The sequence below is a fragment of the Streptomyces catenulae genome, from assembly GCF_000718015.1.
Lineage (GTDB): Bacteria > Actinomycetota > Actinomycetes > Streptomycetales > Streptomycetaceae > Streptomyces > Streptomyces catenulae.
Map to the genome: position 1 here is coordinate 114,871 of NZ_JODY01000015.1, position 57,671 is coordinate 172,541.

Consider the following 57,671-nt stretch of genomic DNA (forward strand, 5'->3'; position numbering starts at 1 on the left):
GGTGGAGCGGCTGGGCATCACGGTGATCCGCTGCACCCCGGACGGGCTGCGCCGGGCCCCCGCCGAGCAGGCGGTGGTGGTGCGGACGGCCCTGATGGCGGCGGCGGACCGGGAACCGGCGGCGGTGGTGATCGCGCCGCGGTAGCGCACCGGCGGGGGCGGGCCGCCCGGACGGGCCCGGGGTGCCGCCGGTACCGGCCCGGGGTGCCGCGGCGCTCAGGCGCGGATCCGGTAGCAGACCACCGCACGCCGCGGGCCCTCCGGGGCGGTGGGGTCCTCGTGGTCGTCGGCCGGGTCGTGGACCATGCCGAGGCGTTCCATGACGGCGCGGGAGCGGGTGTTGGTCGCGGTGGTCAGCGCCAGGATCTCGGACAGGCCGAGCGTGGTGAAGCCGAAGTCGAGGCAGGCGCGGCCGGCCTCGGTGGCATAGCCGTGGCCCCAGGCGTGGCGGGCCAGCCGCCAGCCGACCTCCACGCCGTGGCACGGCAGGCTCCCCTCCTCGACGCGGTCGAACCCGGCGAATCCCAGGAACGCGCCGCTCGCCCGCTCCGCCACCGCCCACCAGCCGTAGCCGCGCTCGGCGAACTCGGCGCGGAAGCGGGCGACGGAAGCGTCGCTCTGTGCGCGGGTGAGCGGGGCGCCGAGGTGGCGGCGGACCTCCGGGTCGGCGTTCATCGCGGCCCAGGGCGCGAGATCGCTCTCCTGCCACTCGCGCAGCAGCAGACGGGCGGTGTGCAGACGGGGGACGGACCGGGTGGCAGCCATCCGGTCAGCCAACGGCGGCGCGGGCCGGGTGTCCAGCGAATTTCGGTGCCGGGCGCGCCCGGCGCCGCCGGTCAGCGCCGTCGTAGCACCAGCTCCAGGTTCCGGTCGGTGGCCTCGCCCGCCAGGTCCTTACGGGCCTTGGGGGCGTTGGCGGCCAGTTCCCGGTAGAGGGCGGCGAGGCCGGGTGCCGAGAGGTCGGCGGGGTCGGCGCGGTGCGGGGCCGCGGATTCGACGAGGGTGGTGAAGAGCGACAGCGTGCCGTCGTGGTTGTCGGTCAGCTCGACGACCCGGGCGAGCTGCGGGAAGTCGATGTGGGAGGCGGTGGAGACCTCCCAGAAGCCCGGGTGCGCGGTGACCTCGTTGCGGTGGCTGTGCCCGTTGATCCAGGCGACGACGGACGGATGGGCGGAGAACAGCGCGGCCAGCTCGGCGCCGGTGTGCCGCTTCTCGTGCGGGCGGGCCGGGTCGGGGCGGGTGTTGTCCATCGTCGCGGAGGTGTGGTGGCTGAAGACCAGCACATGGCGGGCGCCGTCGCGTTCGTTCGCCGCCAGTGTCCGGCGCAGCCAGGCGAACTGCTCCGCGCCGACCGAGCCGGTGTAGTGACCGGCCGGGTCGGTGGTGTCGAGGCTGATGCCGAGGACGTCGTCGGCGACGTCGAAGGTGTAGTGGAGGCGGCCGTCGGCGAGGTGGTCGGCGGTGTAGCCGTGGCCGTGCGGACCCGGGCCGGTGTGGGCCGGGTCGAGGTGGGCGCGGAGGTACTCGGTTCGGGTGAACGGCGCCCGCCGCGGGTCCGGGGTGACGTGCCGGGCCTTCTTCGCCTGTGCCCGCAGCAGCTCCTTGAAGTCCTCGCCGCGCGGGTCGAGGCCCTTGCGGACGGCCTTCCAGACCTGGGCGGCGCGGTCGGCGGGGAGCGTCTCCAGCTTGCGGTCGCCGGTGGCGACGGCGGTGAGGAACGGGTCGCCGGGCGCGTAGCAGCCGCCGGGCAGCGAGTCGTGGTTGCCGACGGTGGAGTACCACGGCATCCGCAGGCCGGGGCTGGTCAGGGGGCGGATCGCGGCGTCGAGGAAGCCGTCGATGCGGGGGAAGCCGAGGCGTTTGTCGGCGTCGCGCAGGGCGCTGCCGGGCTGCCAGTAGAGGGCGAGACCGCTGTCCTGGACGCCTTCGTAGCGGCGCGGGTCGCCGGAGTTCGGGGTGATCCGGCCGCCGCTCATGGAGGTGAGGAACCAGTCCAGCTCCAGGCGCGAGTTGTTGTCGGTGTTGTCGCCGGTGGTCATCACGAAGGCGAGCGGGGCGCCGGTCGCCGGTCCGCCGGGCAGCGCGTTGACCCGTTCGATCAGCGAGACGACCCCGGCGACGGAGAGCGCCTCCTGCGGCCGCCAGGCGCTGGCCGTCTCGGCGCGCAGGTACTCGTACCGCAGCGGGCTCTGCACATCGACCAGGTGCAGGTCGGTGAAGTGCACGAACGAGGCGAGGGCGGTGCGGCGCGCGGCGCGCCCGGGGTGGGCGGCGGCCAGCTCGGTGCGGACCAGCCGCCGCCAGCCGGGTCCGTCGCCGAGCCGCCGGTAGCCGCCGGTGCCGTGCGGGGTGGCGACGGAGGTGAGGGTGGTGCCGCGGGTGTACGGGACGCCGGGGACGGCCGGGGCGTCGACGGGCACGGGGGCCACCGGGGCGGGGCCATCCGGGGGTGTGGCGGCCGCGGCGGGCCGGTCGCCGCCGCCGAAGGCGAGGCCGAGACCGGCGGCGGCGCCGACCGCGCCGGTGGCGGCGAGGAAGGCGCGGCGGTCGAGGGCGGAGGCGGCGGGCCGTGTGCGGGACATGCGCGGACTCCCCGGTTGCGTGGGCGCGGGCGGCCGGGCAGCTCAACTGCCCGCTCACCGGGGATGCTTGGCAGCGGGGGTGTCGGCGGCGTGAACGCCACCGCAACAGCCGTGGCCCATCACCGCACAGGGATCACCGCCCCGCACGGCCCCCTCCGGCGCCGTCCCCGCCACCCGGTGACGCGTGCCACGTATCGGAACGGATTGGACAAGGCGACGGGGTTCACACACATGATGGGGACACTTCTGAGCAGGTGTTCCCCAGAGAAGCACCGATGTCAGGTCAGGAAAGAGGGAGTTCCATGAGGATCGGAATCGTCGGAGCCACCGGCCAGGTCGGCGGCGTGATGCGGGGCATTCTCGCCGAGCGGAAGTTCCCGGTCGAGCAGCTGCGCCTGTTCGCTTCGGCGCGGTCCGCCGGACGCACCCTGCCCTGGCAGGACACCGAGATCACCATCGAGGACGCCGCCACCGCCGACTTCTCCGGCCTGGACATCGTGCTGTTCTCGGCGGGCGGGGCGACCTCCAAGGCGCTGGCGCCGAAGGTCGCGAACGCCGGTCCGGTCGTGATCGACAACTCCTCCGCCTGGCGCCGTGACCCCGAGGTCCCGCTGGTGGTCTCCGAGGTCAACCCGTCGGCGGTCACCGAGCGCCCCAAGGGCATCATCGCCAACCCGAACTGCACCACCATGGCCGCCATGCCGGTGCTGCGCCCGCTGCACGACGAGGCCGGGCTGGTCTCGCTGGTGGCCTCGACCTACCAGGCGGTCTCCGGCAGTGGCCTCGCCGGTGTCGAGGAGCTGAACGGGCAGGTCCGCAAGGCCGTCGAGCAGGACGCCACCCGGCTGACGCACGACGGCGCGGCCGTGGACTTCCCCGAGCCGACGAAGTACGTCGCCCCGATCGCGTTCAACGTGCTGCCGATGGCCGGTGCGATCGTCGACGACGGGCTGCACGAGACCGACGAGGAGCAGAAGCTCCGCCACGAGAGCCGCAAGATCCTCGGCATCCCGGAGCTGAAGGTCTCCGGCACCTGTGTGCGGGTCCCGGTCTTCACCGGCCACTCCCTCCAGCTCAACGCCCGCTTCGCCCGTCCGCTGAGCGTGGCCCGCGCCCAGGAGCTGCTGGCCGCCGCCCCCGGCGTCACCCTCTCCGACGTGCCGACCCCGCTCCAGGCGGCCGGTCAGGACGTCTCCTTCGTGGGCCGTATCCGTGCGGACGAGACCGCGGAGAACGGCCTGTCGCTGTTCGTCTCCGGCGACAACCTCCGCAAGGGCGCCGCCCTCAACGCCGTCCAGATCGCCGAACTGGTCGCGGCGGAGCTGCGCGGCTGAGCCCGCCCCCGATTTCCGCGAGGCGCCCGCCGGTCCCCGGCGGGCGCCTCGCTCACTCAGCGGTCCGCGCGGCCGTCTCCCCCGGGAACCCGCTGGTGTCGACGGAGAACTTCCGGCCGTCGGACAGCTCCATCTCGACCACGTCTCCGTACCGGTACGTGCTGCTCTTCTCGTACTGTGCACCGGCCGCGCCCTCGTGCAGGGTGCACACACGGGTGAACGGGTCGATGATCAGGTAGGTCTCGATGCCGAAGCGGCTGTATTTGGCCACCTTCGTCACGTAATCGTTGGTGTCTGCCGCCGTCGAGACGACTTCGATGGCCGCGACGACATCCATGTAGACGTAGCGCTTGCCGCGCGGCTGCGCGTCGAGGTCGAGGATCGCGAGGTCCGGAGCCAGGGAGGTCTCTCCCGGGAAGTCGATCCCCACGTCGAAGACGAGGGGCACCTCCTCTCCCAGCTCGCGCTCCGCCTGCCGGATCAGACTGCGGATGGTGTTCGACTGGGTCGGGCTCTGCGGCGTCATGATCACCTTTCCGTCGATGATCTCAACGACGTAACCCTCGATACGGCTCTGTGCCTCGACATCCCGCCAGAGTCGGTCGAGAACCGCCATGGCCACCACCTCCTAGTGCCGACTGCCTCTTCGATCACAGTACCCACCGACCCCGACAATGCGGGCGTGGAAGGATGGCCGCACCCCGCAGACGAGGACTCTTACGAGGAGATGACCTGGTGCCTGGCACGAACCTGACCCGCGACGAGGCACAGCAGCGGGCGCGGCTGCTGACCGTGGACGCGTACGAGATCGTTCTCGACCTCTCCGGCGCGCAGGAGGGCGGCACCTTCCGGTCCGTCACGACGGTGCGCTTCGACTGCGCCGAGGCGGGCGCCGAGAGCTTCATCGACCTGATCGCGCCGACCGTGCACGAGGTGCGCCTCAACGGCACCGCGCTGGATCCGGCCGAGGTCTTCGCCGACTCCCGGATCGCGCTGCCCGCGCTGGTGGCCGGGGGCAACGAGCTGACCGTCGTCGCCGACTGCGCCTACACCAACACCGGCGAGGGGCTGCACCGCTTCGTCGACCCGGTCGACCGGCAGGCGTACCTCTACACGCAGTTCGAGGTGCCGGACGCCCGCCGGGTGTTCGCCTCCTTCGAGCAGCCGGACCTGAAGGCGACGTTCGCGTTCACCGTCACCGCGCCCGAGGGCTGGACGGTGATCTCCAACTCGCCGACGCCGGAGCCCGAGGGCACGGTCTGGACGTTCGCGCCCACGCCGCGCATCTCGACGTACATCACCGCGCTGATCGCCGGTCCGTACCACAGCGTGCACAGCACGTGGGAGGGCTCGGACGGCCGGAGCGTGCCGCTGGGCATCTACTGCCGGCCCTCGCTCGCCGAGCACCTGGACGCCGAGGAGATCTTCGACGTCACCCGGCAGGGCTTCGACTGGTTCCAGGAGAAGTTCGACTACGCGTACCCCTTCGAGAAGTACGACCAGCTCTTCGTGCCGGAGTTCAACGCCGGGGCGATGGAGAACGCGGGCGCGGTCACCATCCGCGACCAGTACGTCTTCCGTTCGAAGGTGACGGACGCGGCGTACGAGACGCGCGCCGAGACCATCCTGCACGAGCTGGCGCACATGTGGTTCGGCGACCTCGTGACCATGGAGTGGTGGAACGACCTGTGGCTGAACGAGTCGTTCGCCACCTACACCTCGATCGCCTGCCAGGCGTACGCGCCGGGCTCGAAGTGGCCGCACTCGTGGACGACGTTCGCGAACTCCATGAAGACCTGGGCCTACCGCCAGGACCAGCTGCCCTCGACGCACCCGATCATGGCCGACATCCGTGACCTGGACGACGTCCTCGTCAACTTCGACGGCATCACCTACGCCAAGGGCGCCAGCGTCCTCAAGCAGCTCGTCGCGTACGTCGGCATGGACGCGTTCTTCCAGGGCGTGCAGGGCTACTTCAAGGAGCATGCCTTCGGCAACACCCGGCTGAGCGATCTGCTGGGCGCGCTGGAGAAGACCAGCGGCCGGGATCTGAAGACCTGGTCGAAGAAGTGGCTGGAGACCGCGGGCATCAACATCCTGCGGCCGGAGATCACCCTCGCCGCGGACGGCACCGTCGCCTCCTTCCACGTCCGGCAGGAGGCCCCCGCGCTGCCCGTCGGCGCCACCGGCGAGCCGGTGCTGCGCCCGCACCGCATCGCGATCGGCTGCTACGACCTGAAGGACGGCGCGCTGGTCCGCACCGACCGCATCGAGCTGGACGTGGACGGCGAGCTGACCGAGGTGCCGTTCCCGGCGGGCACCCGGCGGCCGGACGTCGTGCTCCTCAACGACGACGACCTGTCGTACGCCAAGGTCCGGCTGGACGAGGAGTCGCTGAAGGTCGTCACCGGCCACCTCGGTGACTTCGCCGAGTCGCTGCCGCGGGCGCTGTGCTGGGCGTCGGCGTGGGACATGACCCGCGACGGCGAGCTGCCCACCCGCGACTACCTGGCGCTGGTGCTCTCCGGCATCGGCAAGGAGTCGGACATCGGCGTCGTCCAGTCGCTGCACCGCCAGGTGAAGATGGCGCTGAGCGTGTACGCGGACCCGGCGTGGCGCGAGACCGGTCTCGCGCAGTGGGCGGACGCGGCGGTGGAGCAGCTGCGGGCGGCGGCGCCGGGCAGCGACCACCAGCTGGCGTGGGCCCGCGCGTTCGCCGCGGCGGCCCGCTCGGAGGCCCACCTCGACCTCGTCCAGGCGCTGCTGGACGGCACCGAGACGGTGCGGGGGCTGGCCATCGACACCGATCTGCGCTGGACGCTGCTGGGTCGGCTGGCGGCGACCGGCCGCGCCGACGAGCAGGCCATCGCGGCGGAGCTGGAGCGCGACCGCACCTCGGCGGGTGAGCAGCACGCGGCGTCCGCGCGGGCGGCCCGGCCGACGGCGGAGGCGAAGGCCGCCGCCTGGGCCGCGGTCGTCGAGGCGGACACGCTGCCCAACGCGGTGCAGGAGGCCGTCATCGGCGGCTTCCAGCAGCACGACCAGGAGGAGTTGCTGGCGCCGTACGCCGCGAAGTACTTCGACGCGGTGAAGGACGTCTGGGACGCGCGCAGCCACGAGATGGCGTCGCAGATCGCGAACGGCCTCTTCCCGGCGCTGCAGATCTCCCCGGAGACGCTGGAGGCGACGGACGCGTGGCTGGCGTCGGCGGAGCCGAGCGCGGCGCTGCGGCGGCTGGTCGTGGAGTCCCGGGCGGGCGTCGAGCGGGCGCTGAAGGCCCGCGCGGCGGACGCGGCAGCGGGCTGACCGGCCCTTTCCGTACGGGCGGGGCGCCCGGGACCGTGTGGTCCCGGGCGCCCCGTCCGTCTGTGGGCGGTGTGCCGCGGGCGTCAGCCGCCCAGTGCCGTGAAGCGCTCGCCGAGGGCTCGGCGGCCGTCCTCCGTGAGACCGCCGTGGACGCGCATCCGGGCGAGCCCGCCGTCGGGGAAGACGTCGAGGCGGATGTGGGTGGCGGTGACCGCCCCGGGCAGGGCGAAGCGGTGCGGGGTGTCGGGCTGGAGCCTGGTCCGGGGCAGGATCTCGAACCAGGAGCCCTCGTCCTCGGGGGTGCCGTCGCAGCCGTACAGCGCGGCCCAGCCCGCGGAGTTGCCCTTGAGGTAGGCGGTGTCGATCTCGATCGCGCGGATCTCGCCCCGGGCGGCGAGGCGGAAGCGGACCCAGTCGTTCGTGCCCTTGACCCGGCGGCGGCGGTTCTCCCAGCCGTCGTCCATCTTGCGGGAGAGGTCGGGCTGGATGATCTGGGTGGGCGAGGAGTAGAAGCGGTCGGAGGCGTCCTCCACCGCGCCGCCGTGCAGCACCGACGCCAGGTCGAAGGTGCCGAGGGCGGCCAGCCACGCCGGGTCGGGCACGACCTCGCCGTGGACCCGCAGCCGGGCGATGCCGCCGTCGGGGTGCTGCTTGAGCCGCAGATGCGTGAAGCGGCGCTCGGCGGTGACCTCGAAGCCGTTGGCGGCGTGGCCGCGGACCGGTGTGCGCGGGACGATCTCCTCCCACTTCACGTCGTCGGCGAGGAGTTCCTCCGGGCCGGGGCTGCCGGGGAGGGCGGTCGCCTCGACGGTGACCTGCTGCGGGTAGTTGCCGCGGAAGTGGGCGGTGTCGACGACGATGCCGCGGATCACGCCGGGGGCGGCGAGGCGGATCAGCGCCCAGTCGTGCTCGTCGTCGGTCGGGAAGGGGTGGTCCGCGTCCGCGCCGCGGCGCCGCCGGGTCTCCCAGCCGTCCATGATCTTGCCCTTGTGGCCGAAGCGCTCGGGGTCGAAGACCGCCGGGCCGGGCTTCAGCAGGTTCTCCCGCTCGGCGAAGAACTCGTCGTTCGCGGCGATCACCCCGGCGCCGAACCGCCGGTCGGCGAGGTCGACGAGGGAGGTGAAGGCGTAGTCACCGCCACGGTAGTCGGCGAAGGGGTCGCCGCCGCCGTACGGGGAGGCGTCGTTGGCGTGCGGATCGGTGGAGTCGGCCGGGGTGGTGGTCATCGTCGCCCTTCGGTGAAGTGAGGCGCCCTTCGGTGGTGCGGCGCTGCGGACCTCTCCACCGTCGCAGCGGCCACCCGGCAGGTCCATCGACAGTTCGTGAGGTCGTTGTTCAGGCGGACTGAACGGTGGGCGGTCCGTCCGGGGGCGCGCCGCCGTCCGCGGGCACCGTCCGGGCACCGGCGCGCGCCGCGGCGACCTGCTGGAGCGCGGCCAGCACCCGGGACAGGCCCGGCGCCCCCTCGGAGCCGCGGCGGGCGGCGGCGACCACATGGCGGCGCGGCTGGTCGGCGTGGAGGACCCGCAGCACGACGCCGGGGCCGCCGCCGGTGCCGCGGGCGGGCGCGCCGACGCCGGGCCGCGCCATCCGGGGCACCAGCGCGACGCCCATGCCCGCGGCGACCATCGCCCAGATCGCGTTCCAGTCGGCGGCGGCGTGCGCCTGCTCGGGGACGAACCCGGCGTTCTCGCAGGCGGCGGTGGTGATCTGCGACCAGGGTCCGCTGGAGCCGAAGATCCACGGTTCGCCCGCGAGATCGGCCAGCCGCAGCCCCGGTTCGGCGGCGAGCGGGTGCCCGGCGGGCAGCGCCACGTCCAGCGGGTCGGCGAGCAGCGAGAGGCGGCTGAACTTGGGGTCCCGGGGCGTGGGCGCGTGCGCCGCGAGGGAGAGCGCCAGATCGACGCTGCCCTCGGCCAGCAGCTCGTACGCGGCCTCCGCCTCGGCCTCGCGGACGGCGACGGCGAGCCCGGGGTGGGTGCGGCGCAGCTCCTGGACGGCGGGGACGACGAGGGCGGGGATGGCGGTGGAGAACGCGCCGATACGGACCCGGCCCGCCTCGCCGCGGAGATAGCCGAGGAGTTCCGCGTCGGCGCGCTCCAACTGGGCGAAGACGACGTCGGCGTGGCGGAGCACCAGATGGGCGGCGTCGGTCAGCCGCACCCGGCGGCCGTGGGCCTCCAGCAGCGGGACGCCGAGCGCCTTGGCGAGCCCGGCCAGTTGCTGGGAGACGGCCGACGGCGTCAGGTGCAGCGCCTCGGCGGTCGCGGTGACCGTGCCCAGTTCGTGCAGCGTACGCAGGATCCGCAGCTTCTTGATGTCCCAGTCGGCCATGCGGGCAGCGTACGCATCCGGGGGCGCGCCCCGGCGCCCCGCGGACCGGCTCACCGTCCGCCGCCCGCCCCCAGGACGACGCCCGCGACGATCAGCGCCATGCACACCACCTGGACGGCCCCGGCGCCCTCGCCCAGGACCGCGTACGACAGCAGCGCCACACAGACCGGCTGGAGGTAGTAGACGACCCCGGCGCGGGCGGCGCCGACCAGGGCGATCGCCTTGTTCCAGGTGAAGAAGGCGACGGCGGAGGAGAGGACGCCGATGTAGAGCAGCGGTCCGGCGGTGGCGGCGGTGAGCGGGAAGCCGCCCTCGACGGCGAGGCTCACCCCGTAGGCGGGCAGCAGCATCGCGGCGCCCAGGGCGAACGTCATGAAGAGGTAGGCGCGTTGGCCGATGCCGTCGGGGCGGCGGCGCAGCAGTGCGCTGTATCCGGCGAAGGTCGCGGTCGCGGCGAGCATCCACAGGTCGCCGGGGGCGAGATCGAGCCGGGCGAGGGCGGCCGGGGAGCCGCCGCCGACGAGGACGACCACCCCGGCCAGGGCGAGCAGCATCCCGGCGAGGCGGCGGGCGCCGAGCGGGGCGCCGTCGTCGGGGGCGCCGTCCGGTGCGGGCGTGGCGCGGCGCCGTCCGAGGCGGTCGAAGGCGGCGATCAGCAGCGGCGAACCGGCCGCGATCATCGCCATGTTGGTGGCGGAGGTGGTGCGTCCGGCCTGGTAGATGAGGGTGTTGAAGAGGGTGACGCCGAGCAGCGCGGCCCCGGCGAGGTGCGGCAGATGGCGGCGGACGGCGGGCCACTGCCGACGGACCTCGGGCAGGGTGAGGGGCGCGACGGCGACGAGCGCGACGATCCAGCGCCAGAAGGCGGTCTGGACCGGCGGCACCGTGGCGTGCAGGGCGCGGGCGATGACGAAGTTGCCGGACCAGATGACGGTCGCGGTGAGCGCGAGCGTCAGTCCGACGGCGCGCGCCGTGCCCGCGCGCGGGGTGCGGGGCCGTTCCAGAACTGCCACGGTGTCCTTTCGGTCGGTGGGAGGCCCACCCACCGTGGCAGTTCCGAAAACATCAGGTCCATCGAAACTTTCGACGCACTCCGTTCAGTCGAACTGAACGGTGCGTTCTACGAGGCGGCGCGGGCCGCCCGGCGCGCCTCGATGGCGGCGCGCCGCTCGTCGAACTTACGGGCCTGGTCGTCGAGGCCGCCCATGAACATCCCCAGCTCCTCCTGGGCCGCCAGACCGACCGGCCCGAGGCCGCCGATCTCCAGCACCTTGAGGTGGCGCAGCACCGGCTGGAGCACGTCGTCGTGGTGGATGCGGAGGTTGTAGATCCCGCCGATGGCCATCCGGGCGGCGGCCCGCTCGAAGCCGGGCATGCCGTGGCCGGGCATCCGGAAGGCGGTGACGACATCGCGGACGGCGGCCATGGTCTGGTCCGGGGCCAGCTCGAAGGCGGCCCGCAGGAGGTTGCGGTAGAAGACCATGTGGAGGTTCTCGTCGGTGGCGATCCGGGCCAGCATCCGGTCGCAGACCGGGTCACCGGAGTGGTGGCCGGTGTTCCGGTGCGAGATACGGGTGGCCAGCTCCTGGAACGCGACGTAGGCGACGGAGTGCAGCATGCTGTGGCTGTTGTCGGACTCGAACCCCTCCGACATGTGGGCCATCCGGAACCGCTCCAGCTCGACGGGGTCGACCGCGCGGCTGGTGAGCAGGTAGTCCCGCATCACGATGCCGTGCCGCCCCTCCTCGGCGGTCCAGCGGTGCACCCAGGTGCCCCAGGCGCCGTCGCGACCGAAGAGGGTGGCGATCTCGTGGTGGTAGCTGGGGAGGTTGTCCTCGGTGAGGAGGTTGACCACGAGAGCGATGCGGCCGATGTCGGTCACCTTGGACTGCTCGGGCGACCATGCCTCGCCGCCCATGACGCCGTCGAAGTTCCGGCCGTCGCTCCACGGCACGTACTCGTGGGGCATCCATTCCTTGGCGACCTTGAGGTGGCGGTTCAGCTCCTTCTCTACGACCTCTTCGAGCGCGTAGAGGAGGTGGGCGTCGCTCCAGGCACTGAGGCCAGGCTCTCCGTCGTGGCGGGCGGGGGCGATGGTCACGGGGGAACTCCTGGGGGACGATGACCTACGGAACCGTAGGTTGGACCTACGGCTCCGTAGGTTACGGCATCGTAGGTGAGGCCGAGTTAAGCCCCCGACCCACCAAATCCCCTTATTTCACCCCGTTCACCTGCGGAAACGACAAAGGGCGCCCTTCGGTTCTTACGAACCGAAGGGCGCCCTCGAAGGCGTCGGTGCCCGGTGTCAGACCTTGGGCCCGGCCTGCTTGCGGGACTTGTCGCCCACCATGACCAGCCCGGCGATGACCAGGAAGAGAACGATGGGGGCAGCGACGTAGAGGCCGAGCGTGGAGAGCACGCTCAGACCCGGACCCGGGTCGTCACCGTCGTCGCGGGTGAGCGCAAACGCGGGGGACGACATCAGCAGCATCAGCGCGGTGCCGGCCGTGACGGTTCCGGCGCGCAGGGCATTCTTCTTGACCTTGTTGCTCACGGACTCAACGTATAGGACGCCCCGGCCGCCCGCGCGCCCGGGGTGGCGCAAGGCGCCGCCGCCGGGGAAAGGGGGCGGCACGGACATCGGAGCGCCCGACCGGAGACCGTCAGACCTCCATGGACTCCGTACCCAGACCGGCGGCGGTCGGCTCGCTGGTCAGCGGCAGTTCGGCGGAGATCGGGACCTCGCTGGTGAGGGGGGCGTCGGCGGCGAGCGGCGGCTCGCTGGTCAGGGGCGGCTCGACGAAGCTGGCGGAGCCGGAGCCGTCCAGGCAGTCGGGGCCGGAGAGCCCGTCGAAGAGGTCCGGTTCCATGGGCCCGTCGCCGGGTTTGGAGGACAGGGCGTCGAGGAGCAACTGAGCGGACGCGGCCACGAGGGCCTCCCGTTCATCGGCAGTGGGACAAGGGCTGGACTACCCAGCGATCCGGATCACAGACGCGACCGGCCAGCAAACGTGACCCACATCACACCGTCCGGGACGGGCGATTTCACGGTACGGCCCGGGACACGGCGCACAGATTGCGGCCGGAGCCGCCCCGCGGCGGCAAGTTCTGCGGGGCGCACGGGCCGCCGGGGGAGGGGACGGTGCTCCCGCCCGCGCGGCGGCCCGCGCACCCCGGGCCGGGCCCGGCGCACGAAGGCCCGGAGCTATGCCGTCACGGCACTGATCCGGGCCAGGGCGTCGTCGGCGCCGTACGGCTGCAAATACGGCAGCCACCGCGGATCGCGGTGGCCCGTCCCGATGATCCGCCAGGCGAGGCCGGACGGCGGGGCCGGTTGATGCCGCAGCCGCCAGCCGATCTCGGCCACATGGCGGTCGGCCTTGACGTGGTTGCAGCGGCGGCAGGCGGCGACGACGTTCTCCCAGGTGTGCTGGCCGCCGCGGCTGCGGGGGATGACGTGGTCGACGCTGGTGGCGACCGCGCCGCAGTACATGCAGCGGCCGCCGTCGCGGGCGAAGAGCGCCCGCCGGGTGAGCGGGACGGGACCGCGGAAAGGCACCCGCACGAAGCGTTTGAGACGGACCACACTCGGGGCGGGGATGACGCGGGTCGCACTGTGCATCAGGGCGCCGGACTCCTCAAGGCTGACGGCCTTCTCATTGAGGACGAGGACGAGCGCGCGGCGGAGCGGTACGACGCCGAGCGGCTCGTACGACGCGTTGAGGACCAGGACATGCGGCACGGGTGCCTCCTTGTACGCCGGCGGCGCGTGGCTCGCGCCGGGACGATCTCCCCCAGTGTCACCCGGTGTCCGGGCGCGGCGCCACCATGACCGGGTAACGGGCCGGAGGTGTTTTCCGGCACGCCCCCTCAGTTCGCGCGGCACGGTGTTACTTCGCCCTCATTCGGGCGTACTCGTGGCGTTGCGGGAACGTCCGGGAAACCGCTGGCGTTCGAACAAGGGCGCGGTTCGGTTCCGTTGCCCCGTTAGTGTGGTGGCCGCCCGAGCCGCGGTGCCACCTCGGTCCCGGGCGTCCCGCCCCACACGGAAGGTTCTGCTGTGCACTGGTCAGCCATGGCGGTCTCCGCCGCGCCCTACAGCGCCGCCCCGGCGCCGGACGCCACCGGCCCGACCTCCTTCGAGGACGCGACGGAGAAGGCCACCAACGCGGCCGGATGGGTGCAGGAGAACTGGGGCAACTGGCTGGAGTCCGGCCTCCAGATCGTGCTCATCATCGTGATCGCGGTGGTGCTGCGGCATGTGGTGCGCCGCACCCTCACCCGGCTCATCGACCGGATGAACCGCACCGCGAACGCCGCCCAGGGCACCGCGCTCGGCGGGCTGCTGATCAACGCCGAGCGGCGGCGGCAGCGCTCCGAGGCGATCGGTTCGGTGCTGCGCTCCGTCGCCTCCTTCGTGATCATGGGCACCGCGGCGCTCACCGTGCTGTCGGTGCTCAAGATCAACCTGGCGCCGCTGCTGGCGAGCGCCGGTGTGGCCGGTGTCGCGATCGGTTTCGGCGCCCGCAACCTCGTCACCGACTTCCTCTCCGGCGTCTTCATGATCCTGGAGGACCAGTACGGCGTCGGCGACGAGATCGACGCCGGGGTGGCCACCGGCACCGTCATCGAGGTCGGTCTGCGGGTGACGAAGCTGCGCGGGCCGAACGGCGCGATCTGGTACATACGCAACGGCGAGGTCAAGCGGATCGGCAACCTCAGCCAGGGCTGGGCGACCGCCCATGTCGACGTACAGCTCGCCGCCGACCAGGACCTGCGGCTGGCCCACGAGGTCATCACCGCCGTCGGCGAGGAGATGTCCGCGGCCGAGCCGTGGAACGAGCAGCTGTGGGAGCCGGTGGAGGTGCTGGGCCTGAGCGAGGTCTCCCTGGACACGGTCACGCTGGGCGTTTCGGCCAAGACCATGCCGGGGAAGGCCGGGGGCGTCGAGCGGGAGCTGCGCTGGCGGATCAAGCAGGCGCTGGACCGCGCCGCGATCCGCCTCGCCCCACGCCCGGAGCCCGAGGAGGAGGACGAGGCGACGGACCCGTCCGCCGCGGTGGCCGCGCCGTCCGCGCTCAACAACCCGGACTCGCCGCAGTCCCTCGCCGCGGCGCCGATCGCCCGGCCGAAGCTGGGCAAGTAACGGCCCGCACCCCAGCCGCCCCACGGCCCCCGTACCGCACCGCGCGGTACGGGGGCCGTGTCGTGCGACGGGTCCCGCGGCGCGGTCAACGGCCGGGTGGTGGGCGGCAGATGACGGTCCGGCCACCTTCCGGAAAAGTCTTCGCGCGTAAACCATTGACGGCCCCTCGGGCCGCGCCCTACCGTCCTTGCACCGATTGGAAAGTTTCCTAACAGATGGTGGCGGGGCCACCGGGAACGGGGTGGGGGCGCACATGGCGGCAGCGGAAGCGGGGATGCCCGGAACGCCTCGGGTACTGCGGGCGATGAACGACCGGGCCGCACTCGACCTGCTCGTGTCCCAGGGGCCGTTGACCCGTACCCAGATCGGCGAGCTGACCGGTCTGTCGAAACCGACCGCCTCCCAGCTGCTGGCGCGGCTGGAGGCCGTCGGGCTGGTGCGGACCACCGGCAACGTCACCGGGCGGCCGGGGCCCAACGCCCAGCTCTACGAGGTCAACCCGTTCGTGGCGCAGGTCGCCGCGCTCGCCGTGGATCAGGAGGGGATCACGGCGGCCGTGGCCGACATCGCCGGGCAGGTGCGCGGCGAGGCGCGGGTGGGCACCGACGCGGTGGCCGAGGACGTCCCGCACCGCACCGCGCAGCTGGTCGCGGCGGCCGTCGACGGGGCGCTCGCCAAGGCCGGACTGGGCCGGGAGCAGCTGCACGGCGCGGTGATCGGTACACCCGGCGCGCTCGACCCGGGCACCGGGCGGCTGCGGTACGCGCCGCATCTGCCCGGCTGGCACTCGCGGGCCCTCAAGGAGGAGCTGGCGGAGGTCCTGGGCACGCCCATCGAGATCGAGAACGACGTCAACCTCGCGGCCGTCGCCGAGCAGCACGACGGCGCCGCCCAGGACTACGACGACTTCGTACTGGTCTGGGCGGACGAGGGCGTCGGCGCGGCGATCGTGCTGGGCGGTGTGCTGCTGCGCGGGGCGACCGGCGGCGCCGGGGAGATCGGCTACATGCCGCTGCCGGGGGCGCCGCTGGCGCGCGGCGGGGACCGCAGCGCCGCGCAGCCCGACGGCGGCGGCGGCTTCCAGAGCCTGGTCGGCGCGCCCAGCGTGGTCGAACTCGCCCACCGGCACGGCGCCCGGCAGGTCCGTACCGTCGAGGAGGCGCTGCGGGTCGACTCCGTCCGCGCGGAGGTGGCGGTGCGGATGGCCACCGGGCTGGCCGCGGTGGTGGCGGTCGTCGATCCGCAGCTGGTGGTGTTGTCCGGGGCGGTCGCGCACGCCGGTGGGGAGGAGCTGCGGGCGCTGGTCGAGGAGGAGTTCACCGGGCTCGCGCTGCCCCGGCCGGAAATCCGTATCAGCCATCTCGACGGCAATCCCATTCTCACCGGCGCCCTGCGCACGGCGCTCGCCGCCGCCCGCGACACCGTCTTCAACACGGCCTGAATTCTTGTTCCTCCGCACTTCCTCCTTCTCATTCCTCCCGCCGTAAAGGAAGTACGCCATGCCCTCCGCACGCGCAGGCCGGATTCTGGTCGCGGCGCTGGCCGGTGCCGGACTGCTGGTGTCGGGGTGCGCCCGGCCGAGCGTCGGCAGCGACCGGGACGATCCGACGAAACCGGTGACGCTGAAGTTCTGGCACGGCTGGGCGGAGCGGGGTGAGGTCAAGGCGGTGAACGACAGCATCGCCCGTTTCGAGAAAGCCCATCCGAACATCAAGGTCGAGACGATCGGGAACGTCACCGACGAGACCATGAACCAGGCGCTGCGGGCGGGCGGGAGCGACGCCCCCGACGTGGTGTCCTCGTTCACCACCAACAACGTCGGGCAGTACTGCTCCTCGGGCATGTGGGCCGATCTCGACCCGTTCCTGAAGAAGAGCGGCGTGGACAAGAAGAAGGTCTTCCCGAAAACGCTGCTCGACTACACACAGTTCCGTGGACGGCAGTGCGCACTGCCGCTGCTCGCCGACGCGTTCGGGCTCTACTACAACAAGGACGCGTTCCGGAAAGCCGGAATCGACCGGCCACCGCGGACGATGTCGGAATTCGCGCGGGACGCCGTCAAGCTGACCCGGCGCGACAAGGACGGTTCCTACCGGCGGGTGGGGTTCATGCCCTCCTTCCGGCTGTACCAGAACAGCCCGGACCGGATGTTCGCGCAGTGGGGTCCGACGTATTTCGATGCGAAGGGCAAGGCGGCGCTGGCGAAGGATCCGCGCAGCAAGGATTTCTTCCGCACCCAGCTCAAGCTGATCAACGCGCAGGGCGGTTACGGTCCGCTGGAGAAGTTCCGCACCATGTTCGGTGACGAGATGTCCTCGCAGAACGCCTTCCTCACGCAGAAGGTGGCGATGCACATGGACGGGGAATGGCGCGGGCGGATGCTCAAGGAAGCCAAGGCGCCCTTCCACTGGGACACCGCGCCGCTGCCCGTCCCCGACGATCAGGCGGACACCTACGGACGCGGCTATCTCAACGGCACCGTCATCGGTATCGCACACAGCAGCATGCATCAGAACGCCGCCTGGGAGTTGGTGAAGTTCCTGACCACCGACACCGATGAGGTGGTCTCCTTCGCCAACGCCATCCACAACGTTCCCTCGACGTTCGGGGCGCTGAATTCGCCGAAGCTGGACGCCGATCCGACGTTCCGCGCCTTCTTGGACATCGCGAAGAACCCGCACAGTTCGGCGCCGCCGCCGTCCAACAACGGCGGGCAGTACATCACCGCGCTCCAGGACTTCTCCTACGAAGTCGAAGCCGGAAGGGTCCCCGATCTCGACAAGGGGCTACGGACCCTCGACGCGCAGATCGACGCCGACAACCTCCAGTCCGAGAACTGACGGAGCCCGCCATGGCACTCAGTACCCGCGCGCCCGCGCTGCGCCGTAAGAAAATGCGCGAGAAACTGCGCACGGTCGGATTTCTCTCCCCCTGGCTGGTCGGCTTCTCGGTCTTCTTCGGCTATCCGCTGCTCGCCACCGTCTATTTCTCGTTCATGCACTACAACCAGATCGAGCAGCCCGCATTCGTCGGGTTGAAGAACTGGAAGTATGTGCTGACGCAGATGCCGCTGTTCGGTCCGGCGCTGTGGAACACGCTCTGGCTGGTCGTGGTGATGGTCGCGCTGCGGGTGGTCTTCGGGCTCGGCATCGGGCTGCTCGTCACGAAGATCAAGTCGGGGGCGGGGTTCTTCCGCACCGCGTTCTACCTGCCGTATCTGGCGCCGCCGGTCGCCGCGACCGTCGCCTTCGTCTTCCTGCTGAACCCGGGCACCGGGCCGGTCAACGAGATCCTCGGCGCCATCGGCATCGACGCGCCGTCGTGGTTCAACGACCCGAACTGGGCGAAGCCGTCGCTGGTGCTGCTGTCGCTGTGGGGCATCGGCGACCTGATGGTGATCTTCATGGCGGCGCTGCTGGACGTGCCGCGCGAGCAGTACGAGGCGGCGGAGCTGGACGGCGCCGGGGCGTGGGGGAAGTTCCGCTACGTCACCTGGCCCGCGATCACCCCGATCGTGATGTTCGCGGTGGTCACCGGCGTCGTGCAGACCATGCAGTACTACACGCAGGCGCTGGTCGCCGGGAAGCTCGCCTCCGGCGTCACCATCGCCGCCGGTGTGGTCATCCAGCCCGGCTACCCGGACCACTCCACGCTGACCGTCCCGCAGCTCGTCTACTCGCTGGGATTCCAGAACTTCAACACCGGCGCGGCGTGCGTGCTCTCGCTCGTGCTCTTCGTCATCGCCATGGCCGTCACCACCCTGCTGATGCGCAAGCGCGCGGGTCTGCTCCCGGCGGAGGACTGATCCCATGACCACCACGACCCTGAGCGCCCCCGGCGCACCGGCACGGACCGGCGGCGGCGACGCGCGCGGACCGGCGCTGCGGGCCCGCCGCACCCGGCTGCTGCACTGGATCGCCGTGCACACGGTGGCGATCGCCGCCGCGCTCTTCTTCGTGCTGCCGTTCGTCTTCGTCTTCCTGACATCGGTGATGGGCGACAGCCAGGCGATGAGCGGGAAATTGTGGCCCACCGAATGGCACTGGTCCAACTACGCCACCGTCTTCCACACCCCGGGCTTTCTGGACTGGTGGAAGAATTCCCTGATGTACGCGGGGCTGGGCACGCTCTGCACGGTCTGTTCGGCGGTGCCGGTGGCGTACGCGCTGGCGAAGTTCCGTTTCCGGGGCCGCCGGACGGCGATGATGCTGGTGATCTCCACGATGATGCTGCCGCCGCAGGTCGTCGTCATCCCGATGTATCTGGTGTGGGCGCAGCAACTGCATCTGTCCGGTTCGCTGTGGCCGCTGATCATCCCGCTGGCGTTCGGCGACGCGTACTCCATCTTTCTGCTGCGGCAGTTCCTGCTGACGATTCCGCAGGAGTACATCGAGTCGGCGAAGGTGGACGGCTGCGGTGAGATCCGTACGCTGTTGAAAATCGTGGTGCCGATGGCGAAGCCCGGAATTGCCGCCATCGCGCTGTTCCAGTTCTTCTACTGCTGGAACGATTATTTCGGCCCGCAGATCTACGCGGCGCAGAACCCTGGGGCATGGACGCTCTCCTACGGCCTCGAATCCTTCAAGAGCGCGCACAACGTCGACTGGAATCTGACCATGGCGGCGACGCTGCTGATCATGGCGCCGGTCATTCTCGTGTTCTTCTTCGCACAGAAAGCCTTCGTCGAAGGCGTCACTCTCACCGGAGTAAAGGGCTGAACCTGTGGCTGTTCCCATGAAACTCGCAGTGGTCGGCGGCGGGTCGACCTACACCCCCGAACTCATCGACGGCTTCGCACGGTTGCGGGACGTCCTCCCGCTGGCAGAGCTGGTCCTGATCGACCCGGCGGCCGACCGGCTGGAGCTGGTCGGCGGGCTGGCCCGGCGCATCTTCGCCAAGCAGGGCCACCCGGGCAAGATCTCCTGGACCTCCGACCTGGACGCGGGCGTGGACGGCGCCGACGCGGTCCTGCTCCAGCTGCGCGTGGGCGGGCAGGCGGCCCGCAACCAGGACGAGACGTGGCCGCTGGAGTGCGGCTGCGTGGGTCAGGAGACCACCGGCGCGGGCGGGCTCGCCAAGGCGCTGCGGACCGTCCCGGTGGTCCTGGACATCGCCGAGCGGGTGCGGCGGCGCAACCCCGACGCCTGGATCGTGGACTTCACCAACCCGGTCGGCATCGTCACCCGGGCGCTGCTCACCGAGGGCCACCGGGCCGTCGGGCTGTGCAACGTCGCCATCGGCTTCCAGCGGAAGTTCGCCCGGCTGCTGGACCTCGCGCCGGAGCGGGTGGAGCTGGAGCACGTCGGGCTCAACCACCTCACCTGGGAGCGGGCGGTCCGGGTCGACGGCGAGGACGTGCTGCCGCGGCTGCTGGCCGAGCACGGCGACGCGGTCGCCGAGGACCTGCGGATGCCGCGCTCCCTGGTGGACCGCCTCGGCGTCGTCCCCTCGTACTACCTGCGCTACTACTACCAGCACGACGAGGTGGTGCGGGAGCTGCGGCGCAAGCCGTCGCGGGCGGCGGAGGTCGCCGCGATCGAGAAGCAGCTGCTGGACATGTACGGCGACGAGAGCCTGGACGAGAAGCCGGAGCTGCTGGCGAAACGGGGCGGCGCGTTCTACTCCGAGGCGGCGGTGGCGCTGACGTCGTCGCTGCTGCGGGACACCGGCGACACCCAGATCGTCAACACCTTCAACAACGGCACGCTGCCGTTCCTGCCGGACGACGCGGTGATCGAGGTCCCGGCGACGGTCGACGCCACCGGCGCGAAGCCGCTGCCCGTGCGCCCCCTGGAGCCGCTGTTCTCCGGGCTGATCGGCAATGTCACCGCGTACGAGCGGCTGGCGCTGGAGGCGGCGCTCAAGGGGGGCCGGGACCGGGTGTTCCAGGCGCTGCTGGCCCATCCGCTGATCGGCCAGATCGCCTACGCCGAGCAGCTGACCGACGATCTCCTCGCACACAACCGGGAGCACCTGACGTGGGCCTGAGCGGCGCGTCGCTCGCGATCGACGCGGGCAACAGCAAGACGGACGTGGCCCTGGTGGGCGCCGACGGCCGGGTCCTCGGCACGGCCCGCGGCGGCGGTTTCCAGCCGCCGGTGGTCGGCGTCGGCCCCGCGGTGGACGTCCTCGCGCCGCTGGTGGCGTCGGTCCTGGCGCAGGGCGGCGGGGAGGGGCCGGTGGCGCATGTCTCGGCGTACCTCGCCAACGCCGATCTGCCGGTCGAGGAGAGCGCGCTGGAGGCGGAGATCACCGGGCGCGGCTGGGCCGGGTCGGTGACCGTCGCCAACGACACCTTCGCGCTGCTGCGCGCCGGGCTGCCGGACGGCGCCGAGCCGCGCGGCGTCGCCGTGGTGTGCGGTGCCGGGATCAACGGCGTGGGCCTGGGCCGGGACGGGGCGACCGCGCGGTTCCCGTCGGTCGGCCGGATCTCCGGCGACTGGGGCGGCGGCGGCCACCTCGCCGACGAGGCGCTGTGGAGCGCGGCGCGCGCCGAGGACGGCCGCGGCGGCCCCAGCGCGCTGGCCCGGGCGCTCCCCGCCCACTTCGGCCTGACCACCATGGCCGAACTCATCGAGGCGCTGCATCTGCGCCGCCTCCCCGACCACCGGCGGTACGAGCTGACGCCGGTGCTCTTCGCCGTCGCGGCGCAGGGCGACGCGGTGGCCCGGTCGATCGTCGAGCGGCAGGCGGACGAGGTGGTGCTGCTGGCCGCGGTCGCGCTGGAGCGGCTGGAACTGCTCGGCGAGGAGACCCGGGTGGTGCTCGGCGGCGGGGTGCTGGCCGCCCGTCATCCGCTGCTGCACGAGCGGGTGGTGCGGCTGCTGGCGGAGCGCGCGCCGAAGGCGGTCGCGCACGTGGTGACCGCTCCCCCGGTGCTGGGCGCCGCGCTCTCCGCCCTGGACCACGCCGGGGCCCCGGTGGCGGCGTACGCGCGGCTGCGGGAGACCTGGACGTAACGGCGGACGGATCCGCGCCCCGGGGCGCGGGGCGGCGGCGCGGTGACCTCGGGGGTCGCGCCACCGCCCCGCGCCTCTTCCGTGTGCGGGACCCGGGTCCGTCGCCCCCGAGGACCTCCCAATTACGACGTTTCCGGCATCGCGGGACCACCGTCGGCGAAATACCCCGCTGATCGTCCCCACGCGGGGCGTCGGGGCGTCACTATGGAGGAAAAGTGGGGGCAGCAGCACCCGAGAGGCGGCCGAAGCGCACCAACCACCGCGCCCCGTACGCAGTTTGGAGAGGTGATCGATGGGGGTCTTGGGACCCTTCCCCGGATCCGCGGAACGGCCGCCCGGCCAGGCGCTGGACCGCGAGGAGGCCGACCGCGCAGTGGAGCGGCTGAGCGCCGAGTACGAGGCGATCGAGTCCTCGCTCCAGGCCCTCCAGGACCACGCGGGGCGGCGCCTCCTGGAGGGCGCCGAACTGACCGGTGTGACCCGGGAGCGCTGGGCGGCCACCGAACGCTCCCTGACCGCGCTCTGGGCCGACTTCGACGCGTACACCGCGACGCTGGACACCGTCCGCGCCGTGCGGGAGCGGCGGCGCTGGCTCTCCCCCGGCGACCTCGCCGAACTGACCGGTCTGCTGCGCGACGCGCAGATCCCGGCCACCGGCGCCGCCGACGGCACCGGACCGTGCACCCTGCGCGAGCTGGTGGCCCGGCTCAACACCCGCTACGCCCGGGCGCTGGACACCATCGTCGCCGCCGACGCGGTCTGGTCCACACTGCCCGCCCGGATCGATCTGCTCGCCGAGGAGCTGCGGCGCACCCGCTCGCTGGCGCACTCCGTCGGCGTCCGCCCCGGCACCCACCCCTCCGGCGACGACCTGGAGGACATCACCGGCGAACTGACCCGGCTGCGCGCCGAGGTGATCACCGACCCGCTGGCGTTCTGGGTCGCCCCGGCGGGCGGCAGCGCCGCGCCGGGCGGCGGGCGCCCCGACACCACCCGCTACGACCGGGCCGCCCGCGCGCTGGAGGACGTCCGCCGGGAGATCGAGGCGGTGCTGGACGTCCGGCAGGACGCCGAGGCGCGGCTGATGCGGCTGCGGGACGTCCTCTCGCGCGCCGAACGCACCCTGACCGAGGCGCGGCAGGCGCGCGGCGAGGTGCTGGCGAAGATCGCGTCGTGCGAGGTCCCGGCGGTCAGCGGCCCGTCGACGGCGCTGCACGAACAGCTCGCGGCGGCCGCCGGTTTCCGGCGCCGCGCCCAGTGGCACCGCCTCTCGCCGCTGCTGGACCGGCTGGAGGAGAGCGCCGAGGACGAACTGCTGCGCGCCCGGGAGTCGCTGACGGCGGTGACCGCGCCGCTCGCGGTCCGCGCCGAGCTGCGCGGCCGTCTCGACGCGTACCGGGCGGAGCTGGCCCGGCGCGGTCTGGCGGGCGATCCGCTGCCGGGCGAGCGCTACGACGCGGCGCGGCGGCTGCTGTGGAGCGCGCCGTGCGATCTGCGGGCGGCCGAGGCGGCGGTGGCGCGCTACCAGCGGGCGGCGGCGGAGGCGCTCGCCGGGGAGCGGCCGGGCCCCGGGGGCGGGGCGTGAGCGGGCCCGCGGCCGAACGCACCGGTCCGCCCGCCGACTTCGGGTGGGGCGGACCGCACCGGGAGGATCCGGCCGCCGGAGGCGACCGGAGTACGGAACCTCGCCGCGGACTGGGTACTCTCCGGGGGCCACGGTGCCCGTCCGGCCTGCGGACCGGGCCGTGCGGTGCCGCCGGTGCCGCCGCACGGCCGGCGGCGGCACCGACCGCGCGGCAGGGCGCGGCGTGGCGAGACAAGGATCGAGCTGGTGGAGCGGGCCGACCGTTTCCGCCCCGGGACGTGGGTGTGACATGGGTGTGACTGGGCCGTCCAGGTGTCCGAGCTGCGGCGAGCCGCCGGAGGAGGAGGGCGCGGGCTGCGGACGCTGCGGCGCCGGGGTTCCGGCGCCGCCCGACCCGCAGACCCGGGTCCCCGAGGCGCCGACCGGGGAGGCGGCCGGGCGGCAACCGGCCACCGACCCGCGGGTCGCCGGGTACGAGGCGGTCGCCGACGCCGCCGAGCAGACGCCGGTGCGCGGTACCCGCCGGTGCGTGCTGTGCGGTGCGGGCGGGGTGGACGCGGCCGGGCGCTGCCCCCGCTGCGGACAGGCCCAGCCGCGCGAACGCGACCACATGGAGCGGGAGTTGGAGGGCGTCGGCGCGGTCAGCGACCTCGGCCGCCGCCACCACCGCAACGAGGACTTCTTCACGGTGTCGGCGACCGCCCTCCAGGACGGTTCGCCCGCCGTGGTCGCCGTCGTCTGCGACGGGGTCTCCTCCGCGACCCGGCCGGACGAGGCGTCGGCCGCGGCGTGCGAGGCGGCGTGCGAGTCGCTGCTGGAGTCGCTGCCGCGCGGCGTCCACGCCCAGCGGGCGATGCATGACGCGGTGGTCACGGCGGCGACGGCGGTCAACGACCTCGCCGGGCCGGACGACCCGCAGGAGCCGCGCCGGGAGAACGCCCCGGCCTGCACCTTCGTCGGCGCGGTGGTCGGCGGCGGGCTGCTGACCGTCGGCTGGGTCGGCGACAGCCGTGCCTACTGGGTACCCGACGACCGCGGCGTCCCGCCGACCCGGCTGACCGAGGACGACTCGTGGGCCGCGCAGATGATCGCGGGCAATCTGATGTCCGAGGCGGAGGCGATGGCGGACGAGCGGGCGCACGCCATCACCGGCTGGCTGGGCGCGGACGCCTACGAGGTCGAGCCGCACACCCGGCACTTCCAGCCGGACGGTCCGGGCGTCGTGGTGGTCTGCACGGACGGGCTGTGGAACTACGCGGAGTCGGCCGAGCAGATGGCCGCGGTGCTGCCCGCCGACGCGCACGCCCGGCCACTGGAGAGCGCCCGGACGCTGGTGACGCACGCGCTGGACGGCGGCGGGCACGACAACGTCACGGTCGCGGTGGTGCCGTTCCCGGCACCGGCGGGGCACGCGGCGACCGCCTGAGCCGACCGTCCGGTGCCGGTCCGGCGAAACGTTGCGGACACCCGTGGGTGGGACGTACGGATTCGTCGGATCGGCACCGTTTCGGGTGGCGCGTGACGCACTCCACACCCCGGGGCGGGCGGGACCCGCGACGCCCGGTGGGGCCCCGGTGACGGGCGCTCCCCGCTCCGAGGCGGGCGGCGGTGGCGAGGTGGCGAACGGTACTGTGCGACGGGGCGGCGGCTCCGGCACGCACGGGGCGCACCCGCCGCGGCCGTGAGACGGTCCACCCCACGCCATGTCAGACAGCGAGAGCACCGGCCGTGAGCGCCGGAGACGGTACGGAGGGGGAAGAACCGACATGCCTACCTGCCCGAACGGACACCAGTCGGTGGCCGAGGACTGGTGTGAGGTGTGCGGCCGGCCGATGGCGGGCGCCGTCCCCCCGCCGCCCTCCCTGCCCGCCGGCTTCCTCAACACCCCGGCCGCCGGAACCCCCGGCCCGCCGCCGCCCCCCGGCCAGGGCTTCCCGCCCCCGCCCGGCGGCACCCAGGGCGGTCCGGGCCCGCAGGACGGCCAGGGCTTCCCGCCGCCACAGGACGCTCCCGGCTTCCCGCCCCCGGGTCAGACCGGTCCGCCGCCGGGCGCGCCCGGCGGCCCGCCGCCCGGCCAGGTGCCGCCGCCTCCCGGCGCGCCCACCGGGCCTCCCCCGGGTCAGATGCCGCCGCCTCCGGGCGGCCCCCAGGGCGGTGGCTACGGTTTTCCGCCCCCGCAGGACGGCCCGCCGCAGGGCGGCTACGGCTTCCCGCCGCCCGCCGCGCCCCAGGGCGGCCCCCAGGGTGGCCCCGGCTTCCCGCCCCCGCCCGGCCCGCAGGGCGGTCCGGGTTTCCCGCCGCCGCCCGGCCCGCAGGACGCTCCCGGCTTCCCGCCGCCGCCCGGCCCGCAGGGCGGTCCGGGTTTCCCGCCGCCGCCCGGCGGCCCCCATGACGCCCCCGGTTTCCCGCCCCCGCCCGGTGGTAACCAGGACGCTCCCGGTTTCCCCCCGCCACCCGGTGGTACCCAGGGTGGCCAGGTGCCGCCGCCCCCGGGTGCGCCGACCGGCCCGCCCCCGGGCCAGACCCCGCCGCCTCCGGGTGGCTACGGCTTCCCGCCCCCGCAGGACGGTCCCCCGCAGGGCGGCTACGGCTTCCCGCCGCCCGCCGCACCGCAGGGCGGCCCCGGATTTCCGCCGCCGCCCGGCGGCCCGCAGGACGCTCCCGGCTTCCCGCCCCCGCCCGGCGGCCCGCAGGACGCTCCCGGCTTCCCGCCGCCGCCCGGCGGTAGCCAGGGCGGTCAGGGCTTCCCGCCGCCTCCGGGTGCGCCCGGTCCCGGTGGTCCCCAGGGTGGCTACGGTTTCCCGCCCCCGCCGGGTCCCGGTCCGCAGGGCGGTCCCGGGCAGCCGCAGGGCGGTCCCGGTTTTCCGCCCGCGCCCGGTGGCGAGCAGCAGGGTGCGCCCGAGGCGTGCCCGCAGTGCGGTACGCCGCGGGCCGCGGGTGCGCCCGCCTGTGAGGAGTGCCGTTTCTCCTTCGCCGGGCAGGCGCCCGCCTCGTTCGCCCCGCCCGTCGGCGCCGGTCAGCCCGGCCCGCCCCAGGGCGGCTACGGCTTCCCGCCCGCGCCGGGCCCCGGCCCGCAGGACGGTTACGGCTTCCCGCCGCCGCAGCAGGGTCCGCCGCCCGGTATCCCCGGGCCCGGCGGTCGGCCGGGGGCGCCCGGTCAGCCCGCGCCGCAGCAGCCCGGGGACGACTGGCCGCTGAGCCCGCCGGACGCCCAGGGTGCGCCGCCCGCGCCCCCGGCGCCGTTCGGCCAGCAGCCGCCCGGCGCCCCGCAGGGCCCGGTGCCGCCGCAGCAGCCCGGTCCGTACGACCCGCAGCAGCCGCCGCCCCCGCCGGGCGAGCAGCAGTGGGGCGGCGGTCCGGCGCAGGCTCCGGAGGCGCCGCAGGCCGCGGCGCCGGTCGTCGGGGACGGCTGGGTCGTCGCCATCGCACCGGACCGTGAGTACTTCGCCGCGATGATGGAGCGCAGCGGCCCGGAGGCGGCGGGGCTCAACCTCCCGTCGTACGGCCCCGAGCAGCAGTTGCCGCTGGCCGGTGGGCAGATCGCGATCGGGCGGCGGCGCAACAGCACCGGTGAGTCGCCCGACGTCGACCTGGGCCGTTCGCCGGAGGACCCGGGCGTCTCGCACCAGCACGCGCTGCTGGTGCAGCAGCCGGACGGCAGCTGGGCCGTGGTGGACCAGAACTCCACCAACGGCACCACGCTCAACCTCGCCGAGGAGCCGATCCAGCCGTACGTCCCCGTCGCGCTGCACGAGGGCGACCGGGTGCACGTCGGCGCGTGGACGACGCTGACCGTCCGCCGCGGCTGAGGCCCAAGGACCGGAGAACGGGGCGTGACCTGCGCGGTCACGCCCCGTTCGGGTATCCGCCCAGCTCCCAGGCGTACGGGCCGGACGGGTCGTCGAGCCAGAACCACTGGCGGTCGCCCTCGACCGTCACGCCGTACCGCTCCCGCCGTGGCCGCCGCTCCCGCCGCCACAGCACGTACGCCTCCTGCGGCAGCAGCCCGACCGCGCCGATGCCCAGCAGGAAGCGGAACCGGTCGTCGCCCAGCGCCTGGCGCGGCCGGCCCAGCCCCACCGCGTCCGCCTCGTACTCCCCGTCGGCACCGGCCGCCGGGCCCGGGGTGCGCAGCGGGACGAAGTACACCGGGAGCGGCAGGAAGCGGCCCTCGGCGCGGCCGTCGGGGGCGACCCGCAGCTTCAGCAGGCCGGTGCCGAGCGGCGCGAGGATCACCGCGTCCGCCGCGCACTGCCGGGGCCAGGCGGTCGGCACCGCGCCCAGGGAGCAGGTCGCGAGGATCCGGTCGAAGGGGGCGCGCGAAGGGCAGCCGAGCGCCCCGTCGCCGGTCACCACGGTCGGCCGGTACCCGGCGGCCGCCAGCCGTTCCCGGGCCGCCGCGGTGATCTCCTCCTCCAGGTCCACGGTGGTCACCGCGGCGCCGCCCAGCCGGTGGGTGAGGAGGGCCGCGTTGTAGCCGCTGCCGGTGCCGACCTCCAGGACCCGGCAGCCGTCGGTGACGTCCAGCGCCTCCAGCATCCGCGCCATCAGCGACGGCTGGCTGCTGGACGACACCAGCCGCCCCGCGTCGTCGACGCGGAGCGCCAGCGGCACGTCCCGGTAGACGCCGCGCAGCCAGGCGGCCCGGCGCAGCGGATCGGCGTCGTCGCCCGCCAGCCGTTCGTGGCCGCCCGGGACGCTGTCGTGGAAGACCGGGACGAACGCCTCCCGCGGCACCGCGTCGAACGCCGCCCGCCAGCGCGGATCGCGCAGCCCGCCGCCGCGGGCGATGCCGCGCACCAGCCGCCCGCGCGCCGCGGCCGCCGCCGCGGGTCCGGCGGGGTCGCCGTCGCGTTCCGGGTCCATGCCTCCACTGTCCACCCCGTGACCCGGCCCGCGCCGGTCGGCGTGTCTGACACCATGGACGGGTGACTGACGACCCGCGCACCACCGATCCGGAGCTGACCTTCTACGACCAGGTCGGCGGCGAGGAGACCTTCCGCCGTCTGGTGCGCCGCTTCTACGAGGGCGTGGCCGGCGACCCGCTGCTGCGGCCGATGTACCCCGAGGAGGACCTCGGTCCGGCCGAGGAGCGGATGACGCTCTTCCTGATGCAGTACTGGGGCGGGCCGCGCACCTACAGCGAGAACCGCGGCCATCCGCGGCTGCGGATGCGGCATTCGCCGTTCACCGTGGACCGCGCCGCGCACGACGCCTGGCTGCGGCTGATGCGGGACGCGGTGGACTCCCTGGAGCTGTCCGAGGAGCACGCCGCTCAGCTGTGGAACTACTTCACGTACGCCGCCGCCACGATGATCAACTCCCCGGGCTGAGCGGCCCGGTGGCGTCGTACGTCACAATCCGGACACGTCCCGGCAGCTGACTGACGGTACGGGCCGCGCTCTGACAGCATCCGAACAGTGTTCGGTTGCTGAGCGGTGCAGGGGGACCCGTGTTCGGCTTCGTCATTCCGCGGCTGCGCGCACAGCGGCTACTGCCGGGTGCCGCGCTCGTCGCGGTGCTGCTGACCACGACGGTCCTGACCACCCTCACCGGCTACGCGGACGCCGTCGGCGACGCCGGACTCCGCCGGGCGCTGGCCACCCGCGCCGCGCCCGCCGCCGCCCTCCGCGTCACCGCGCAACTGCCCGCCGACGCCACCGCCCCCGCCGACCGCGCGGTGCGCCGCGCCGCCGACCGGGCCTTCGGCGGGCTGCCCTACGGCGTCCGCACCCTGGTCCGCTCCGGCCCGTACGCGCTGCCCGGCGCCGGCCCACGCCGCGGCGCACTGCCCGGCGTCCGTCCGCGCCGCGGCGGTGACCCGGACCTCACCCAGCTCGCCGCCCTCGACACCTCCCGCCTCACCTTCACCGCGGGCACCCGGCCCGCGGCGCCCACCGGCGGCGGGCCGCTCCAGGTGGCGCTGCCGGAGGCGGCCGCCACCCGGCTGGGCCTCGCCCCGGGCCGCCGCCTCACCCTCACCGACCGGCTCTCCGGCCCCGACCTGACCGTCGAGGTCACCGGCGTGTGGCGGCCCAAGGACCGCACCGACCCCTACTGGAAGCTCGACGAACTCGGCGGACGGGGCGTGCGCACCCTCGGGTTCACCACCTACGGGCCGCTGCTGACCGCCCCGGAGGCGTTCCGCGGCGGGCGGGTCGCCCAGGAGTCCGCCGGGTGGCTGGTCACCGGCGACTTCCGCACCCTGACCGCGGGGCGGCTGGACGCGCTGACCGATGCCGCGCGCCCGGCCGCCAAGGCGCTGATGGCCGATCCGGCGTTCGCCGGGCGCGCCACCGCGAGCACCGAACTCCCCGACACGCTGGGGGAGTTGCGGCGCGCGCTGCTCGTCAACCGCTCCGGTGTGCTGATCGTCGCCCTCCAGCTGATCCTGCTCGCCGGGGCGGCGCTGCTGCTGGTCGCCGGGGCGCTGAACGGCGAACGCGCCGCGGAGGGCGCCCTGTTGCGGGCCCGCGGCGGCGCCCGCCGCACGCTGGCCGCCGCCGCGCTCGCCGAGGCGCTGCTGCTCGCGCTGCCCGCCGCCGTCGCCGCCCCGCTCCTCGCCGTCCCGCTGCTGCGGCTCCTCGCCTCCGACGGGCTGCCGCTGGACACCGCGCCGACCGCCACCACCTGGGCCACCGGCGCCGCCGTCGCGCTGGGCTGCGCCCTCACCCTGGCGGCGCCCGCCCTGCGCACCGGGGCGGCGCGGCCGGGCCGCCGCCGGTTCGCCGCACCGCCCGGGGCGCTGCGCGCCGGGGCCGACCTGGGACTCCTCGTCCTCGCCGCGGTCGCCTTCGTCCAACTGCGGCAGCACTCCGCGGACGGCGGCGGGGTGCTGACCGAGGACGCCGCCGGGCGGCCGGTCATCGATCCGGTGCCGGTCGCGGCGCCCGCGCTGGCGCTGCTGGCGGGCGCGGTGGTGACGCTGCGGCTGCTGCCGCTCGCCGCCCGCCTCGCCGAACGCGCCGCGGCCGCCGGGCGGGGGCTGGGCGCGGCGCTCGCCGCCTGGCAGATCGGCCGCCGCACCACCGGCGCCACCGGTCCGGTGCTGCTGCTCGTCCTCGCCACCGCGCTGGGCATGCTCGCCGTCGGCCAGCGCGCCTCCTGGGACCGCTCCCAGGACGACCAGGCCGACCACCGCGCGGGCTCGGCCGTCCGCGTCCTGGCGGGCCGCGCCCCGCAGTTCGGCGCGGGCGGCGCGCTGGCGGCCACCCCGGGCGTGGCGGCGGCGCTGCCCGCCGGGCAGGCCACGCTGAACCTCTCCGACGGCCACAGCACCACCCTCCTCGCCCTCGACACCCGCGCCGCCACCGGCGCCCTGCTGCTCCGCGGCGACCTCGTCGGCGGCTCCGCCGACACCCCGCCGGGCCGCGCCGCCGACCCCGTGCTCCGCGCCCTCGCACCCCCGCCCGGCGCCCCCGGTGTGGCCGTGCCGGAGCGCACCGCCCGGCTGCGCCTGACCGTCACCCTCCGCTCGCTGCGCACCCTCAGCGCCGCACCCGGCGCCCCGGCGCACGACACCGGCCCGGTCCCCGCCGACCTCGCCGTCCAACTGACCGACGGCCACGGCGCGCCGTACCCGCTGGCTCTGGGCCGCGTCCCCGCCGACGGGCGGCCGCACACCCTCACCGCCGACCTCGCCGCCGCGGCCGGATCCGGCGGCCGACCCGTCGGGCCGCTGCGGCTGACCGGGCTCACCACCACCACGGCCCAGCCGCCGGTCGCCCACCGCCAGCGGCTCACCCTCACCGCCGCCCGCGCCGACCTCCCCGACGGCACCCACCACACCCTGCGCCCGCCCCGCGGACCGGCCTGGACCGGCGCCCTCGGCACCAAGAGCACCTACGCCGACCAGGACTTCGGCCCCCGCACCGGCGCCACCGCCGTCCCACCGGGCGCGCTCGCCGCCCAGACCTACGACACCGGCGCCCGGCCCGCCGACGGCTACGGCGCCGCCGTCACCACCGTCCGCACCCTCGCCGCCCACCCCCGGCGCGGCCCGCTGCCCGCCGTCGCCACCGACGCCTATCTCCGCGCCAGCGGCTCGAAGACCGGCGCGACGGTCGACATCACCGTCAACGGGCAGCCGCTGCGGGCCCGTATCGTCCGCGCCGTACGGGCGCTGCCCGGGCCCGCCGACCGGCCCGCCGACGGCGCCGGGCTCCTCGTCGACTACGCCGCCGTCAACGAGGCGCTCGCCGACCACGACGCGGCGCCGCTGCCCGCGACCGAGTGGTGGATCCGGCCCGCGGGCGGCGACGCGGCGCGGGCCGCCGCCGCGCTGCGCGGGCGCGGCGACACCGAGCCCGGGCAGGTCCTGGTCCGCGACGAGATTGCCGCCGCGCTCCACGGCGACCCGCTGGGCCGCGGCCCGCGGGCGGCGCTCGCCGCGGCCACGGTCGTCGCGGTCGCGCTGGCCGCGGCGGGCTTCGCGGTCGGCTGCGCCGCCGCGCTGCGCGCCCGCGCCGCGGAGTTCGCCGTACTGCGCGCCCTGGGCACGTCCCGGCGCCGCCGGGCCCGCGCGGTCGTCGCCGAACAGGGCCTGCTGATCGCCGCGGCCACCGCCGTCGGCGCGGCCCTCGGCGCCCTGCTGACGCACGCCGTCGTCCCGCTGATCGTGCTGACCGAACACGCCGACCGGCCCGTCCCGCCGGTCCTGGTGGAGCTGCCGGGCGGACAGGTCGCGCTGCTGATCGCCGCGGTCGTCGCGGTGCCGCTGCTGACCACCGCCGCGGTGGCCGTGCGGCGCGGCGACACCGTCCGGGACCTGCGCGTCCGGGGAGGCGTCTGACATGAACCGCACCGCCGCCCGGCACCCCGCGCACGGCCCCGCCGTGGTCCTCGGCGTGCTGGTGCTGCTCACCGCGTTCCTCGCCGCCGCGTTCGTCGGGGGCGTCGACGCGTACGAGACCCGCGGCGCCCGCGCGGCCCTCGCCACCGCCCCCGCCGAACAGCGCGCCCTCCAGATCTCCCTCTCCCGCACCGACACCACCGAACCCGGCACGGACTTCGCCCCCCGCCGCACCGACCGCGAGGACCGCGCCCTGCGCCGCACCCTCGGCATCCCCCTCGCCCCCGGGGACGCGGTGCACGGCGTCCGCACCACCGTCCCGCTCACCACCCCCGACCCGAAGCTGCCCCGCCCGGACGGCGCGCCCGCCGCGTTCACCCTCTACGCCCCCGCCGGACTCGACGACCACGCCACGCCCACCGAGGGCCGCCTGCCGCGCGCCGCCGCACCCGGCGCCGAGGTCCTGGAGGCCGCCGTCACCACCGCCACCGCCCGCACCCTGCACCTGCGGCCCGGCGACACCCTGCACCCCGGCACACTGACCGTCCGCATCACCGGCCTGCTCACCCCCCGCGCCGCCACCGGCGCCTACTGGTCCCTCGACGACCTGCTGACCGCCCCGCACCTGGCCCCCACCGACGGCGTCCCCCCGCTGCGCGCCTGGCGCGGCGCGCTGCTGCTGGCACCCGGGGACGGCCCCGCGCTCACCGCCGAGGACCGCGGCGCGGCGGAGAAGTTCTGGTGGTACGGGCTCGACGCGCGGCCCCTCACCGCCCGTCAGGTCCCGGCGCTGCGCACCCGGCTGGCCTCCCTGGAGCACGGCACGGCGCTGGCCGCGGTCCGCGCGGTGACCGGCCCCGACACCGTCGTCGACACCGCCGCCGACTCCCTCCTCGCGGGCTACGCACGCTCCCGGGCCGCCCTCACCCCGGTCCTCGCGGTCGCCGCCTGCACCGTCGCCACCACCGCCGCCGTGGTCCTCGTCATGGCGGGCGCCCTCGCCGCCGCCCGCCGCCACGACGAGTTCGCACTGCTACGGGCCCGCGGCGCCTCCCTCCCGGGGCTCGCCGGACGCCTCGCCGCGGGCACCTGCGCGGTGGCGCTGCCCGCCGCCGCGGCAGGCTGGGGCGCCGCCCGCCTCCTCGTCCCCGGCTCCCCCGGCGCCCCGGCCACCGGCCCGCTGCTCGCCGCGACCGCCGTCGCCGTGGTGGGCGCGGCCGTGCTGCCGCTGCGCGCCGCCCACGTCCACCGGCGCCCGCACCCCACGGCCCGCCACGACACCGCCACCGCCCGGCCCTCCCGCCGCCGCGCCGTCGCCGAACTCACCACCGTCGCCCTCGCCGCCGCGGCCGTCACCGCGCTCCGCCGCCACGGCCCGGCGGACGGCCCGGACCTCCTCGTCAGCGCCGCGCCCGTACTGATCGCGGTGATCGCCACCCTGCTGCTGCTCCGCCTCCACCCGCTGCCGCTACGCGCCCTGGCCAGGCCCGCCGCCCGCCGCCGCGGCCTCACCGGCTTCCTGGCACTGGCCCGCGCCGGACGCGCCCGGACCGCCACCGGACTGCCGCTGCTCGCCCTGCTGACCGCCCTGACCTGCGCCTCCTTCGGTGGCGCGGTGCTGTCCGGCGTCGGCCACGGCCGGGACGCCGCCGCCCTGGCCACCGTCGGCGCCGAGGCCCGCATCACCTCCGACCGGCCCCTGCCGCCCGCCCTGCGCACCGCGCTGACGAAGGTCCCCGGCGTCACCGACGCCGTCCCCGTCCGCACCGAGGTCCAGCCCGCCCCGGACAACGGCCCGCCGCTGACCCTCGTCGTCGCCGACGCCGACGCCTACGCCCGGCTCTCCCGCGCCACCGGCCTCGGCGCGTTCGCCCCCACCACCCTCGCCGAGCCCGGCGGCGACGCCCCGCTGCCCGCCCTCGTCTCCCCCGACGTCGTCCGCCGCTTCGGCCACGACCCGATGCCGCTGCAGCCCGAGGCCGGCTCGCTCGTCGTCCGGCCCGCCGCGGTCCGCGCCGACACCCCCGCACTGCCCGGCGGCGACTTCCTGGTGGTCGCCGCCGACGCCGTGCACCACCGCCACCCGGACGCCGACGCCTCCCCCACCGCCCTGCTGCTCTCCGGCACCTCCCCCGACCCCGCCGCGCTCCGCGCCGCCGTCCGCGCCCACACCCCGCCCGGCGCCCACCCGGTGACCGTGATCCGCGGCGAGGTCCGCGCCCGCCTCGCCGACGCCCCGCTCCAGCAGGGCGCCGAACGGCTCTACGCCGCGGCGACCGCCGCCGGAGCCGGATACGCGCTGCTCGCCCTGGTGCTCGCCGGACTGCGCGCGGCCCCCGACCGCGCGCCGCTGCTCGGCCGGTTGCGGGCGCTGGGCATGTCCCGGCGGCAGGGGCGGCGGCTGCTGCTCCTGGAGGCGCTGCCGCAGGCCCTCCTCGCCGCGGTCGGCGGCGCGGCGACCGCCGCCGTCACCCTGTGGCTGCTGGGCCCGGCGACCGACCTCACCCCGCTGGCGCTGCCCGGCGGCGCCTCCGGCACCGTCCCGCTGCGCTCCGGAGGGGCCACCCTGCTGCTGCCGTCGGCGGGCGTCCTCGTCCTCACCCTCGCGGCGGCCCTGGCACAGACATGGTCGGCCGGACGACGGCAGTCCCCCGACCGGAGAGCAGGTGACCTGTGACGGAACGACCCGCACACCCCGACGCGACACCGGACGGCGGCCCGCGCGAACCGGACGGCGCCGCCCCGGTCGGCCTCGCCGAGCTGGAACGCCGCGCCGCCGCCCGCGGCGACCGCCCCGCCTACGGCCATGACGCGCTGATCGCCTGCGACCGGCTGGTCCGCGTCTTCGCCACCGACGGCGTGGAGGTCCAGGCCCTCCAGGGGCTCGATCTGCTGGTCGCCGAGGGCGAGTTGATGGCGCTGGTCGGCGCGTCCGGCAGCGGCAAGTCCACGCTGATGAACATCCTCGCCGGACTGGACGTCCCCACCGCGGGCGCCGCCCGCGTCGACGGCCGCGACCTGCTGACGATGGGCGCCCGCGACCGCCTCGCCTACCGCCGCGACACCGTCGGCTTCGTCTGGCAACAGACCGCCCGCAACCTCCTGCCGTACCTCACCGCGCTCCAGAACGTCGCCCTGCCGATGCGGCTGGCGGGCCGCAGGCGCCGCGCGGAGCGGCCCCGGGCCGCCGAGGAGCTGCTGACGATGCTGGCGCTCGACCACTGCCGCGACCGGCGCCCGCACGAGATGTCCGGCGGCGAACAGCAGCGCGCCGCCATCGCCGTCGCCCTCGCCAACGCCCCCAAGGTGCTGCTCGCCGACGAGCCCACCGGCGAACTGGACTCCGCCACCGCCGAGCAGGTCTTCGCCGCGTTCCGCACCGCCAACGCCGAACTGGGCACCACCGTCGTCATCGTCACCCACGACCAGACCGTCGCCGACGAGGTCCGCCGCACCGTCGCCATCCGCGACGGCCGCACCTCGTCGGAGGTACTGCGCCGCACCGAACGCGACGCGGCGACCGGCGCCGAATCCCTGGTCTCCCGCGAGTACGCGATGCTCGACCGCGCCGGACGGCTGCAACTCCCCGCCGACCATCTGACGAGCCTGGGCATGGCCCACCGGGTGCTGCTGGAGCTGGAGAGCGACCACATCGGCGTCTGGCCGGACCGCACGGCGGACGACGCGGCCCGCAGCCGCACGGACGGGGAGGAGAACACCCCGGGCGGGGCATCCGGCGCCTGAGCGGTCACCGCAGAGGCGCCGCCCGGCCCGCGCTCAGGTGGGCGTGACCGTCAGCCCGGACAGCCCCGGGCCCGCGACCCGTACCGCCACCGACCCGTACGGGGTGGACAGCCGCAGCCAGCCACCGGCGGCGAGCAGGACGGGCGGCTGCGGGGCGGGCGCGGTCGGCAGCCCGCCGCCGGGCGCCGCCGGGACCTGCGCCGGACGCAGAAAACCGAGGGAGCGCGCGGCGTGCACGGCGCGCAGCGGCAGCCGGGTGTCGCCGAGCGTCCGCGACCAGATCTCCCGGCCGATCGCGTCCCGCGCCGCCCGGGTGCGCTCCTGCGGGTCCAGCGCCTCGTCCCGGGCCCGGAACTCCGCGACCGCCGCGGCGACCGCCCGGCCCAGCGCCTCGGGGCCCGGCAGCCCGGACACCCGCCGCCAGCCACCGCGCGGCGGCAGCACCCCGGCCCACGGCGGACCGGTGACCGCCGCGGGCACCGTCAGCACACCGGCGGCCTCCCCGACGGCCTCCGGATCGATCGCCTCCAGCAGATCACCGGCCGAGACGGTGGTGTCCAGCCGCATCCCGTCGGGGCCGCCGGGACCCCGCGGATCGGCGAGCCGCGCCGTGCGGATCGCCAGGACCTCGAAGGACGGCGGCCGCCCGAAGACGGCCAGCGCACCGCCGCCGCCCTGCAACCGCACCGCGGCGGCCCTGTCGTAATGCAGCAGCCGACCCAGGAAGGCGGCGAGATCCGCCGCCTCCCCGGCATCGGCCAGGCGCAGCACCGTCATCCGGCGACTGCCCCCTTCGTCTGCGCGGCGTCGTCGAGGTACTCCTTCAGGTGCGCCTTCTCCTCCGCGGTCAGGCGGCGAGGGCGCTCGGCCTCGAAGTCGTACGGCACGACGACGGTCGAGGCACGCAGATACAGCGTCCCCTCGTCCTTGACCTCGTAGGAGACCGTCATCGACGCGGCACTGATCTTCGTGACCCACAGCTCGACGGTGACCGGCGCGTGCCGGTGCACCAGCGGGCGGACGTAGTCGATCTCGTGCCGCGCGACGACGGAACCACCGGTGAACGACACACTGCCGTTCCCCGGCGCCAGCCGGTCCATGAAATCGATCCGCGCCTCTTCGAGATAGCGCACGAAGACCGCGTTGTTGACATGACCGAACGCGTCCATGTCGGACCAGCGCAGGGGGCAGGCATAGGTGTGACGCACGATGTCAGCCCCGGGTCAGCTTCTTGTACGTCGCACGGTGCGGACGGGCCGCGTCGGCACCGAGCCGCTCGACCTTGTTCTTCTCGTACGACGCGAAGTTGCCCTCGAACCAGAACCACTTGGACTCGCCCTCGTACGCCAGGATGTGCGTGGCGACGCGGTCCAGGAACCAGCGGTCGTGGGAGACGACCACGGCGCAGCCGGGGAAGTCCAGCAGCGCGTTCTCCAGCGACGACAGGGTCTCGACGTCGAGGTCGTTGGTCGGCTCGTCGAGGAGCAGGAGGTTGCCGCCCTGCTTGAGGGTGAGCGCCAGGTTGAGGCGGTTGCGCTCACCACCGGAGAGCACCCCGGCCGGCTTCTGCTGGTCCGGACCCTTGAAGCCGAACGCCGAGACATAGGCGCGCGAGGGCATCTCGACCTGGCCGACGTTGATGTAGTCCAGCTCGTCGGAGACGACGGCCCACAGCGTCTTCTTCGGGTCGATGTTCTCGCGGCTCTGGTCGACGTAGGAGATCTTGACCGTCTCGCCGACCTTGATCGAACCGGCGTCCGGCGTCTCCAGCCCCTGGAGCATCTTGAACAGCGTGGTCTTGCCCGCACCGTTCGGACCGATGACACCGACGATGCCGTTACGCGGCAGCGTGAACGACAGGTCGTCGATCAGCACCTTCTCGCCGAACGCCTTGGAGAGGTTCTCCACCTCGACGACGACGTTGCCCAGCCGCGGGCCCGGCGGGATCTGGATCTCCTCGAAGTCCAGCTTCCGCATCTTGTCCGCCTCGGCGGCCATCTCCTCGTAACGCGCCAGACGCGCCTTGGACTTGGCCTGCCGCCCCTTGGCGTTGGAGCGGACCCACTCCAGCTCGTCCTTGAGCCGCTTGGCGCGCTTGGCGTCCTTCTGGCCCTCGACCTTCAGACGGGTCTGCTTGGTCTCCAGGTACGTGGAGTAGTTGCCCTCGTAGCCGATGGCCCGGCCGCGGTCCAGCTCCAGGATCCAGCCCGCGACGTTGTCGAGGAAGTACCGGTCGTGGGTGACGGCGACGACGGTGCCCGGGTACTTCGCGAGGTGCTGCTCCAGCCACTGCACGGACTCGGCGTCCAGGTGGTTGGTGGGCTCGTCGAGAAGGAGCAGGTCGGGCGCCTCCAGCAGCAGCTTGCACAGCGCGACGCGGCGGCGCTCACCACCGGAGAGGTTGGTGACCGGCCAGTCACCGGGCGGGCAGCCCAGCGCGTCCATCGCCTGCTCCAGCTGGGTGTCCAGGTCCCACGCACCCGCGTGGTCGAGGTCCTCCTGGAGCTTGCCCATCTCCTCCATCAGCTCGTCGGAGTAGTCGGTCGCCATCAGCTCGGCGACCTCGTTGAAGCGCTTCAGCTTGCCCATCACCTCCTTGGCGCCGTCCTGGACGTTCTCCAGCACCGTCTTCGACTCGTCCAGCGGCGGCTCCTGCAGGAGCATGCCGACGGTGTAGCCGGGAGAGAGGAACGCGTCACCGTTCGAGGGCTGCTCAAGACCTGCCATGATCTTCAGCACCGTGGACTTACCGGCGCCGTTGGGGCCCACGACACCGATCTTCGCGCCCGGCAGGAAGCTCAGCGTCACGTCATCGAGGATGACCTTGTCACCGTGCGCCTTGCGCGTCTTGCGCATCGTGTAGATGTACTCAGCCAAGAGAAACCGTCCGGCAGTCTGGATCGTGCGGGTCTGTAGGGGCTCCGCCGCGTGGGCCATGAAGCGGCGTGGCCGCGCGAGGGCAGATACACCCATCTTGCCGTACCGCCCGGCCCTGGCGGAAACGCGTGGGGGAACGGACGGGGACGGAAACCCGCGGAACGGCCCGGGAGCGCAGGTCCGCCGCCCGGCCCGGCGCCACCGGGACCCGCCCGCACCCGGAGCCCGCGGCCGTCCCCGCACACGGCGGCGGGCGGCCCCCCGTCCCCGGGGTGCCGCCCGCCGTCGCTCACGGAGAGGTGTTACGCGGTCTTCTTCTTACGGAGGAAGAACACCGCACCGCCGCCGATCAGCACCAGCACCGCCGCGACACCCGCGATCATCGGGGTGGCGCTGCTGGAACCGGTCTCGGCGAGGTCACCGCCGCCGGTGGTGCTGCTCCCACCGTTGGTGCCGCCCACCGACGCGGGGCTGGGCTGCGGGGTGGGCTTGCCGCCACCGGAACCGGCGGTCTTGCAGTCCAGCACGCCCGAGAACGACTTCTCGAAGCCGCCCGCACCCTTCACCGCGATCTTGTACGGCTGGTCCTCGCCGACCGGCACCGTCACGGTCTTCGACTCACCGGGACCGACCTCGTAGTCCTTGCCGGACACCGAGAAGGGGAACGCCTCGTCACCGCTGTTGGTGGTGGTGACGTCCACCCCGCCCTTCGCGCAGTTCTTCTGCGCGGTCACCGCGGGAACGGCGCCCTGCTTCTTCCACGACGCGGTCGCCGCCGCCGACACCGTCGACTCGCTGGAACCGGCCAGGATCTGCGTCTGGCTCTTCGCGTGCTCACCGATACCGGTGAAAGCCCGGCCGACCGGCACCTTCGTCGCCGCCTGCACGGTCAGCGAGGTGCTGCCGTCCTCCGCGCCCTTGGGCACGTCGAAGAAGAGCTGGGAACCGTCGGCGGCACCCGTGACCGGCTTGCCGTCCTTGCCGACGATCTTCACGCCCGACGGCAGATCCGCCGCCGGGGACACCGCGACGCTGTCCGCGTTGGTGTGCACCGTCACCGGGCCGAGACGGCTGCCCGACTTACCGGAGACCGCCGGGGGGTCCAGCGTCAGCGACGCCTTCGGCTCCGAGAGGTTCTGCGCACTGCGCTCCAGGTAGTCGGCGAGCTTCTCGGCCGCCGGGTTCACCGCGTCCACCTTGACGTGGTCGGAGAACCGCCAGATCGCGACCTGCGTACCGGCCGCCGCGGTCTTCTCCGTCAGCCCCTGCGCACCGGCCTTCTGCGCCAGCGCCGCCAGGTCGTTCACCTGCGGGTACGAGTTCTGCAGGATCCAACGGATCTTGCCCGCGTCCGCGTTGTTGTGCAGCGACGAAGCGCTCCAGGGCACCTCCTGGTACTTCGCCTGCTGCTGCGTCGGGTTGTGCACGTCGATGCAGTACGTCTGCAGCGTGCCACCGTTGTCCACGGACATCTCGAACAGGCCCGCGCCGAGGGGCTGGTCCCCACCCTCACCGTGCACGACCGCCTGGTCGTAGACCTTCAGTCCACCGAGCGTGGCCGTGGCACCGCCGTGCCCAGCGACCGTCTCGTCCGCCACGGCGGGCCCCGCCGTGGCTATCGCACCCGCCGCGACCAGGCCCGAAGCCACGACCGCGGCGGCAAGACGGGCTGCGCCCCGCCTCTTCCTCGAAAGCATGAATTTCCCCTCTGGGCGAGGCGGTCGAGTGGGGAGAAGCCTCGCCGGAAAGATCCCAGACAACTCAACAGCTGAACAGATCAGCCCCCGTGAGTACTCGTCGGATCCTAGGGAGAAGCCGCAACCCGGTCCCCAGGATCACACCCCTGCAAGCGATCCGAATCGCAATCGTTATCGAGAGGGGAACGTGGGGGCTGGGTTTATCGATAAATCGGCGGCGGGGAGGGGGGATTCCCCCCTCCCCCTCCCCTCCCTCCCCCACTCCCCACCCCACCCCCGGCATACGACTCCCCCACACCGAGTACGCACCGCAATCAGCCACCGCCCAGCGACATCCGCACTCCCCGGGGAAGCCCGCACTCCCCGAGTGAGCCCGCCGCGCCCACGAGCCCACCCGGCGCCCACCTCCGCCCTACGCCCTCACCCCGCCCCAACTCCCTCCAGCGCTTCCGCATCCGCCGCACCCGCATCCGCCGCATCCGCATCCGCGCCCGCCGCCGTACCGCCCCCGGCCCGTGCAGCCACTTCGGCCGCACCCCCGCTCCCGCCGCCCCCGCTCCCGCCCGCAACAGACGGACTCGGCACCGACATCCCGGTCGGCGTCACAACCGGCGCCCCGCTCGGCGCCCCGCTCGCCGTCGGCTCCGCCTTCCCCCACGCCCCCGCGCCGCCTCCCGTGGACCAGTCGGGCGCCAACTCGCTCCCCCGTGTGCCGCCTTCGCCGGGCTGCGGCTCGGGGCGCGGTCGGGGTGCCGCGCGGCGGAACGCGGCGGTCCCCCGGGTGAGGTCATGGCCGATGGCGACGGCCTCGACCTCCGCCGCGAGCCAGCGCTGCCCGCCGCGGTCCGCGGGCTGTTCGCCCTCGCGTACCCGCAACCGGCCCTGCACCAGCAGCGGTTCGCCCACCGTCACGGATGCCGCGACATGGTCGGCGAGCGCGCGCCACGCCTTCACCGTGAAGAAACTGGTGTCGCCGTCCATCCACCGCTCGCGCGCCCGGTCCCAGCGCCGGGGCGTCGCCGCCAGCCGGAACCGCACCACCGGTACGCCCGTCGGCGTCGTCCGGTGCTCCACCGCCGTGGCGGCGTTCCCCACCAGCGTGACCATCGTGTCGTTCATCGCATCCCCCTCGTCGGGCAGCCGTCCCACGGCGTTCCTGCCGTGGACGGTTCCCATGCTGCGCGCCTCCGCCGCTCCCCGCCCGGGCCTGTGGACGGCACACCCGCATGTGGACAACTCGCCCGCCCGAACGGGGAATTCAGCACCCCCGGCACAAGGTCCGAGGAACAACACCGGCCCACTTCCAGGCGCGACGGCCCCGCCCGCCGCCTCAACTCCCCGAAGCCACCGCGTACTGCTCCCGGACCTCCTGGTACCGCAGCAGTTCCGCGGCGACCGGTTCGAGGACATGGGCCCTGCCGCAGTGGGCCGCCGCATCGCGCAGGCGGCGCTCCGTCTCCTGGCCGTGGCGGCGGGCCGGGGCCCGGGCCGCCGCCGCGCACGCCCAGGTCAGCGTGGGTGCGCCCAGGACGCCGAGGGCCGCCACGACCAGCGCCGCCGGCCATCCGGTGACGTCCGCGGGCCCGGCGAGCGTCCCCAGCAGCCACACCGTGCCGACGAGTTGCAGGACACACATCAGCCCCTGGAGCCCGGCGGCCACCGTCCACCACCTCGGCCTGTCGGGGCCGGGCCGCAGCGCCGCCTCGGCGTCCGCGGCGACCGTGTCCAGCGCCGCGGGCAGCTCTTCGGCGCCCCGCCCGGCGGCGTCCCGTACGGCCTGGGCCCACGGTGCGGGCAGTCCGCGGGACGCCTCGCCGACGAGGGTGCGTACCGCCTGTTCGACGACGGGGCGGGCGGCGGCGCGGTCGTCGGTGGCGCGCGGGGTGCCGGTGGTGGGGCGGGTGCGTCGGTGGTGGAGGCGGGTCCAGGGGGTGGCGCAGGCGCGTTCGGCGTGGCGGAGCCAGTCGTGTTCGGCGGTGCGGCCGGTCGCCGCGGCGCCGACGGCGTCGGCGAGCCGGTCGTCGAAGGCGCGGCGGGCCGGTGCGGTGAGCGTCACGCGGCCCTGGGTGGTGTAGGCGGGGCGCAGGCGACCGGCGGCGGCGTCGAGGTCGGCGGCGAGGCGGCGGTCGGCGGCGCCGCGGTCGGCGACGAACCGGGCGAGGGTGTCGCGCAGTTCGCCGACGCCGGTGCCGGTGGCGGCGGAGAGGGCGAGGACGGTGGCGCCCGGTTCGCCGTGTTCGCCGAGCGCCATGCCGTCGTCGTCGAGCAGGCGTCGCAGGTCGTCGACGACCTGGTCGGCGGCGTCGCCGGGCAGCCGGTCGATCTGGTTGAGGACGACGAAGGTGACCTCGGCGTATCCGGCGTGCGGGCGGAGGTAGCGCTCGTGCAGGACGGCGTCGGCGTATTTCTCGGGGTCGACGACCCAGATGACGGCGTCGACGAGGGCGAGGAGCCGGTCGACCTGTTCGCGGTGGCCGGTCTGTGCGGAGTCGTGGTCGGGCAGGTCGAGGAGGACGAGTCCGTCGAGTCCGGTGGCGTCGCGGGCGGGGGTGTGGCGGCGGTGCGGGGGGACGCCGAGCCGGTGGAGGAGCCCTTCGGCGCCGGGGCTGCCGCCGCTCCAGACGCAGGCGACGGGTTCGCCGGTGGTGGGCCGGTGGGCCCCGGCGCGGGAGCGGGGTGCCCCGGCGAGGGCGTTGAAGAGGGAGGATTTGCCGCTTCCGGTGGCTCCGGCGATGGCGACGACGGTGTGCCGGGTGGACAGGCGGCGGCGTTCGTCGGCGGCGTCGAGGACCTGTCCGGCCTCGTCGAGGGTGGTGCGGTCCAGGCGGGTGCGGGAGAGCACGATCATCTGGCGCAGGGCGTCCAGGCGGGCCTGGAGCGTGTCGCCGGGGTGGTGGCGTCCGGTGTCGGGGAGCGCCCAGCCGTACGGGGCGTCCGCGTAGGGGGCGTACGCGGGGTCCCGGTGGGTGTCGTGGGGTGCGGGTCCGGTCGGCGCGGGGTCCGTGCCCGGGGGGTCGGCGGGGGGTGCGCCGTCCCACTGTGCGCCGATGCGGCCGCCTTCGGGGAGCGGTCGGCGGTCGGTGTCGTCCGGGGTCCAGGGGGTGGGGAGGCGGCGTCGGCGGGCGGGGTCGCGGGGTGCGGTGGCGGGGGCGCGGCGGGCGATGAGGCCGTCGTCCCAGGCGGTGGCGCCGGTGACGAGGCTGCCGTCGGTGCAGACCACGGTGCCCGCCGCCCAGGGCCGGTGGTCCTCGGGGGCGGGTCCCGGGGGCACGGCGGCCGGGGGCTCGTCGGTGGGTGCGCCGCGGGTCCGGCAGGCGGGGCAGCCACCGGTGCGCCCGCACGCCCCGCACGGTGCGGGGTGCGCGGCCGCCGGGTCCGGCCCGTCGGGAACGTCGCCGGGTCGGCTCGCCCCGTTCATCCGGTCACCTTCTCCCTCTGCAGTACGGACAGTGCGGCGATGAGTTCGGCCTGCTGGTCGGGGGGGACGGCGAGCCGTTCGAGGGGGGTGAGGCGGCGTTGGCGTTCGGCGGTGAGGGCGCGGTCCAGGTGGGCGGTGAGGAGGCGGGTGCCGCGGTCGTGGAGGTGGAGGGTGCTCCGGGCGCCGAGGAGGGTGGCGAGGCGTTCGGCGGCGGCGCGGGCGCGGTCGCCGCCGAGGAGGGCGGTGGCGAGCAGGGCGGTGGGTTCGTCGGGGGTGACGGAGCCGGGCCGTTGGGCGGCGCGTCCGCCGCGGGCCTCGCGGATCTCCTCCTCGGTGAGTTCTTCCAGGCAGCGGCGCCAGCGGCGGACGGCGACGCCGAGGCGGTCGGGGGTGCCGGTGGCGCCCGCGGCGGCGGTCGGTGCGATGTCGGCGGCGGCCGGGTCGCGGCGCCAGGCGTCGGCGGTGCGTTCATCGGCGCGTTCGACGGCGCAGGTGAGGAGGGCGGTGAGGCCGTGGGTGAGGGCGTCGAGGAGGTCGTCGGGGCGCCCGCCGAGGGCGTGGTCGCGCCAGTGTGCGCGGGCGTCGCCGGAGAGCACCTCACCTGCGGCGATCTCGCGCCGTACGCGGGTGGCGGCTTCGCCGTAGGTCTCCTCGACGCGGGCGGCGAGGCGCAGTGCGGCGGCGTGCTGGGCGGCGGCGGCACCGGCGAGGGCGGGCAGGCGGCTGCGGAAGGAGGCGATGACCCCGGTGGTGGTGCGGTCGGCCGCGGCGGTGCGGGCGGGTGGGTCCTGGGCGTGGCGGGCGAGCCAGTCGCGGAGGGCGGCGACGGCGGTGGCGGGCAGCAGTCCGCTGCCGCGACCTGCGGATTCGGGGAGTTCGGGGATGGTGAAGCGGGGGACGTGGCCGAGTCCGGCGCGCTGGAGGAGGGCGGCGTAGCGGGCGGAGATGTCCGTGGCGATCTGGTGCGGCACCCGGTCGAGGACGGTGACGAGGGTGACGTCGTACTCCTTGGCGGTACGCAGGAGGTGCCAGGGGACGGCGTCGGCGTAGCGGGCGGCGGTGGTGACGAGGACCCAGATGTCGGCGGCGCAGATGAGTTCGGCGGCGAGTTCGCGGTTGCGGGCGACGAGGGAGTCGATGTCGGGTGCGTCGAGGAGGGCGAGTCCGGCGGGGAGGGCGGGGTCGGTCTCCAGGCGGAGGGTGGGGACGGCGGATTCGTCGCGGGCGCTGTGCGGGGGTTCGTACCGTCCGGGTGCGGTGTCGTCGCCCAGGGGGGTGTCGCCGGTGCGGTGCGTTCCGCTTGCCCCGTAGGTGGGGTACGGGGGTGTGGTGCGGGTCTGGGTGCGCCGGGGCTCGCGGGTGGCGGGCGCGGGGCCTTCCTGTTCGGGCACCCAGAGGCGCGCCAAGTGGGGCAGGACGCGGCGTCCGGCGAACCAGTGCAGGTCGTCGGGGTGGCAGACGAGGACGGGGGTGCGGGTGGTGGGGCGCAGGACGCCCGCTTCGGAGACGCGTCGGCCGACGAGGGAGTTGACGAGGGTCGATTTCCCGGCGCCGGTGGAGCCGCCGATGACGGCGAGGAGCGGGGCGTGGGGGGCGCGCAGCCGCGGCATGACGTAGTCGTCGAGTTGGGCGAGGAGTTCGTCCCTGCTGCGCCGGGCGCGGGCCGCGCCTCTCAGGGGCAGCGGGAAGCGTGCGGCGTCGACGCGGTCGCGCAGTACGGACAGGGCGTCGATGAGTCGGGGTCGTACGTCCAAGGTCGCCACATGTGCAGAATGCCCAATTTGATTGGGTTTTTGAAGCGTATACACCTGTGTGCGTGCCATAAAAACCACCACAGAACGGTACGAGCCGCGCATGAGACGATCGAGGCGCGCGACCGACAGGCATAACGACTGCACAACAGCCGCCGCCGGAGTGGCCAAAACCGGTGCAGGATTCGTACCCGCCTGCGATTATCGGGACCGCTTCACGGAATCTCCACAACGTGCCACGGAGGTGAAGCAACCGGGACGAGGCACCCGGACCCCTATCCTTGTCCGCGGTCCGTGATCCACGTCCACCACCGGCCCCCGTAGCTCAGCGGATAGAGCAGGTGCCTTCTAAGCACTTGGCCGCAGGTTCGAGTCCTGCCGGGGGCACTCCAGGACAGACCCTCCTTCGGGAGGGTCTTTTTGCTGGTCGGGGGCTGTTTTCCGGTATTGCGAGCCTCTTCCGTGACCGGTCCACCGCCGCCTTGGAATGTCCGGCTGAGGCCGGTCGAAGGCGGCCTCCGGCGGCCGTTCGGCCCGAAAACGGCCCGAAATTCGGGCCGCCCGCTGCGGCCCTGGTTCCCAGCGCGAAGACGCGTGACCCGGCACTGATTCGGCGATCAGGACCGCCGAAGGCCCCTCCTCCGCCCACCGCTGGAACGGCGCTGCACTCAACGACCTCGTCCCTTCGCCGTGCCCAGGTGAGGCAGGGCACCGGGCAGCTTCTGCGGGCCTTCGATGCGCCGCTGGAGTTCGGTGATCTGGCCGGTGACGCAGCGGGCGTACGTGGAGAGCAGGACGGGGACGCTGTTGTCGGCCCATTCGGCGACCTGGGCGGGCGGGATGCCGTTGTTGAGCCAGGTTGGTCAGGCAGGTGTGCCGGAGGTCGTAGAAGCGCTTGCCGACCGGCGAGCGGAACTCGTGCCCGGGCAGGACCGCCTCACGGGCCTTGGCCCAGGCCCGCCGGTAGACGGAGCCGGCGAGGAGACCGCCCTTCTCGCCCGGGAAGAGGAGACCGCCGGGCTTCAGCTGGCCGCGGGCGATGAGGGCGCGGAGGATCGCCGCGAGGGCGGGGTGGACCGGGACGATCCTTGTGTCGCCCGACGCGCGGCCCTTCAGGGTGCGGGTCTCGTGGGCCTCGCCGTCGTCGGTCCAGTGGCCGCCGACCTCGGGCTCGGCGGTGTGGACACGCAGTTCGCCCCAGCCGGTCGCGGGGAGGACGGCGTCCTCGATCCGCAGGGCGACCGCTTCCTCGGGGCGCAGACCGGCGTAGTAGAGGGTGGCGTAGAACGCCGTGAGCCGGTGGCCGGTTCGGGGGCGGGCCGCGGTCCAGGTGAGCAGCGCTGCGACTTGGTGGGGGTTGAGCAGGGAGCGCTTGTCGACGGCGCCTGAGGTCTTCGGCGCGGGGTGCCCGCTCTTGCCTGTGGGTAGGGGGTTGGCCTGGAGGGCCTTCTGGCGGACGGCGTACTCCAGGGCGACATTCAGGATGCGACGGTACCGCTTCGCCGAGCTGGCGGCGGCCGACGTGCCGTCGAGCACGGTGTCGAGCGCCTGCAGGACGGCGTCGACGTGCTTGGTGTCCTCCCAGGCGCTCATCGGCAGTGAGTTGCGCCGGACCCACGCCAGGATCGCCCGGTACTCGGGCGGGGCCTCGTCCCGCCGCTTCTTGTTGAAGGCGTACTCCCGCAGCGTCTTGCGGACGCACACCCTCGTACTGCACGGGCTCGGTCCGCAGGAGCACGAGCGTGGCCTTGGTCAGCGCCTTCGCGGTACTGACCCGGTTGTTCGCCGAGATCCGGGACCACTTCATGTCCACGTACTGCAGGGCGAAGTCGTACCAGGTGGTTCCGGCTACGGATGCTCCGTGGGAGACGGGCCGACCGGTGTTCCGGTCGAATGGCTCGCCGTTGTTGGCGGCGACGAGGAGTGCGGCGCGGAAGGACTCGGCCGCCGCGCTCGTCTTGAACGCCTCGCCGTGCCGCTGGCCGTTGACCGACCAGCGCACGGTGTAGGTAGTGCCGCGCTTCCCCTTGTAGACCTCGGTCTTACGGAACCGGACGTTGTAGGACCGGTTGGTCACGCGGCTCCCTCACAGTCGGCGAGCCAGTTTTCCAGGTCACTGCGGCGGATACGCAGGCTGCCGTTCGGGAGTTTCACGCAGCGGGGCGCCCGGCCTTTCTGGCGCCAGTCGTAGAAGGTCGACCGGGAGATCTGAAGTTCGGCACAGATTTCGTCCACGGTCAGTTTGTCGCGCGAGCGGGTGGCGCCCTTCATCGAGCGTCCCGCCTCCTCGACGCGGAGGGAGTTTCGGGAAGGGGATATCGGAGATCGGGGCAAGTGTTTCCTCGTACGGATGGAGCGGGTTACCGGAGGGCGGCAGGAAGCGCCGTCCGAGGAATTCAATGGTCCGGAGAATCGCCGGTTTGGCCAACCGGCGATCGTCGGCTATATTTCGCCCGCTCTGCCTGGGCCCGGTAGGGGGAACGGGGTGCAGGAAGGCCCTGAAGTGCCGCGGCATGGGCGGCGAGCTGGTACGAACGGCAGCATCGGGGGCAGGTGCGGGCGGGCACGGCAGTCCCGGTGGCGACCTTCCCGCCAGGCTGGATTCGAGGGAATCAGCGGCATGGGCGTGTTGTAGCTTGCTTCCTTCGGCACCGGGAACGCTTTCCCTTCTGCTGTGAGCGATCCTCCGACCATCGGGGTTTCTGAGGGGGTTTTGGTCAGCCAGGATTCGGGTCCAACGTTTTTCCGGTCGCCCCAAAAAAACTTCTGGAGAGTTTGTGAACTATCTCTGGACTTTTGCCCCCCTGGTGTGGCTTCCTGTCCGTGCCCCGGCCCGGCCGGGGCACCTGCCCCCGATTTGCAGCGAAGGTGGTCGTTCGACATCGCCCGTATCCGCACCATCAAGCCCGAGGCATTCCACTCGGAGTCCCCCGCGGAGGTTTCTCTCTCCGCCGAGCGGACGTTCTTCGGGCTGCTCACCCAGGCCGACGACCACGGCCGGTTCCGCGACCAGCCCGCCGTCATCGCCGGTCTGCTCTGGTCCCTGCGCCCCGGGCACGGCCCGATGGGCGTCGAGGACGACCTCGCCCAGCTCCACGCCGCCGAGCTGATCTGCCGTTACCAGGGCGCCAACGGCAAGCAGTACCTGCACATCGTCACCTTCGGCCAGCACCAGAAGGTCAACCGCCCCAGCGGGAGCCGGCACCCCGGCTGCCCCCACCACGATCACGGCGTTCCGCGTGAGCCCTCACCGATGACGCACGCACCCGTCACCGAGCCCTCCACACCGGCACGCGGAGGACTCACGGAGGCCGAGGCGAGCAGCAAATACGCAGGTCAGAGGCGATTCAGTGAGCCCTCATCGCGGACGCAGGGAGACCTCACGGAGCCCTCAGTGAGGACGCACGATCCGGATCTAGGATCTAGGAACAGGGATCTAGGATCTACTCCGTTGGGCGGCGCAAGCGCCCCCGCGCCCCAGACGGTCTCGACCAAGGATCTCATCGGCGAGTACACCGCCGCCTGCAGCCACCGGCCGCCCGCGAGCGTGCTCGGCCAGCTCGGCAGCGAAGTGAAAAAGCTTCTCGATGAGGGCATCGAGCCGGACCACGTGCGTGCCGGTCTCGACCGGCACCGGGCCAAGGGGCTGCACCCCCGGACCCTGCCCAGCCTCGTCCACGAGGCAATGAACGCCGCCACGTCCGCCCCCGGCACCGTCCACCGGTCGTGGACCAACCCTGCCGACGTCGCCGCAGCCTACGGCGGTGACCGGTGACCGCCACCCTCACCGATGCCCCGAACCGCCGCGGCCCGATCCCCCGACGGCTCGACGCCATCCTCGCCGCACGCGGCATCGACCCCGCGGCAGTCGGCGCACAGGAGCCACCGAGCGAACCGGTCACCGCCCTGGAACTGGCCGATGCCCGCATCCCTGCCCGATACCGCACGGCCCTGGGTGACCACCCGCAGGTCACCGCCTGGGCCGACGCAATCGCCGCCGCCGGGCGCCCCGGCCCCGGCAGCGCGCCGGGCATCGTCGAAGGCCCGTCCCTGCTGATCGCCGGCCCCACCGGCACCGGCAAGACCCACCAGGCGTACGGCGCCGTCCGCACCCTGCTCGCCGCCGGAGTGCGGCTGCGCTGGGAGGCCGTCACCGCCGCCGACCTCTACGCCCGCGTGCGCCCCCGCTCCGGCCACGACGCCGAACGCGACCTGCAGAGCCTCGCGCGCTGCCCGTTGCTGCTCCTGGACGACCTCGGCGCGGCCCGGACCAGCGAGTGGACCGAGGAGCTCACCTACCGGCTCATCAACCACCGGTACGAGCACCTGCGCCCCACCCTCATCACCACCAACCTCCCCACCGACGCCCTCCGCACCACCCTCGGCGACCGCATCGCCTCCCGCCTCGCCGAAATGACGGAACGCGTCGTCCTCACCGGCCCCGACCGCAGGCGCCGCACCCAAGCCTGACCGGCCTCGGGGACCGGTCCCCATCGCGCAGGGGCCGGGAGACCTCGCCCATCGGGACCGTGCGACACCGTCCAGGAGACCGAGCGTGCAGGCAGGCGGGGACCGTCCCGCTCGCGGTCCCCGCCGGGGACGGTCCCCCTGACACACCGTCGGGGACCGTCCCGCCAAGAACCGGGGACCGTCCCGGCCGGACACGGGGACCGGTCCCCACAAAGATGCAGGTCACCGCCGCTTGGAGACACCAATCACCAGTTCCCGGAACGGAATTGAAAGGGCGCACCGGTGGTGGGGCCCGTATCAACGCTGCCGGTCCCCTCGCTCGCGGGAAGCGACACCGAGCCACAGGAGCGCGATCCCCGAACGCAGTGAGTCACGGGGACCGGTCCCCGGCACCGCCCGTCCCCTGCAACGACCACGTACGGCCACGGTCCCGAGAAGTCCACCCGAGCACCATCACCTCGCACACACCCGAGCCCTCTCCCACCCCCACCTCACCAGAAAGAGCCCATGCACCAGCAGCACCACGAAACCCACATCGACCTCAGCGCGGGAACTGCCACCTCTGCCCCAGGCGGAGCAAGTTGTACCGGGAGCAATGCTCCCGGAGTATCCGCCCCGGGGGTGACGGGGACGGTCCTGTGCCAGGGGGCACCGGACCGGCAGGAAGCGGCCGAGGGCGGATCGCAGCCGGGGCAGGCCGAGCCGTCCGAGCCCCTCACACGTGTGCGTCAGCGTCCTCGTCAGCCCAAGCCGCTCAAGCGTCTGCATCAGCCGAGCTGCCGCATGAACGATGCCGAGTACGAGCGCTTCGCCACCGCGGCCGCCGTCTGTCACATGAGCCACGCGGCCTTCCTCGCCTACGCCGTGGACAAGGCTGCCCGCGACCTGAACCGCACTGCCGCCGACATCGCCACCGAGCATGAGGTGGTCCAGGAGCTGTTCGCCGCCCGCCGGCACCTGGGCCGCATCCACGGCCTGTTCAACCAGGTCGCCAAGGCACTCAACTCCGGCGTCGACACACCCCACCTCGCCGACGCGGCACAGGCCGTCCTACGCGCGGCCCGACGCATGGAGAGCGCCGTCGACGCCCATCTCGCCCACCGCGACGGCGGCGCCCCGGCATGATCCCGAAGATCCACAAGTGTGGCGGCAGGACGATCGGCCTGATCCGCTACCTGTACGGCCCCGGCACCCACGAAGAGCACATCGACCCGCACCTGGTGGCAGCGTTCGACCCGCTCACCCCCGACCCCGGCCGAGACCCGCAGGCCACCTACAAGCGGCTCCAGCAACTGCTCGACCAACCCGTCGAAGCCCTCCCCGAGCAACGCCGACCGGACAAGCACGTCTGGCACCTGTCCGTGCGCGCCGCTCCCGAAGACCCCGTCCTGACCGACGAGGACTGGGCGGCCATCGCCCGCCGCATGGTCGCCACCACCGGCATCGCCCCCGAAGGTGACGAGACGGCGTGCCGATGGGCCGCCGTCCGGCACGCCGACGACCACATCCACATCATCGCCACCCTCGTCCGCGAGGACGGCCGCCGCCCCCGCCGCCACAACGAAGCCCGCCGCGCCCAGGCCGAATGCCGCAGCATCGAAGTCGACCACGGGCTACGCCGCGTCACCCCAGGGGACGGCACCGCCGCCAGACGCCCCACCAGCGCCGAGCGCCGCAAGGCCGAGCGCCTCGGCCGGAAAGCCCCCGCGCGTGAGTTGCTGCGCGAACACGTCCGCCATGCGCTCGCCGGCGCCGCGAATGAAGCCGAGTTCTTCGACCGACTCGCCGCCGAAGGCGTGCGCGTCGACAAGCGCCTCGCGCCCTCCGGCGACGCCCTTGGCTACAAGGTCGCCCTGGTCGGTGACCGCAACGAGGCGCACGAGCCCATCTGGTACTCGGGATCCACGCTCGCACCGGACCTGTCGCTCCCCCGCATCCGCAAGCGGCTCGCGGCCACCGCCGACCTACCCGGACTTCCCGCCACCCTTGGACGCACTGGTCTCTCCGCCCCGGCCCGTGCCCGCCACGTCACCGCCGAGGTCACCGACTCGGCCCTGGTCTCAATGGCATCCCGCGGCGACGGCACGGCGGCTGCCCAGCTGATCGGGATCGGCGAGGTCCTCGATGCCCTGGCCCAGACCGGGGCCGCAGCCACACGGGCCGAACTGCGAGTAGCCGCAAATCACTTCGAGCGCGCCACACGCTCCGAAATCCGTGCCGAGGAAAGGGAGATGTACGCGCTGCGCCGGGCGGCCCACCAGATCGTGCACTCCGGCCCTGCCTTGGGAAGCGGTCAGGACAGCGCCGCCACCTCCCTGGTACTCGACGTCCTGGTGCTGGCAGTCGTCGTCGCCGCCCGCTGGCACGCAGCCCGGGGCCATGCTCAGCAGGCAGAGGCCGCCCAGCGCGCCGCCGACCATCTGCGTGCCGCCTATCGGGCCACCGCCACAGCGCCCCTGACCGCCCTGGGTACCTATGGCCGACGCCTCCCCGCCCAAACTCGGCAGCGGCATGCCGGCACGATCCGCGCCGTTCTCCCCCACCTCTCCGAACGCCTCCAGGCCGAGCCAGGCTGGGATGCCTTGGCCGCGATGCTCGACCAAGCCGACCGCGCCGGTCATGACACCGCCGCCCTGCTGACCAAGGCCGCCACACAACGCGAGCTGGACAGCGCGAACTCCCTCAGCGACACCCTCGTCTGGCGACTGCACCACCTCGGCTACCTCACCCAGCCCACGCCCCGGCCCCAGCGCCATCGGACAGCTCCGGGCCCGGCCGCAGCCCCCGTCGCCCGGCAAGAGACGAGCCGACCCCGGCAACGGTGATCACTGCCGCTCCGACACCTCCGGGGCAAGCAACTCCAACGCCTCCTCCCAGCGGAACCGGTCCGCTCCGCCGCCGGACTTCGGCCGGTGAGGCTCGGACGAGCTGATCAGGACGCCCATCTCGCGCAGTCGGCCCAGGCTCTGCCGGTACGCGGGGTGGGCAGCCATGGCGGAGTTCAAGTACGGGAGGACAGCAGTAGGTATACCGAGGCCATGCGCCTCGCACAGGATTCCCAGTGCCAGGGTGTCGGCGATCCCGGCGGCCCATTTGTTGATCGTGTTGAAGGTGGCAGGGGCGATCGCGATGGCATCCGCCGGCGGCAGTGGGCGGGGGGCGCCGGGGCTACGCCAAGCGGAACGGATCGGGTATCCGGTCCGGGCCTCGATCGCCTGGACGTCGAGGAAGCCGAGCGCTTGCGGGGTGGCGACGACGCCGACGTCCCACTGCTGTTCCTGCGCGGCGGCGATAAGCTTGCCGACATCCCCGGCGATCCCGGCCGCGCAGACCACGACATAGAGGAACGGCTTCTTCGATGGGCTGAGCTGATCACTCATGCGAGGACTTCCCCGTCTCGGCCGACCGCTTGCTGAACTCGATGAAGTGAGACCAGATCTGCCGCGGGAAGGTGACGACAGCTCCGGCCCTGCGCTTGGAGTCGCGGACCAACACCTTCTCCGGGTGGTTATCGGCGACCTCTACGCAGCTCTCATTCTTGGTGTAAGTGCTCGTGCGCCAATTTGGCATCTCAGCCACGGTTCCCCCTTCCTGTGCGAACAAAATGCTCGATGGCGGTCAAGATGAGATCCCTGGCGGCCTGCCCATAGACCGCTGACCGCCGAAGAAGCTCAAACGTCTTGACATACGATTCGATTTCGCCGGGCTGGGTCACGGACATCTCCGCAGAAGTGGTCTCCACCAGGACGACCTTGTCGTCGAACATCGAGAAGGGGTGGCCGAGCCAGACGGAAAGGGGAGCGGATCGGGGAATGATCCCCAGGCTGAGTCGGGGCAGGGCCAGCGCGGCCATGAGGCGGTCGAGCTGGCCGCGCATGACCTCTGAGCCACCATGATTCGAGTAGAGGGCCTGCTCGCCGAGGAGCACATTGAAGATCCGGCTCCCCTCGTAGAGATACTTCTGCCGTTCGAGGCGCTTGGCCACGGCTGCATCCGTGTCCGGCGGATTGCCGTAGAGGTTCGTCGCCACCTCGAAAATCGCCTCGGCGTACTCGGCGGTCTGAAGAGTGCCCCAGATGAGGTTGGGATCCCAGATCCGGAAGACCTTGGTCTTCCCGTAGAGCGGCATCAACCTCTTCTGGGGGCCTTCGGTCCCGGCCTGGAGCTGCCGACGCCACTCCATCCACATCTCGTCGATGTGGCGGACTGTGGCCACCAGGTCGGGGGCGTCCGCCTCGTGGCCGGTCATCCGGCACCAGAGGTGTATGTCCGCCTCGCTCGCGTTCTGCTTACCGTTCTCGATGCGCGAGACCTTGGACTCCTGCCAGCCGGTGGCAGCGGCGAAGGCCCGGCCGCTGGCGAACCCCGCATCCTTGCGGAATCCGCGCAGCCGGGCACCCAACGCCTCCCGCGTCTCTCGTGCTTGATCGCTCACGGAAATGTCAGGGCTTGTACTCGGCAGTGGGGACGGCGAGGGACCACATCAGGTCCCGAACGCGAATGCACTCAGCGACAACAGAAGGGCTCTCGATGATTTCCGAGCCCAGGACCCTCCCCTTCTCGCCGAAGTGCCCCACGGCGAGAATTCTGTCGTCGAGGAGCCACCAATCATTGCCATTCACAGGGAATTGCAGGCCCTCGGGGAGTTTGTGCCGCGGCAACCATCTGATTTCTTCGCCGGCCTCCTCGTTGACATCGGTGGTGGCGTACTCCCATCGGATATAGGGAGTGTGCGGCTCGGTGACGACCCGCACCCGCCGGACCGTTCCCCCTGAGCCCGTGACCCGCCTCATGAGCTGAAGCCAGGGCGCCATGAACGCATCATCGCCCGCCCTTCCGTTGAGCCAGTCCTCAAACGGCCCTGACTCATCCGGAACGGAGTAGTCGTCCCTCAGTTCCAGATGGAAGGCGTCATGTGTGACGCGCTCAATGAGCTGGTTGCGCTCGGCGCTGGAGATCAGCTCCACGCGGTTCCTCCAGTAGGGCGGTGATCGCGTCCCTGGGGACCTCGACCACGGTCTCGTAGTCCGGAATCTCCATCTGAGCCAGGGCGTCGACGTCGGTCACCTCCCGGCCCTGGACAACGTACGTGCCGCCCGGCGTGAGGATCATGAGGGGGTCCTCAAGGCGCGCGAACTCACCTGCGGGAAGGCCGTCGTTGACCAGGTGCTCGAACAGCTCGGTGGGCACCTCCACAGCCGTCTCACCCTCGGCAAGGGTGAGCTGCATCAGCAGGTCGTTCGCGAAGATCTTCCATCCCTGGACGAGGTAGGTGTCACGGTCAGTGGCGTAGAGCGTCGGACAGTCGCCCGACTTGGAGTTCTTACCGAGGAACCGTAGCTGCATGGCTGGTCTCCTGTCCGCTGCCTTGCGCAGATTTGCGTGACACATCGATAGTCGAAGGGGCACACGACCGCGTCAACCAACGTGCTGCAAACTCCCGCAATTTCCTTGGGCGTTGATGCTCAGGCGCTCTACGTTCGTGACCCGCCCATCCCTGAAGCGTGATGTCGGGCCTGCCCCTCGAATCGAGAGACACCTCTCGCCGCTGGGGGCCCAGGCCACAGCCCGGAGGGAAGTCCCGTGACCGTGACCGCATGCCGCGCCAGCTCTGTAGGCGCCCCCGTCTACAGCGAATCGCTGCCGCGCGCCGCCGCGTCGGTGAGGCACTCCCGCCTGCTCATCAGCGCCGGCCTGACCACGTGGGGGCTGGACACCTTGGTCTCCGACGCCACGCAGATCACCGCAGAGCTGGTGTCCAACGCTGTTCAGCACACGTCGAGTTCGATGATTCGCGTGGCCGTCGAGCGGCCTTCGCTGACCCGGGTGCGCCTCACCGTCTCGGACCGGTCGCGGCGACAGCCCACCCTCCGGGAGCCGGACACGGATGCAGAGTCGGGACGGGGTCTGGTGCTCGTCATGGCCCTGGCCGAACGTTGGGGCACGGAGAACCGCAGGTGGGGAAAGATCGTCTGGGCCGAACTGACGATGCCGGAACCACATCGTGTCGCACCGCTTCACTGGCGTGATGCCTGATGGGCACGCACACGAAGCCGCGACTGCACCTCGCGATCGCCCCCCACGCTCCCTTGGGCCCCCGGACCGTTGACCAGCTCATGCGACGGGTTCCGGGAGCCTCTCCCAACGGGCAACCGCCCGACGGGTACCAGCCCCCGGACCTTGTGGCGGCAGCTCGGGAATCCACGCCGGACGAGGCACTGGTGCGACTCCTGGAGGCTCTGCGCCAGTGGGAGGCGACAGCCGGAACGCCGCCCTCTCCGGCCGCCCCCATCACGCTGGATGCGATCCGGACCACCGCCGAGTGCGCCCTGTCGCTCTATCGGAAGGGCGACCCTGGCGGCGAGTTCCCCGCGGCGCTCGGCGCCGTGACCGGCTGCATATCCGGCCTCCTCGCCTACGCCGAACGCCATCTCGACACCGGCCGCGTCGTCGTCCGCGAAACCCTCCGCCGCGCACGAGCCGTGAAAGGCGGCGAGCAACAGCCCAGCCAAGAAGTTGCGGTCGTGGTCCGCGACCTGGTGTGCCTCCTGGGCTCCGGCAGCGGAGCGGCCGAGACCCCTTAGGGGCCTGGCACGGACGCTCCGCGAAGTACCCGGCCGACACAGGAATGCAGCTCGAAAGGCTTTCATCGTGGACTGGACACGTATCCCCGGGCCCTGGACGCCCCGGTACCGCTCGCACTACCTGCGCAACACGAACCGCCTCCTTCGCGCACCGTCACCCGCAGACCGGCTGCGTGCGCTCGCCGTGAAGGCCGAGGGCACCTGGGCCGTCCACATCACCGAACGCACCCTGGCCCGCCGACTCAGCCCTCTGTGCGCCGCTCTCCGAACCGGCCGCCGAGGACTGCCCCACGCCCTCCTGCCGAACAGCCCTCATCGCGGACTGCCCCGCACCTCCAATTCACCGGACGATGCCTCATGACCATGCCCCGCCTCCCGCTCACCGCCACTCTGCTGACCCTCGCGGGCATCGGCGCCGCCCACCTCGCGCAGAACATCCGCCACGACCGCGCCCGCAACGCCCTGGCCCAGGAGAAGCTCCACCAGCAGCTCATGCTGGACACCTCTCTCGACGCCGACCCCGAACTGTCCGCCCATATCCGCGGCGAACTGAAGATCCGCCTCATCGCCGTCATGTACCGCACCCACCAGATCCCCCGCACCAACCTCTACCTCCAGGCGCGCGAAGCCATGTTCAGCAACACCTACCTCCCCGAGGTCTGGCAAGCGCTCCACCCCACCTTCGGCCTCCTGGCCCGCGACCGCACCGACCGCCTCGTCAACGACGCCTTCCACACCGCCTACGAGGAGTGGGAAGCGGCACAGCGCGGCGCAGACGGAATCGGCACTCCAGAGAAGTACGAGGCTGGAAAGGCCGCGGCATGACTGACACCTCCCAGTGATGGGCGGTCGTTCACCCCTCAGCGACATCTACACAGATCGGACCCCTCATGGCAGGCATCGAATACGAGGCGAAGGCTCTCGACATCGACCCCGCGAAGACCGCTCGGCTCATCGTCGAGGCGGGCGGCATCCAGCAGTCCGAGCCGCGGCTCATGCGCCGCTACGTCTACGACACCGTCCCGGCCGTCCCCGGCCGCTGGGTGCGGCTCCGCGACACCGGGGACGGCGTCACCCTGTGCGTCAAACAGAT

At 73.4% G+C, this 57,671-nt stretch carries 51 protein-coding genes and 1 tRNA gene (2 of these 52 only partly in view); 28 read left to right on the forward strand and 24 right to left on the reverse strand.

The window, feature by feature from the left end:
- A protein-coding gene (locus tag IF23_RS0115460) for a hypothetical protein (protein ID WP_030283942.1) crosses the window boundary here: on the forward strand, positions 1–145 show its 3' end. It extends 866 nt beyond the left edge of the window; the window shows 145 of its 1,011 coding nt (coding positions 867–1,011); its start codon lies beyond the left edge, outside the window; the stop codon is at positions 143–145.
- A 71-nt stretch (positions 146–216) separates the two neighbouring features.
- Here IF23_RS0115460 and IF23_RS0115465 read toward each other — a convergent pair whose 3' ends face one another.
- The gene (locus IF23_RS0115465; protein WP_030283944.1) at positions 217–765 is read right to left on the reverse strand and encodes a GNAT family N-acetyltransferase; all 549 of its coding nucleotides are present in this window, start codon (positions 763–765) and stop codon (positions 217–219) included.
- Positions 766–836: 71 nt separating this feature from the next.
- On the reverse strand, positions 837–2,582 hold the full coding sequence (locus IF23_RS0115470) for a TIGR03767 family metallophosphoesterase (protein WP_030283946.1): 1,746 nt from the start codon (positions 2,580–2,582) through the stop codon (positions 837–839).
- 302 nt (positions 2,583–2,884) lie between these two features.
- On the opposite strand from IF23_RS0115470, the gene IF23_RS0115475 reads away from it, so the two are divergent.
- Positions 2,885–3,916: an aspartate-semialdehyde dehydrogenase gene (locus tag IF23_RS0115475; protein ID WP_030283948.1), complete on the forward strand. Its 1,032-nt coding sequence runs from the start codon at positions 2,885–2,887 to the stop codon at positions 3,914–3,916.
- 52 nt (positions 3,917–3,968) lie between these two features.
- Here IF23_RS0115475 and IF23_RS0115480 read toward each other — a convergent pair whose 3' ends face one another.
- A complete protein-coding gene (locus IF23_RS0115480) occupies positions 3,969–4,532 on the reverse strand; it encodes a Uma2 family endonuclease (protein ID WP_030283950.1) in 564 nt (187 codons plus the stop codon).
- Between the two features lie 119 nt (positions 4,533–4,651).
- Here IF23_RS0115480 and pepN point away from each other — a divergent pair, with 119 nt between their 5' ends.
- Positions 4,652–7,222, forward strand: coding sequence for an aminopeptidase N (pepN, locus tag IF23_RS0115485; RefSeq protein WP_030283952.1), 2,571 nt, complete (start codon positions 4,652–4,654; stop codon positions 7,220–7,222).
- An 83-nt stretch (positions 7,223–7,305) separates the two neighbouring features.
- Here pepN and alc read toward each other — a convergent pair whose 3' ends face one another.
- The 7 genes from alc to IF23_RS0115520 form a co-directional block, all read right to left on the reverse strand.
- On the reverse strand, positions 7,306–8,448 hold the full coding sequence (gene alc, locus IF23_RS0115490) for an allantoicase (protein WP_030283954.1): 1,143 nt from the start codon (positions 8,446–8,448) through the stop codon (positions 7,306–7,308).
- A 109-nt stretch (positions 8,449–8,557) separates the two neighbouring features.
- Complete coding sequence (locus tag IF23_RS0115495) at positions 8,558–9,556, reverse strand: LysR family transcriptional regulator (protein WP_078653998.1); 999 nt, start codon at positions 9,554–9,556, stop codon at positions 8,558–8,560.
- A 50-nt stretch (positions 9,557–9,606) separates the two neighbouring features.
- Positions 9,607–10,569 carry an EamA family transporter gene (locus tag IF23_RS0115500; protein ID WP_051739590.1) on the reverse strand — a complete coding sequence of 321 codons (963 nt, stop codon included), beginning with the start codon at positions 10,567–10,569 and terminating at the stop codon, positions 9,607–9,609.
- Between the two features lie 107 nt (positions 10,570–10,676).
- A complete protein-coding gene (locus IF23_RS0115505) occupies positions 10,677–11,657 on the reverse strand; it encodes an acyl-ACP desaturase (protein WP_030283959.1) in 981 nt (326 codons plus the stop codon).
- A gap of 204 nt (positions 11,658–11,861) precedes the next feature.
- Positions 11,862–12,110 carry a hypothetical protein gene (locus tag IF23_RS0115510; RefSeq protein ID WP_030283961.1) on the reverse strand — a complete coding sequence of 83 codons (249 nt, stop codon included), beginning with the start codon at positions 12,108–12,110 and terminating at the stop codon, positions 11,862–11,864.
- Positions 12,111–12,219: 109 nt separating this feature from the next.
- On the reverse strand, positions 12,220–12,486 hold the full coding sequence (locus IF23_RS0115515; protein WP_030283964.1) for a hypothetical protein: 267 nt from the start codon (positions 12,484–12,486) through the stop codon (positions 12,220–12,222).
- A gap of 275 nt (positions 12,487–12,761) precedes the next feature.
- Complete coding sequence (locus IF23_RS0115520; RefSeq protein WP_030283966.1) at positions 12,762–13,298, reverse strand: HNH endonuclease; 537 nt, start codon at positions 13,296–13,298, stop codon at positions 12,762–12,764.
- A gap of 318 nt (positions 13,299–13,616) precedes the next feature.
- Between IF23_RS0115520 and IF23_RS0115525 the strand changes: the two genes are divergently transcribed.
- The 10 genes from IF23_RS0115525 to IF23_RS32650 all read left to right on the forward strand — a co-directional run bounded on the left by IF23_RS0115525 (position 13,617) and on the right by IF23_RS32650 (position 27,055).
- Positions 13,617–14,702 carry a mechanosensitive ion channel domain-containing protein gene (locus tag IF23_RS0115525; RefSeq protein WP_030283967.1) on the forward strand — a complete coding sequence of 362 codons (1,086 nt, stop codon included), beginning with the start codon at positions 13,617–13,619 and terminating at the stop codon, positions 14,700–14,702.
- Positions 14,703–15,006: 304 nt separating this feature from the next.
- A complete protein-coding gene (locus IF23_RS0115530) occupies positions 15,007–16,143 on the forward strand; it encodes an ROK family transcriptional regulator (RefSeq protein ID WP_030283970.1) in 1,137 nt (378 codons plus the stop codon).
- 58 nt (positions 16,144–16,201) lie between these two features.
- A complete protein-coding gene (locus IF23_RS0115535) occupies positions 16,202–17,542 on the forward strand; it encodes an ABC transporter substrate-binding protein (protein ID WP_030283972.1) in 1,341 nt (446 codons plus the stop codon).
- Positions 17,543–17,553: 11 nt separating this feature from the next.
- Complete coding sequence (locus IF23_RS0115540; RefSeq protein ID WP_030283974.1) at positions 17,554–18,507, forward strand: carbohydrate ABC transporter permease; 954 nt, start codon at positions 17,554–17,556, stop codon at positions 18,505–18,507.
- 4 nt (positions 18,508–18,511) lie between these two features.
- On the forward strand, positions 18,512–19,420 hold the full coding sequence (locus IF23_RS0115545) for a carbohydrate ABC transporter permease (protein WP_030283976.1): 909 nt from the start codon (positions 18,512–18,514) through the stop codon (positions 19,418–19,420).
- A 16-nt stretch (positions 19,421–19,436) separates the two neighbouring features.
- Positions 19,437–20,690: a 6-phospho-beta-glucosidase gene (locus IF23_RS0115550; protein ID WP_030283978.1), complete on the forward strand. Its 1,254-nt coding sequence runs from the start codon at positions 19,437–19,439 to the stop codon at positions 20,688–20,690.
- Positions 20,681–21,661, forward strand: coding sequence for an N-acetylglucosamine kinase (locus IF23_RS0115555; protein WP_030283980.1), 981 nt, complete (start codon positions 20,681–20,683; stop codon positions 21,659–21,661). The genes IF23_RS0115550 and IF23_RS0115555 overlap by 10 nt, the downstream gene beginning before the upstream one ends.
- Before the next feature lie 292 nt (positions 21,662–21,953).
- Entirely contained in the window at positions 21,954–23,246 is a 1,293-nt protein-coding gene (locus tag IF23_RS0115560; RefSeq protein ID WP_030283982.1) for a hypothetical protein, read from the forward strand.
- Positions 23,247–23,535: 289 nt separating this feature from the next.
- On the forward strand, positions 23,536–24,672 hold the full coding sequence (locus IF23_RS0115565; protein WP_030283984.1) for a PP2C family protein-serine/threonine phosphatase: 1,137 nt from the start codon (positions 23,536–23,538) through the stop codon (positions 24,670–24,672).
- Between the two features lie 1,051 nt (positions 24,673–25,723).
- Entirely contained in the window at positions 25,724–27,055 is a 1,332-nt protein-coding gene (locus tag IF23_RS32650) for an FHA domain-containing protein (protein WP_342667923.1), read from the forward strand.
- Positions 27,056–27,092: 37 nt separating this feature from the next.
- Here IF23_RS32650 and IF23_RS0115575 read toward each other — a convergent pair whose 3' ends face one another.
- Positions 27,093–28,112, reverse strand: coding sequence for a methyltransferase domain-containing protein (locus IF23_RS0115575; protein ID WP_030283987.1), 1,020 nt, complete (start codon positions 28,110–28,112; stop codon positions 27,093–27,095).
- Between the two features lie 62 nt (positions 28,113–28,174).
- Here IF23_RS0115575 and IF23_RS0115580 point away from each other — a divergent pair, with 62 nt between their 5' ends.
- From IF23_RS0115580 to IF23_RS0115595, 4 genes are all read left to right on the forward strand, one after another.
- The gene (locus IF23_RS0115580; protein ID WP_030283989.1) at positions 28,175–28,579 is read left to right on the forward strand and encodes a globin; all 405 of its coding nucleotides are present in this window, start codon (positions 28,175–28,177) and stop codon (positions 28,577–28,579) included.
- 119 nt (positions 28,580–28,698) lie between these two features.
- The gene (locus IF23_RS0115585) at positions 28,699–32,037 is read left to right on the forward strand and encodes an FtsX-like permease family protein (RefSeq protein WP_030283991.1); all 3,339 of its coding nucleotides are present in this window, start codon (positions 28,699–28,701) and stop codon (positions 32,035–32,037) included.
- A 1-nt stretch (position 32,038) separates the two neighbouring features.
- Complete coding sequence (locus tag IF23_RS35400; protein ID WP_030283992.1) at positions 32,039–34,714, forward strand: FtsX-like permease family protein; 2,676 nt, start codon at positions 32,039–32,041, stop codon at positions 34,712–34,714.
- An 83-nt stretch (positions 34,715–34,797) separates the two neighbouring features.
- The gene (locus IF23_RS0115595; protein ID WP_051739596.1) at positions 34,798–35,781 is read left to right on the forward strand and encodes an ABC transporter ATP-binding protein; all 984 of its coding nucleotides are present in this window, start codon (positions 34,798–34,800) and stop codon (positions 35,779–35,781) included.
- Positions 35,782–35,814: 33 nt separating this feature from the next.
- Here IF23_RS0115595 and IF23_RS0115600 read toward each other — a convergent pair whose 3' ends face one another.
- The 7 genes from IF23_RS0115600 to IF23_RS0115630 form a co-directional block, all read right to left on the reverse strand.
- Complete coding sequence (locus tag IF23_RS0115600; protein ID WP_030283995.1) at positions 35,815–36,558, reverse strand: DUF8185 domain-containing protein; 744 nt, start codon at positions 36,556–36,558, stop codon at positions 35,815–35,817.
- A complete protein-coding gene (locus IF23_RS0115605) occupies positions 36,555–36,989 on the reverse strand; it encodes an acyl-CoA thioesterase (protein WP_037678273.1) in 435 nt (144 codons plus the stop codon). Before IF23_RS0115605 ends, IF23_RS0115600 begins: the two co-directional genes overlap by 4 nt.
- 4 nt (positions 36,990–36,993) lie before the next feature.
- Positions 36,994–38,658: an energy-dependent translational throttle protein EttA gene (gene ettA / locus IF23_RS0115610; protein ID WP_078654000.1), complete on the reverse strand. Its 1,665-nt coding sequence runs from the start codon at positions 38,656–38,658 to the stop codon at positions 36,994–36,996.
- Positions 38,659–38,960: 302 nt separating this feature from the next.
- On the reverse strand, positions 38,961–40,355 hold the full coding sequence (locus IF23_RS0115615) for an LAETG motif-containing sortase-dependent surface protein (protein ID WP_030284000.1): 1,395 nt from the start codon (positions 40,353–40,355) through the stop codon (positions 38,961–38,963).
- Positions 40,356–40,775: 420 nt separating this feature from the next.
- Entirely contained in the window at positions 40,776–41,531 is a 756-nt protein-coding gene (locus IF23_RS0115620) for a single-stranded DNA-binding protein (protein WP_425423841.1), read from the reverse strand.
- 154 nt (positions 41,532–41,685) lie between these two features.
- The gene (locus IF23_RS31245) at positions 41,686–43,773 is read right to left on the reverse strand and encodes a GTPase (RefSeq protein WP_051739593.1); all 2,088 of its coding nucleotides are present in this window, start codon (positions 43,771–43,773) and stop codon (positions 41,686–41,688) included.
- Positions 43,770–45,536 carry a GTPase domain-containing protein gene (locus tag IF23_RS0115630; RefSeq protein WP_078654001.1) on the reverse strand — a complete coding sequence of 589 codons (1,767 nt, stop codon included), beginning with the start codon at positions 45,534–45,536 and terminating at the stop codon, positions 43,770–43,772. The genes IF23_RS31245 and IF23_RS0115630 overlap by 4 nt, the downstream gene beginning before the upstream one ends.
- A gap of 302 nt (positions 45,537–45,838) precedes the next feature.
- Here IF23_RS0115630 and IF23_RS0115635 point away from each other — a divergent pair.
- From IF23_RS0115635 to IF23_RS34955, 3 genes are all read left to right on the forward strand, one after another.
- Positions 45,839–45,911 (forward strand) — tRNA-Arg (locus IF23_RS0115635).
- A 366-nt stretch (positions 45,912–46,277) separates the two neighbouring features.
- Complete coding sequence (locus IF23_RS35600) at positions 46,278–46,913, forward strand: hypothetical protein (protein ID WP_030284007.1); 636 nt, start codon at positions 46,278–46,280, stop codon at positions 46,911–46,913.
- A gap of 353 nt (positions 46,914–47,266) precedes the next feature.
- Positions 47,267–47,533, forward strand: coding sequence for a hypothetical protein (locus tag IF23_RS34955; protein ID WP_030284009.1), 267 nt, complete (start codon positions 47,267–47,269; stop codon positions 47,531–47,533).
- A gap of 64 nt (positions 47,534–47,597) precedes the next feature.
- Here IF23_RS34955 and IF23_RS0115650 read toward each other — a convergent pair whose 3' ends face one another.
- Positions 47,598–47,795 carry a helix-turn-helix transcriptional regulator gene (locus IF23_RS0115650; protein ID WP_030284010.1) on the reverse strand — a complete coding sequence of 66 codons (198 nt, stop codon included), beginning with the start codon at positions 47,793–47,795 and terminating at the stop codon, positions 47,598–47,600.
- Positions 47,796–48,405: 610 nt separating this feature from the next.
- On the opposite strand from IF23_RS0115650, the gene IF23_RS0115655 reads away from it, so the two are divergent.
- The 4 genes from IF23_RS0115655 (at position 48,406) to IF23_RS0115670 (ending at position 52,819) form a co-directional block, all read left to right on the forward strand.
- Positions 48,406–49,299 carry a hypothetical protein gene (locus IF23_RS0115655; RefSeq protein ID WP_030284012.1) on the forward strand — a complete coding sequence of 298 codons (894 nt, stop codon included), beginning with the start codon at positions 48,406–48,408 and terminating at the stop codon, positions 49,297–49,299.
- The gene (locus IF23_RS0115660; RefSeq protein ID WP_030284014.1) at positions 49,296–49,994 is read left to right on the forward strand and encodes an ATP-binding protein; all 699 of its coding nucleotides are present in this window, start codon (positions 49,296–49,298) and stop codon (positions 49,992–49,994) included. The genes IF23_RS0115655 and IF23_RS0115660 overlap by 4 nt, the downstream gene beginning before the upstream one ends.
- A gap of 783 nt (positions 49,995–50,777) precedes the next feature.
- Entirely contained in the window at positions 50,778–51,119 is a 342-nt protein-coding gene (locus tag IF23_RS0115665) for a hypothetical protein (RefSeq protein ID WP_030284016.1), read from the forward strand.
- On the forward strand, positions 51,116–52,819 hold the full coding sequence (locus tag IF23_RS0115670) for a relaxase/mobilization nuclease domain-containing protein (protein WP_078654002.1): 1,704 nt from the start codon (positions 51,116–51,118) through the stop codon (positions 52,817–52,819). Before IF23_RS0115665 ends, IF23_RS0115670 begins: the two co-directional genes overlap by 4 nt.
- Here the strand turns inward: IF23_RS0115670 and IF23_RS0115675 are convergent, their stop codons facing one another.
- Genes IF23_RS0115675 through IF23_RS0115695 form a run of 5 tightly spaced genes read right to left on the reverse strand, consistent with a single transcriptional unit; the run spans position 52,820 to position 55,340 of the window.
- Complete coding sequence (locus IF23_RS0115675) at positions 52,820–53,374, reverse strand: flavoprotein (protein WP_030284020.1); 555 nt, start codon at positions 53,372–53,374, stop codon at positions 52,820–52,822.
- Positions 53,367–53,564 (reverse strand): DUF397 domain-containing protein, encoded by a 198-nt coding sequence (locus tag IF23_RS0115680; RefSeq protein WP_030284024.1) that lies wholly within the window; start codon positions 53,562–53,564, stop codon positions 53,367–53,369. The genes IF23_RS0115675 and IF23_RS0115680 overlap by 8 nt, the downstream gene beginning before the upstream one ends.
- 1 nt (position 53,565) lies before the next feature.
- Positions 53,566–54,429 carry a helix-turn-helix domain-containing protein gene (locus IF23_RS0115685; RefSeq protein ID WP_030284026.1) on the reverse strand — a complete coding sequence of 288 codons (864 nt, stop codon included), beginning with the start codon at positions 54,427–54,429 and terminating at the stop codon, positions 53,566–53,568.
- Between the two features lie 7 nt (positions 54,430–54,436).
- A complete protein-coding gene (locus IF23_RS0115690) occupies positions 54,437–54,961 on the reverse strand; it encodes a DUF6879 family protein (protein WP_030284027.1) in 525 nt (174 codons plus the stop codon).
- Complete coding sequence (locus tag IF23_RS0115695) at positions 54,921–55,340, reverse strand: hypothetical protein (protein WP_030284029.1); 420 nt, start codon at positions 55,338–55,340, stop codon at positions 54,921–54,923. The genes IF23_RS0115690 and IF23_RS0115695 overlap by 41 nt, the downstream gene beginning before the upstream one ends.
- A gap of 237 nt (positions 55,341–55,577) precedes the next feature.
- On the opposite strand from IF23_RS0115695, the gene IF23_RS0115700 reads away from it, so the two are divergent.
- From IF23_RS0115700 to IF23_RS0115720, 4 genes are all read left to right on the forward strand, one after another.
- Positions 55,578–56,030 carry an ATP-binding protein gene (locus IF23_RS0115700; RefSeq protein WP_051739594.1) on the forward strand — a complete coding sequence of 151 codons (453 nt, stop codon included), beginning with the start codon at positions 55,578–55,580 and terminating at the stop codon, positions 56,028–56,030.
- A 185-nt stretch (positions 56,031–56,215) separates the two neighbouring features.
- Entirely contained in the window at positions 56,216–56,578 is a 363-nt protein-coding gene (locus IF23_RS0115705; protein WP_030284032.1) for a hypothetical protein, read from the forward strand.
- 357 nt (positions 56,579–56,935) lie between these two features.
- Positions 56,936–57,403 (forward strand): hypothetical protein, encoded by a 468-nt coding sequence (locus tag IF23_RS0115715; protein WP_030284033.1) that lies wholly within the window; start codon positions 56,936–56,938, stop codon positions 57,401–57,403.
- A gap of 65 nt (positions 57,404–57,468) precedes the next feature.
- A protein-coding gene (locus IF23_RS0115720) for a CYTH domain-containing protein (protein ID WP_030284035.1) crosses the window boundary here: on the forward strand, positions 57,469–57,671 show its beginning. The gene runs 337 nt beyond the window's last position; 203 of the gene's 540 nt are visible here — the first part of the coding sequence; the start codon lies at positions 57,469–57,471; its stop codon lies beyond the right edge, outside the window.

What these genes read in the sequence shown, in the direction of transcription:
- IF23_RS0115495 (WP_078653998.1), bottom strand. Translation starts at nt 9,556, where the DNA reads ATGGCCGACTGGGACATCAAGAAGCTGCGGATCCTGCGTACGCTGCAC.
- IF23_RS0115535 (WP_030283972.1), top strand. Translation starts at nt 16,202, where the DNA reads ATGCCCTCCGCACGCGCAGGCCGGATTCTGGTCGCGGCGCTGGCCGGT.
- IF23_RS0115665 (WP_030284016.1), top strand. Translation starts at nt 50,778, where the DNA reads ATGAACGATGCCGAGTACGAGCGCTTCGCCACCGCGGCCGCCGTCTGT.
- IF23_RS0115465 (WP_030283944.1), bottom strand. Translation starts at nt 765, where the DNA reads ATGGCTGCCACCCGGTCCGTCCCCCGTCTGCACACCGCCCGTCTGCTG.
- IF23_RS0115620 (WP_425423841.1), bottom strand. Translation starts at nt 41,531, where the DNA reads ATGGGAACCGTCCACGGCAGGAACGCCGTGGGACGGCTGCCCGACGAG.
- IF23_RS31245 (WP_051739593.1), bottom strand. Translation starts at nt 43,773, where the DNA reads ATGAACGGGGCGAGCCGACCCGGCGACGTTCCCGACGGGCCGGACCCG.
- IF23_RS0115530 (WP_030283970.1), top strand. Translation starts at nt 15,007, where the DNA reads ATGAACGACCGGGCCGCACTCGACCTGCTCGTGTCCCAGGGGCCGTTG.
- IF23_RS0115560 (WP_030283982.1), top strand. Translation starts at nt 21,954, where the DNA reads ATGGGGGTCTTGGGACCCTTCCCCGGATCCGCGGAACGGCCGCCCGGC.
- IF23_RS0115545 (WP_030283976.1), top strand. Translation starts at nt 18,512, where the DNA reads ATGACCACCACGACCCTGAGCGCCCCCGGCGCACCGGCACGGACCGGC.
- alc (WP_030283954.1), bottom strand. Translation starts at nt 8,448, where the DNA reads ATGACCACCACCCCGGCCGACTCCACCGATCCGCACGCCAACGACGCC.
- IF23_RS0115565 (WP_030283984.1), top strand. Translation starts at nt 23,536, where the DNA reads ATGGGTGTGACTGGGCCGTCCAGGTGTCCGAGCTGCGGCGAGCCGCCG.
- IF23_RS0115695 (WP_030284029.1), bottom strand. Translation starts at nt 55,340, where the DNA reads ATGCAGCTACGGTTCCTCGGTAAGAACTCCAAGTCGGGCGACTGTCCG.
- IF23_RS35400 (WP_030283992.1), top strand. Translation starts at nt 32,039, where the DNA reads ATGAACCGCACCGCCGCCCGGCACCCCGCGCACGGCCCCGCCGTGGTC.
- IF23_RS0115715 (WP_030284033.1), top strand. Translation starts at nt 56,936, where the DNA reads ATGACCATGCCCCGCCTCCCGCTCACCGCCACTCTGCTGACCCTCGCG.
- IF23_RS0115550 (WP_030283978.1), top strand. Translation starts at nt 19,437, where the DNA reads ATGAAACTCGCAGTGGTCGGCGGCGGGTCGACCTACACCCCCGAACTC.
- IF23_RS0115475 (WP_030283948.1), top strand. Translation starts at nt 2,885, where the DNA reads ATGAGGATCGGAATCGTCGGAGCCACCGGCCAGGTCGGCGGCGTGATG.
- IF23_RS0115575 (WP_030283987.1), bottom strand. Translation starts at nt 28,112, where the DNA reads ATGGACCCGGAACGCGACGGCGACCCCGCCGGACCCGCGGCGGCGGCC.
- IF23_RS0115540 (WP_030283974.1), top strand. Translation starts at nt 17,554, where the DNA reads ATGGCACTCAGTACCCGCGCGCCCGCGCTGCGCCGTAAGAAAATGCGC.
- IF23_RS0115600 (WP_030283995.1), bottom strand. Translation starts at nt 36,558, where the DNA reads ATGACGGTGCTGCGCCTGGCCGATGCCGGGGAGGCGGCGGATCTCGCC.
- IF23_RS0115615 (WP_030284000.1), bottom strand. Translation starts at nt 40,355, where the DNA reads ATGCTTTCGAGGAAGAGGCGGGGCGCAGCCCGTCTTGCCGCCGCGGTC.
- IF23_RS0115470 (WP_030283946.1), bottom strand. Translation starts at nt 2,582, where the DNA reads ATGTCCCGCACACGGCCCGCCGCCTCCGCCCTCGACCGCCGCGCCTTC.
- IF23_RS0115675 (WP_030284020.1), bottom strand. Translation starts at nt 53,374, where the DNA reads ATGAGTGATCAGCTCAGCCCATCGAAGAAGCCGTTCCTCTATGTCGTG.
- IF23_RS0115480 (WP_030283950.1), bottom strand. Translation starts at nt 4,532, where the DNA reads ATGGCGGTTCTCGACCGACTCTGGCGGGATGTCGAGGCACAGAGCCGT.
- IF23_RS0115650 (WP_030284010.1), bottom strand. Translation starts at nt 47,795, where the DNA reads ATGAAGGGCGCCACCCGCTCGCGCGACAAACTGACCGTGGACGAAATC.
- IF23_RS0115670 (WP_078654002.1), top strand. Translation starts at nt 51,116, where the DNA reads ATGATCCCGAAGATCCACAAGTGTGGCGGCAGGACGATCGGCCTGATC.
- IF23_RS0115680 (WP_030284024.1), bottom strand. Translation starts at nt 53,564, where the DNA reads ATGCCAAATTGGCGCACGAGCACTTACACCAAGAATGAGAGCTGCGTA.